Below are 44257 nucleotides of genomic sequence, written 5' to 3' on the forward strand. Positions count from 1 at the left end.
AGCGTAACAGCTCACTGGTCTAAATAAGGGTCTTTGCGCCGAAAATGTAACGGGGCTAAAGCCATGCACCGAAGCTGAGGATTGTGGCAACCTTCGGGTTGCTTCAGTGGTAGCGGAGCGTTCCGTAAGTCTGTGAAGGCGGACCCGTGAGGGCTGCTGGAGATATCGGAAGTGCGAATGTTGACATGAGTAACGATAAAGGGAGTGAGAGACTCCCTCGCCGAAAGACCAAGGGTTCCTGCTTAAAGTTAATCTGAGCAGGGTTAGCCGGCCCCTAAGACGAGGCGGACACGCGTAGTCGATGGGAACCACGTTAATATTCGTGGGCCTGGTGGTAGTGACGGATCTCGTGTGTTGTTCAACCTTATTGGATTGGTTGGGCGGCGAAGAGGTTCCAGGAAATAGCTCCACCGTATAGACCGTACCCGAAACCGACACAGGTGGTCAGGTAGAGTATACCAAGGCGCTTGAGAGAACTATGTTGAAGGAACTCGGCAAATTGCACGCGTAACTTCGGAAGAAGCGTGACCCTTTTGTACGCAAGTATGATGGGGTGGCACAGACCAGGGGGTAGCGACTGTTTATCAAAAACACAGGGCTCTGCGAAGTAGCAATACGACGTATAGGGTCTGACGCCTGCCCGGTGCTGGAAGGTTAAAGGGAGGGGTGCAAGCTCTGAACTGAAGCCCCAGTAAACGGCGGCCGTAACTATAACGGTCCTAAGGTAGCGAAATTCCTTGTCGGGTAAGTTCCGACCTGCACGAATGGCGTAACGACTTCCCCGCTGTCTCCAACATAGACTCAGTGAAATTGAATTCCCCGTGAAGATGCGGGGTTCCTGCGGTCAGACGGAAAGACCCCGTGCACCTTTACTATAGCTTTACACTGGCATTCGCCAAGGCATGTGTAGGATAGGTGGTAGGCTTTGAAGCAGGGACGCCAGTTTCTGTGGAGCCATCCTTGAAATACCACCCTTATCTTCGTGGATGTCTAACCGCGGTCCGTTATCCGGATCCGGGACAGTGTATGGTGGGTAGTTTGACTGGGGCGGTCGCCTCCGAAAGAGTAACGGAGGCGCGCGATGGTTAGCTCAGACCGGTCGGAAATCGGTCGTCGAGTGCAATGGCATAAGCTAGCCTGACTGCGAGACTGACAAGTCGAGCAGAGACGAAAGTCGGTCATAGTGATCCGGTGGTCCCGTGTGGAAGGGCCATCGCTCAACGGATAAAAGGTACGCCGGGGATAACAGGCTGATGACCCCCAAGAGTCCATATCGACGGGGTTGTTTGGCACCTCGATGTCGACTCATCGCATCCTGGGGCTGGAGCAGGTCCCAAGGGTATGGCTGTTCGCCATTTAAAGCGGTACGTGAGTTGGGTTCAGAACGTCGTGAGACAGTTCGGTCCCTATCTGCCGTGGGTGTAGGAATATTGACAGGATCTGTCCCTAGTACGAGAGGACCGGGATGGACGTATCTCTGGTGGATCTGTTGTCCTGCCAAGGGCATAGCAGAGTAGCTATATACGGAATGGATAACCGCTGAAGGCATCTAAGCGGGAAACCAACCTGAAAACGAGTGTTCCCTATCAGAGCCGTGGAAGACGACCACGTCGATAGGACGGGTGTGGAAGCACAGCAATGTGTGAAGCTTACCGTTACTAATAGCTCGATCGACTTCTTCGTTCCCATTGATTATGTTCATCGAACAAAGTTCGATGACATCATCTTCTGTCCTGACGCCCGAAGGGCTCCGGACGGGCCGCGCCACAGGGCGCGACGACCTCTGGTCTGTATGGCTGCCATGCTCATTGTTGAGCAAAGGTGGAATACCGACAGGTCACAGAAAGACGTGTAATTAAGATAAAAAGTGGCAATGCCACCCAGCTTCTCGAAACAACAGTTTCCATGTGAAAACATGGTCTGTGATCGCTTGGATCAGACGTTGCCTCATATGCGAGGTGACCGTATGGCCAATTGGTGTCCCCTGTGAGCGGCAAGCGAACAGGATAAGGTACACCAATAAACAAGCAATCATATGATCCATGCGAAACGCATGGATCATATGTTGCGTTTTGCCGACCTGGTGGTTATCGCGGGGCGGCCGCACCCGTTCCCATTCCGAACACGGCCGTGAAACGCCCCAGCGCCAATGGTACTTCGTCTCAAGACGCGGGAGAGTAGGTCGCTGCCAGGTCTGCAAAACGCAACTCAAAATCTTCTCAATCACACTCTTCGGCCCAGCCGACAAAAAGGGCCGCTACATGCGGCCTTTTGTCATTCAAGGCAAAGATTTAAAGGCAATAAAAATGGCGTACAAAATCATGTGCGCCCCTTAAAGGAGATAAATTGCTCCGCAATTTACTCCGCCAGAGTTCCGTCGTCGCTAAAGCAACGACGCAGACGCGACATTCGGCTTCGCCGAATGCGCTGGTAACGCGGGGTGGAGCAGCCCGGTAGCTCGTCAGGCTCATAACCTGAAGGCCGCAGGTTCAAATCCTGCCCCCGCAACCAAAATTTACATGACTATCAAAGGGCTCCGAGGAAACGCGGAGCCTTTTTTGCTTTCGTTGTGGCTGGTAAAAAATCAATCACGCTATCTACTGCCACGGCCAAATCCATCTTCGGCATTGCCATGGGCTGCAAAACCGTGATGATGCACCATCACTCCACTTCGGACAAAAACCGCCGTGACCGCTGATCCCTTGCATATCCTCAAGACCGTCTATGGCTACGATGCGTTTCGCGGAAGGCAGGCAGACATCATTCGGCATGTAATGGCGGGAAACAATGCCTTTGTTTTGATGCCGACCGGCGGCGGAAAGTCGCTTTGTTACCAGATCCCTGCGCTTGCTCGTAATGGCATGGGATTGATCGTTTCGCCGCTCATCGCACTGATGGTCGATCAGGTCGCTGCCCTGCGTCAGGCCGGGGTGCGGGCCGAAGCCCTCAATTCCGATCTTTCCCCGGAAGAGCGGCGCGCGCTATGGCGGGACATGCGGGCCGGCAAGGTCGATATTCTTTATGCCGCGCCGGAAACCCTGCTCAAGCCGGATGTACTCGATGCGTTGCAATCCATCGACCTGTCGTTGATCGCCATCGACGAGGCCCATTGCCTGTCGCAATGGGGGCATGATTTCCGGCCGCCCTACCGCCAGCTCGACACGCTGATCGAGCGTTTTCCCGATACGCCGCGCATGGCGCTGACGGCGACGGCCGACGAACCCACGCGCGCCGAAATTCTCGGTCACCTGGGGATTGAAGAACACGATGCCTTCATTGCTGGGTTCGACCGGCCTAATATCCGCTATGCGATCATGGAAAAGGACAATCCGCGCGCGCAGCTGAAGCGCTTTTTGAAGGATCGCGACGGTGAGAGCGGTATCGTCTATTGCCTTTCCAAACGCAAGGTGGACGAAACGGCGGCATGGCTGCGGGAGGAGGGGCGCGATGCGTTGCCCTATCACGCCGGCATGGACAAGGCCGCCCGTGAGGAAAACCAGACCCGTTTCCAGCACGGCGAGGCGGTCATCATCGTCGCGACCGTCGCTTTCGGCATGGGTATAGACAAGCCGGATGTGCGCTTCGTGGTGCATGTCGACCTGCCCGGCAGTATCGAGGCCTATTATCAGGAAACAGGCCGAGCCGGTCGTGATGGTTTGCCGTCGGACGTGCTCATGCTCTATGGCTATGAAGATATTGCCCTGCGCAATCGTTTCATCGAAGAATCTGATGCCGCGGACCAACGCAAATATATGGAGCGCCAGAAGCTCGATGCGCTGCTCGGCCTCGCAGAAACGGCCAGTTGCCGCCGGCAGGTTCTGCTCTCCTATTTCGGCGACCGGTGCGAGCCCTGCGGCAATTGCGATACCTGCGCCGAGCCGCCGGACCTGTTTGACGGGGCCATCGCCGCGCAGAAACTTCTGTCCTGTATTTATCGCACGGGTGAACGTTTTGGCCAGGCCTATGTCATCCGCGTATTGCTGGGTGTCGAGGACGAGCGGATTTCCCGCTTCGGCCATGACCGCATTACCACCTACGGGATAGGGAAGGAGCACGACAACCGCATGTGGCGCGCCATCCTGCGTCAGCTGGTTGCGTTACGCATGATTGAAGTGGATCTGTCCGGACATGGCGGCCTGTCCATCTCCGAGGATGGACGGCGGTTCCTGCGTGAAAAACCGGCATTAATGCTGAGGATACCATCCGCTCCCCGTTCCGCACGGCAGCAGACGCCGCGCAACACGGTATCGACGGTCTTGCCGGAATCCGATCGCAGCCTTTTTGAGGCGCTGCGTGCCAAGCGTATGGAGATCGCCCGGGCACAGAACGTTCCGCCCTATGTGATTTTCCACGACAAGACCCTCATGGAACTCGCGGCGATAAAACCGGCCTCGGCGAAGGAAATGGCTGAGATTCCCGGCGTCGGGGACACCAAGCTGGAACGATACGGGCCTGCCTTTCTGGCGGCGATCATGCAGCACGCCGCTGGCGAGTGACCTGAAGATATCCAAATTGATAGCCTATTCATGAAATCACAGAGCGCTGCGAAGGCTCAGCCGGTCGTGTCCTTGAACAGAACGTTCTGATCGATGAGATAACGCGAAAATAGGGGCAAGCTGGCGCCGCCGATTGCCCGCGCCTGGCTACCGACCGCGCCTTCGATGATGTCAGGCACCGTGACGCCCTGCAGATCGTGGTGTTTAAGGGCAAGGCGGGTGGCGGCGACAATCCTTGTTCTGACCCAGTCGGGAAAACCGCCATCGATGATGACGCTTGAAAAATCGATGATGGAGGCTGCGGCAATGACGGCCTGCGCCAGCGCCGCGGCGGTTTTCCTGATCCAGCTTTCCAGCGGCTCGCCGAAATCGATCCACTCGTCCGGGGAAAACCACAGGGGGCGCGGATCGATGCCCTTTTCGCGCAACATGTTTTCCAGAACGAAGATCGACGCGATTTTCAGAAGCTGGACGGTATTGCCATCCTGCCCCTGCACCGGCAGGGGGCCGATGGCGCCGGCCGTTCCCGTCTTTCCGGAAAACAGCGCCGAATTCAAAACGACGCCGCCGCCTATGAAAGAGCCGATGAAGACGTAAAGAAAATCCGGATAGTGCTGGCCTGCACCAAAAACCAGTTCGGCGCCGCAGGCGCTGGTGGCGTCGTTCTGCAGAAAAACCGGATAGCTGACGTTTTCAGCAATTTCCGACCGGATATCGACGCCCCGCCACCGCTCCATTTCAATCTGCGGTGCACCCACTTCCTGCGCCCAGTTCCACAATTCAAATGGAGCGGCGACGCCGACGCCGGCAATTTTCTCCCGCTCCGCAGGGGAAAGCTTCGATTCGAGTTCCGTTATGCCGTCGATCACGAACGGCAATATCCATTCCGGCAGGGGGTAGGGGTAGGTTCTGCGCAGCTTGAGCCTGATCCGGCCGACAAAATCCATCAGCACGAGATCGACGCTGCGTCGGCCGATCTTCACACCGAAAGAAAAAACGGCGTCGGGATTAAGCCGCATCGGCGTCGATGGCTGGCCGACTTTGCCGCGCAGTCTTTCACCGCGAATGAGAAGCCCGTCCTTTTCAAGTGAGCGCATGATAACCGAGACGGTCTGTGCTGAAAGGCCGCAAAGTCTTGATATCTCAGCTTTTGACAGTCCGCCGTGGCGACGAACGAGAGACAGCACGAGCCGCTCATTATAAGCGCGCACGCCGACCTGGTTGGCGCCGCCGCTTATATCCATGGTGGTGGGCGCCGCCGGGGGCGCCGTCTCGACAGATTGTCTCATAATGTCATCCTCCCGCCCGCAATATCCGCCGCGACCGATACAGCAGGCTTTATGGCAATCGTGCTATCGCAACGTTAAACGACGTGGCGATATTCCTCCCTGCCGCATATTAGAATGCCATAGGGAATTAATAATTCAATCGGATTTATTTATTGACAGGCGTTTCCTTTGGTGGTTCCATCTGAGCCAACGGTCGTCGATCTCGGAGGAGACGGGATCGTCGGGTAACCGTCACGGTGCTCAAATATCCATTGGGAGGATCTCATGAAGACCACTGTTTCCGCTCTTCTGGGCGCGCTTGCGCTTGGCGTTTCTTTCGCGTCCGTTGCGTCTGCGGCCGATACCTCGGTTTGCCTCATCACCAAAACCGATACCAATCCCTTTTTCGTCAAGATGAAAGAAGGCGCGACCGCCAAGGCCAAGGAACTTGGCGTGACGCTGAAATCCTATGCCGGGAAGATCGATGGCGATTCCGAAAGCCAAGTGGCCGCCATCGAAACCTGCATTGCCGATGGTGCCAAGGGTATCCTGATTACCGCATCGGATACCAAGGGCATCGTTCCAGCAGTACAGAAGGCGCGTGATGCCGGCCTTCTGGTCATTGCCCTCGATACGCCGCTCGAACCCGTTGATGCTGCCGATTCCACCTTCGCCACCGACAATCTTCTTGCCGGTGAACTGATCGGCAAATGGGCTGCCGGTACGCTTGGCGACAAGGCCAAGGATGCGAAAATCGCCTTCCTCAACCTCACCCCCTCCCAGCCGACAGTGGACGTGCTGCGCAACCAGGGCTTCATGAAGGGCTTTGGCATCGACGTGAAGGACATCAACAAGATCGGCGACGAGGACGATCCGCGCATCGTTGGCCATGACGTCACCAATGGTAACGAAGAAGGCGGCCGCGCTGCGATGGAAAATCTGCTGCAGAAGGATCCGACTATCAATGTCGTCCACACCATCAACGAGCCCGCAGCAGCCGGTGCTTATGAGGCGCTGAAAGCGGTCGGCCGTGAAAAGGATGTTCTGATCGTTTCTGTCGACGGCGGTTGCCCGGGCGTCAAGAACGTGGCGGAAGGCGTGATCGGCGCGACCTCGCAGCAATACCCGCTGCTGATGGCGGCTCTCGGCGTCGAAGCCGTCAAGAAGTTTGCCGACACGGGTGAAAAGCCGAAGCCGACCGAAGGCAAGAACTTCGTCGATACCGGCGTGACGCTGGTGACCGACAAGCCGGTCAAGGGCCTCGATTCGATCGATACGAAGGAAGGTCTCAACAAGTGCTGGGGCTGATGCCTCGCCGTTGAAACCCGCGGGGGCATTTGTGCCCCCGCCCTTGGACCAGAATGAATATCAGGCACGATCCGGGGGATCGGACAAAGGAACAAACGAGCGCGTCGCGCGTCCTGCGGGGATGATAAGGGCCGCTTCACAACACTTTGAAATCTACGCGTCATTCTCTTTGGAGATAGACCCCGGCGTCAGGGCGGGTGCGATAGAGCGATCGGGAGGAAAATCCATGAGCGATCAACCGGTGCGGCCTCAGCCGCATAATGAATTTGAAAAGGTGCTTTCGGGAAGTTCGACGCAGGTCGCCGCTTTCGATACGCACGACAAGAGTGTGCTGGAAAAACTGCAGCACTTTCTCCATTCCAGCCCGGCGGCCGTTCCGCTTATCGTTTTGGTGCTGTCGCTGATAGTTTTCGGTCTGCTTCTCGGCGGCAAGTTTTTCTCGGCCTTCACGCTGACCCTTATTTTGCAGCAGGTCGCCATCGTCGGTATTGTCGGCGCGGCGCAGTCGCTGGTCATCCTAACGGCGGGCATCGATCTGTCGGTTGGCGCGATCATGGTCCTGTCCTCCGTCATCATGGGGCAGTTCACCTTCCGTTACGGCTTGCCGGCGGAATTCGCCATTCTCTGTGGCCTTGCCGTCGGCGCATTTTGCGGTTTCATCAACGGTATTCTGGTGTCGCGCATGCGGCTGCCTCCCTTCATCGTCACGCTCGGCATGTGGCAGATCGTGCTGGCCACCAATTTTCTCTACTCCGCCAACGAAACAATCCGCGCCCAGGACATTGCCCAGCAAGCGCCTATCCTGCAATTTTTCGGTAGCAGCGTCCGCTTCGGCAGTGCGGTCTTCACCTATGGCGTCATCGCCATGGTCCTGCTCGTCGCCCTGCTTTGGTATGTGCTGAATCGCACCGCCTGGGGTCGCCATCTTTATGCGGTGGGTGACGATCCGGATGCCGCCGAACTTGCCGGTGTCAACGTAAAGCGCATGCTGACGACCGTTTACACCCTGTCCGGCCTCATATGCGCCTTTGCCGGCTGGGCCTTGATCGGGCGTATCGGCTCGGTTTCACCGACGGCCGGCCAATTCGCCAATATCGAATCCATCACTGCGGTGGTTATCGGCGGCCTTTCGCTGTTCGGCGGGCGCGGCTCGATTATGGGTATGATTTTCGGTGCGTTGATCGTCGGCGTCTTTTCGCTCGGCCTCCGGCTTATCGGAACAGATCCGCAATGGACCTATCTCTTGATCGGCGTCCTCATCATCATGGCTGTAGCAATCGACCAGTGGATCAGAAAGGTAGCAGGCTGATGGCAAAAGAACCCATTCTCACAGCACGCAGTCTCGTCAAGCGCTATGGTCGTGTGACCGCCCTCGACCATGCCGATTTCGATCTCTATCCCGGAGAAATCCTGGCCGTGATCGGCGACAACGGCGCCGGCAAATCCTCTCTCATCAAGGCGATTTCCGGTGCCGTGACACCCGATGAAGGGGAGATCAGACTGGAAGGCCAGCCCGTCCAGTTCCGCTCGCCAATCGAGGCGCGAAAGGCCGGCATCGAGACGGTCTATCAGAACCTCGCGCTTTCGCCGGCGCTTTCCATAGCCGACAATATGTTTCTCGGGCGGGAAATCCGTAAATCCGGCATTCAGGGCAGTTTGTTCCGGGCGCTGGACCGCCCGGCCATGGAAAAATTCGCCCGCGAGAAACTGTCGGAACTCGGCCTGATGACGATTCAGAACATCAATCAGGCAGTGGAAACCCTTTCCGGCGGTCAGCGTCAGGGTGTGGCGGTGGCGCGTGCGGCAGCCTTTGGCTCCAAGGTCGTCATCCTCGACGAACCGACGGCGGCGCTTGGTGTCAAGGAAAGCCGACGTGTTCTGGAGCTTATCCTCGACGTGCGCTCCCGCGGCCTGCCGATCGTCCTGATCTCGCATAACATGCCGCATGTCTTCGAGGTCGCGGATCGCATCCATATCCACCGGCTAGGCAAGCGCCTGTGCGTCATCAATCCGAAGGACTATTCGATGTCGGATGCCGTCGCCTTCATGACCGGTGCCAAGGAAGCGCCGAAGGAAACGCTTGCCGCATGACGCTGAAGCTTGAAACGATCGCCGAGGATGTTCTTCGGCGGGCAGAAGGTAAATCCCGTTTTATCGTCGCCATTGCCGGTCCCCCTGGGGCCGGCAAATCCACGCTGGCAGATGCGCTTTGTGATGCTTTGCTCGCACGAGGCGAAACGGCCGCCGTCCTGCCCATGGACGGCTTCCATATGGACAATGGCATTCTTGAAGAACGGGGGCTGCTGCCGCGAAAGGGCGCGCCCGAAACATTCGACGTGCGCGGTTTCCTTGATATCGTCTCCGCCGTTCGTAAGGGGGGCAAGGAAGTTCTTGTCCCGGTTTTCGACCGCTCCCGCGAAATCGCCATTGCCTCTGCCCGAGCGATTGCGCCGGACACGCGCCTGATCCTTGCCGAAGGCAATTATCTGCTGCTCAACGAGGCGCCCTGGACGACACTGGCCGGCAGCTTCGATCTCACTATTTTTGTGGGTCCATCCGTCGCGGTGCTTGAAGAGAGACTGCGCAACAGATGGCAGGGTTATGGCCTCGATGCCACTCAAATCCACGCCAAACTGTTCGAAAACGATCTTCCCAACGGAAAAAGGGTGATCGAAAACGCCCGTCCCGCCGATATTCGCATCGATATCTGGGAATAGATTAACGCTTTTCTCTCTTTGAGCAACGGCACGCATGTGCTGTTAAGTCGTTGTTAACCATGTGTTGAATCTTTTTGATCCACAGGGTAGGGCTTTCCTGTGTCTATTCATTGACGCAAAAAAATCCTCATATACTATATGTGGTGTTCGAGGTTCTTCCGATTCGCAAGGATTGGGAGCTAAGACGGGAATTCGGTGCGTGACGCCATCAGGGCGAAGCAAGGCCGAAACTGCCCCCGCAACTGTAAGCGGCGAGCATCGTTCCGATTTGGGTCACTGGAGCTTAGCGCACCGGGAAGACTGGAATAGATGTTGTGACCCGCAAGTCAGGAGACCTGCCTTGAGCGCAAACGTCCACGGGCGGGGTGTCCGGAGGAAGGTGTCTGACGCAAATGATTTGCGTGCGCCCTTTTCTGCCCCCTCCAGAACAAGCTTCGGGGTGAAGTCATGCCAGTGCATTTGTTTGAGTTGCTGCGCTCGTCGGCGTAGAGAGTGATTTTACGCGGCTAAAAGCTGCGCACGCCCACCCTAATGAAAGATCCATCGCCGCCCGATTGCGATTGCAATCGGCAATGTTGAGCCGTGTCCGCAACCGGCTTCGAGAGAGGAAATTATGACCGTCACCGTTTACAGCAAGCCGGCCTGCGTCCAATGCACTGCCACTTACCGCGCCCTCGACCGCATCGGCGTTCCCTATGAGATCATCGATATTTCCGAAGATGCTGACGCGCTCGATCATGTTCGTGGCCTCGGTTACATGCAGGTTCCGGTTGTCGTTGCCGGCGAACGCCATTGGGCGGGTTTCCGGCCGGATATGATCGGCGCAATCAGCTGAGGCGGCAGGGCGATGGGCCTGATCGTCTATTATTCCAGCCGTTCTGAAAACACCCATCGTTTCCTTCTGAAACTGGGACGGCGATTGTTTCGCCTGCCGCTTGGCGTTGAGGAAGATGTTCCCCACGTGTCCGAGCCCTATGTGCTCGTCACCCCCACCTATGGGGGTGGCGGTACAAAAGGGGCCGTGCCGAAACCGGTCATCCGGTTTTTGAACGAGCCCTCCAACCGAAATCTCATTCGCGGCGTCATCGCGGCGGGCAACACGAATTTTGGCGCAGCTTTCGCATCCGCCGGAGATATCGTCTCGCGTAAATGCGCTGTGCCGTTTCTCTATCGTTTCGAGCTTCTCGGCACGGAAGAAGATGTCGCCAACGTCAAACATGGATTGGAACGATTTTGGACACGCTGACCTCAAGCGCGCTGCGCAAGGATGCCAAACAGCCCGTAGCCGCAAGCCAGAAACCGGTTGATGCGGCTCTGGACTACCACGCGCTGAACGCGATGTTGAACCTTTATGACGAGAACGGGAAAATCCAGCTCGACAAGGATCGCCTGGCTGCCCGGCAATATTTTCTCCAGCACGTCAACCAGAACACTGTGTTTTTCCATAATCTCAGGGAAAAGCTCGATTATCTGGTGGCGGAAGGATATTACGAGCAGGAGGTACTGGACCAGTACTCCTTCAATTTCGTTCGCGACCTCTATGACGAAGCCTATGCCCGGAAATTCCGCTTTCCGACATTTCTCGGGGCGTTCAAATATTATACCTCCTACACGCTGAAGACTTTCGACGGAAAACGTTACCTCGAGCGTTACGAGGATCGCGTCTGCATGGTGGCGCTGGCCCTTGCACGCGGTGATGAGCAGCTTGCCCGCAATCTGGTCGATGAGATCATTTCCGGCCGCTTCCAGCCGGCAACCCCAACATTCCTCAACGCCGGCAAGAAGAGCCGCGGCGAGCTGGTCTCGTGTTTTCTGCTGCGTGTGGAAGACAATATGGAAAGCATCGGCCGCTCCATCAATTCGGCGTTGCAGCTTTCCAAGCGCGGCGGCGGCGTGGCCCTGTCCTTGACCAATATTCGCGAGGCCGGCGCGCCGATCAAGCAGATCGAAAACCAGTCATCCGGCGTCATTCCCGTGATGAAGCTGCTGGAAGACAGCTTTTCCTATGCCAACCAGCTTGGCGCGCGCCAGGGTGCCGGCGCGGTCTATCTGCACGCCCACCACCCGGATATCATGCGCTTCCTCGATACCAAGCGTGAAAATGCCGACGAGAAAATCCGCATCAAGACGCTATCGCTCGGCGTGGTGATCCCCGATATCACCTTCGAACTCGCCCGCAATAATGAGGATATGTATCTGTTTTCGCCCTATGATGTGGAGCGGATCTATGGCGTGCCTTTCACCGAAATCTCGGTCACCGAAAAATACCATGAAATGGTAGCCGACAGCCGTATCCGTAAGAAGAAGATCAAGGCGCGCGAATTCTTCCAGGTGATCGCCGAAATCCAGTTCGAGAGCGGTTACCCCTACATCATGTTCGAAGATACGGTGAACCGCGCCAATCCGATTGCCGGCCGTATCAGCATGAGCAATCTCTGCTCGGAAATCCTGCAGGTCAGCGAAGCGAGCGAGTTCAACGCCGATCTCTCCTATAGCCAAATGGGCAAGGATATTTCCTGCAATCTCGGCTCGCTCAACATTGCTGCGGCAATGGATTCGGCCGATTTCGGCAAGACCATCGAGACCTCCATCCGGGCGCTGACGGCGGTATCGGATATGAGCCACATTTCCTCCGTTCCCTCGGTGGAAAAGGGCAATGATGCGAGCCACGCTATCGGCCTCGGCCAGATGAACCTGCACGGTTATCTGGCGCGCGAACGCATCTTTTATGGCTCCGAAGAAGGCGTCGATTTCACCAATATCTACTTCTACACCGTCACCTATCACGCCATCCGTGCCAGCAATCGGCTGGCCGTAGAACGGGGCCAGAGCTTCAAGGGCTTTGAGAACTCCAAATATGCCTCGGGCGACTATTTCGACAAATATACCGACCGGGAATGGCTGCCCGCGACGGAAAAGGTCCGTGAGCTCTTCGAAAAGGCCGGCATTGCCATTCCGACACAGGACGACTGGAAGGCACTGAAGCAGGACGTGATGGCATCAGGTCTCTATAACCAGAACCTGCAGGCCGTACCGCCAACGGGTTCGATCTCCTATATCAACCACTCCACCTCTTCCATTCATCCGATTGTCTCGAAGATCGAAATCCGCAAAGAGGGCAAGATCGGCCGCGTTTATTATCCGGCTTCCTATCTCTCGAACGACAATCTCGAATATTATCAGGATGCCTATGAGATCGGCCCGGAAAAGATCATCGACACCTATGCGGCGGCCACCCAGCATGTCGATCAGGGCCTGTCGCTGACGCTGTTCTTCCGCGATACGGCGACGACGCGCGATATCAACCGCGCGCAGATCTATGCCTGGAAAAAGGGCATAAAGACCATCTATTACATCCGTTTGCGCCAGATGGCGCTGGAAGGCACGCAGGTTCAGGGCTGCGTTTCCTGCACGCTCTGATTTGAGGGACAAAAGAATGAATATCGCCGTAAAACCCGCGTCCCGTATCCGCGCGGTCAACTGGAACCGCGTTGAGGACGAAAAAGACCTCGAAGTCTGGAACCGCCTGACCTCGAACTTCTGGCTGCCGGAAAAGGTGCCGCTTTCCAATGACATCCCCTCCTGGGGGACGTTGAAGCCGGAAGAGCAGAAACTGACGATCCGTGTCTTCACCGGGCTGACATTGCTCGACACTATCCAGAACGGCGTCGGCGCCGTGCGCCTGATGCCGGATTCGGCGACGCCGCATGAGGAGGCCGTGCTTTCGAATATCTCCTTCATGGAGGCGGTGCACGCCCGTTCCTATTCGTCGATTTTCTCGACGCTGTGCCCCACGCCTGACGTTGACGACGCCTATCGCTGGTCGGAGGAAAACGAGTTTCTGCAACGCAAGTCCGCGATCATCATGCGGGAATATGACAGCGGCGATCCGCTGAAGAAAAAGATCGCCAGCGTCTTTCTGGAAAGCTTCCTGTTCTATTCCGGCTTCTATCTGCCGATGTTCTGGTCAAGCCGCGCCAAGCTTACCAACACGGCGGATTTGATCCGCCTCATCATCCGCGATGAGGCCGTGCACGGCTATTATATCGGTTACAAGTTCCAGCGGGCGCTGGACCGTCTTGGCGAGGCGCAAAGACAGGAGATCAAGGATTTTGCTTTCGATCTCCTGCTCGAGCTCTACGACAACGAGGCAAAATACACCGAAGACCTCTATGACGGCGTCGGCCTGACCGAAGACGTCAAGCAGTTCCTGCATTACAACGCCAACAAGGCCCTTATGAATCTGGGTTATGAGGCGCTGTTTCCGGCCGAGGCCTGCCGGGTCAACCCGGCGATTCTCTCGGCGCTCTCGCCCAATGCCGATGAAAATCACGACTTCTTCTCAGGCTCCGGTTCGTCCTATGTCATCGGCAAGGCGGTCGCCACCGAGGATGAAGACTGGGATTTCTGAAGCCGGAACTGTCAGCACGAGCCCGCACACTATTGCGGGTTCACCACCTGGCTCGCAAGCCGGAAGGGGCTGGAGACGGTTGCGCCGATTGCATCGAACACGAAGGCGCCTGCGCGGCCTATGCCATTTTGGCCGTTGCCGTTCCGGCTTGCTTCCAGCTGCGGCACCAGCGACGCCAGCGCGGCATAGCGGTCATGGTTGAGCGGGTCAGATGCCTTGAGGTTGGAGATATCCACGAACTGAACCCCTTCTTTCAGGGCGGCTTCCTGGACCTTTGGATCGGTGACATCCAGTGCGCCAATCCGTGTCACGTCTGCGCCCAGTATAGAAGACGCTTTCAGGGCGCGGTCGTCCTTGGACACGAGGACTGTGAGTGGTGGGTTTAGGCGTCCAACCACGTCGATCTGCTTGCGGAAGACATCGGCATCGATATCTGGGGCGGCCAGAACCACCTGCAGCTTTGCGATGACGTCGTTTCTGCCCTCGAAGCGCAACTGTCGCAACGCTTCCATGACCAGCCAACCGCCCATACTATGGCCGAAGACGACGATGTTCTTGCGTGGAGACTGGCGCGTAAGATCGGTCAGCAGATTGGCAAGCGCATCGCGCGAATAAGTCGCCGATTCCTTGTCCGCCACATAGCCTGTGACATTGGCCTGCGATGGCCAGGAAAAGACCAGCGGAACGCCATCGAGATTGGCATCGGCAGCCATCTGCGCTGCGCGGAAAAGCGCCTCCTGATAGCTGTAGTTATAGCCGTGCACAAAAAGCGCGATCTGCTTGCGGGATCGCGTAATATCGCCGAGGTCGCTGTTGAAACTCGCCCTATCCAGCATCTGCGCCTGTGTGACGACGAAATCCTTCTTGGCATCCGGTTTTCCAGTCGACCATTCGATTTTTCCACTCTTGTGGGTCGGTGGTATCGAAATATCGAAGCGGGCATAATTCGGCTCGGCCGCGCGAAGGGCGCTGAACCCCTTTTTTGCCTCTTCGCTTTTTTCACGCGTACTCGCCACATAGGCCGTAACGATTTTAGCGTCCTTCGCCCTTGTATTGACGGCTTGCAGCACATCCGCTCCCGGCCGTCCGGCGCAGGATGACAGAAGGCTGATCATAAGAACGAAAGAAAGAATGAGGCGCATGGACGGGTTACCGGTGACAACGAAAGTCCATAAATAGCTGCCCGCTAAAAAAGTTGCCACTACTGAATAATTCGCGTGGTTTTGACGCTCGTCGATGGGCTCGGGCATTCGCCACCTTGCCATCCGGCCAGCTTCGTTTTAGGCCGTAAAGATGACGAACAAGGTGTCGCTTTCCCGACTTAAACTCACGGACTTCCGCAACTATGCGGCCGCCGCACTTGTGCTTGATGGGCGCCACGTGGTGCTGACCGGTGACAACGGTTCCGGCAAGACAAACCTTCTGGAGGCGGTTTCGTTTCTTTCGCCGGGACGTGGCCTGCGCCGTGCCGTCCTGTCCGACGTCACCCGCGTGGGTGCAGAGGCAACCGGGTTTTCGATCTTCGCCGATGTCGAGGGCATGGATGGTGAGGTCGCGATTGGCACCGGGATCGAAGGTGATGGCGAGGTGGTATCGCGTCGCCTGCGGCTGAACGGCACGCCGGTGAAGTCCGTCGATGAATTGACCGACCATTTGCGGGTTCTGTGGCTGACGCCTGCCATGGATGGCCTCTTTACCGGTTCGTCATCGGACCGCCGGCGTTTTCTCGACCGGCTGGTCCTGTCGCTCGATCCGGGTCACGGCCGGCGCGCAAGCGATTTCGAAAAGGCCATGCGTGGCCGCAACCGCCTGCTTTCGGAAGGCCGTTTTGATCCGGTCTGGCTGGATGGCATTGAAAAACAGATGGCGGAACTCGGCATCTCCATGGCGGTCGCCCGTTATGAAATGCTCGGCCTGCTGAAGACCCTGATCGAAGGAAGGGCTGGCAATGCAGCCTTCCCATCCGCGGCGCTGTCGCTTGCCGGCTTTATGGATGACAGGCTCAACCGTCCGGCTGTCGATCTGGAAGACGAATATGGTCTTATGCTGCGGGACGGCAGGTATCGGGACGCGGCCGCAGGCCGCACGCTGGAGGGGCCGCACCGTGTCGATCTTTTCGTGCGCCACGCGGAAAAGGACATGGAAGCCGAACGCTGTTCGACCGGAGAGCAAAAAGCGTTGTTGGTGGGGCTGGTGCTTGCCCATGCGCAACTGACAGCCAATATGACCGGTTATGCGCCGGTTCTATTGCTGGACGAAATTGCCGCCCATCTGGACGAGGGCAGACGGGCCGCCCTGTTCGATCTCATCCACGCGCTGGGCGGTCAGAGTTTCATGACCGGAACGGATGCGGCCATGTTCTCCGCTCTCGGCGAGCGGGCACAGTTCTTTAATGTCTCCCATGGGGGCATCACGGCATGACGGCAGAGAAATGGAGTACGGCATGGACCCGCTGAGCCCGGAAGAAATCGAACGTTACAAGCGGCACATTCTGCTGCCGGAAATCGGTGGCACCGGGCAGCAACGGCTGAAGGCGGCACGGGTGCTGGTAATAGGCGCCGGCGGCCTCGGCGCTCCCGTCCTTCAATATCTTGCCGCCGCCGGTGTCGGCACGCTCGGCATGATCGATGATGATGTGGTCTCCCTCTCCAATCTCCAGCGGCAGGTGATCCATGACACCGGCACCATTGGCGAGTTGAAAACGGAAAGTGCCCGCCAGACTATCGCCCGGCTCAATCCGCATGTCCGCACGCTTATGTATGAAGAACGTTTCTCGCAGGTCTGGGCGCATGACCATCTGCAATCCTTCGATCTCCTTATAGACGGCTCGGATAATTTCGATACGCGTTATACGGCCGCCGATGCCGCGGAGGCTGCGAAAAGACCATTGGTAACGGGAGCTGTCGGCCGTTTTGATGGTTCGGTGACGGTGCTGAAACCCTATGAGACAACTACCGAGGGCGCTCGGCTGCCCGGCTATCGTGACCTGTTTCCGGAACCGCCGCCGCAGGGCCTCATTCCCAGTTGCGCGGAAACAGGCATTGTCGGCGCGCTGACGGGGGTTATCGGTACGCTTATGGCCATGGAGGCGATCAAGGTTATCACCGGTGCCGGAGAGCCGTTGATCGGCCGCCTGCTCCTCTATGACGCCCTGTCGGCCCGTTTCGAAACCGTGCGATACAAGCGGCGTCCAGGAGGGAAAAAACCATGACGGAGATTGTCAGGATCGGGGAGGAGTTCGATCGCTGGCAGGAATTGCTGGCGCTTATCGTGTCCTCCTTCGCTTATATGGATGGCGTCATCGACCCGCCGTCCTCGGCTCATCGCCTGACGCTGGAAAATCTTGCCGAGAAGGCGAGGGCGGAGATCGCTTTCGTGGCGCTTGATGGCGATGAGATTGTCGGTTGCCTATTTTGCCGACCGGAGCCGCCGGCCTGTCTTTATGTCGGCAAACTCTGTGTTTCCCCCAAAGCGCAGGGAAAGGGTATAGGCGGGATGCTGCTGGAGCAGGCCGAAGCGCTCGCCCGCGAATTGGCGTTACCGGCGCTGCGGCTGGAAACTCGCATCGAGCTTATCGCTAATCATACCAAATTCGCCGCCTGGGGTTTCGTCAAGACCGCCGAAAACGCCCATGCCGGCTATAATCGCACGACCTCGATCGAAATGACCAAATTCATCGGCTGAACCGGCTCAGTTCCGCCCCGGCAGCACCCGGTTCGGCGGACGGTGGCCGTCGAATAGCGTGCGGATGTTGATGATGACCTTATCACCCATCTCGATACGGCCCTCGATTGTTGCAGAGCCCATATGCGGAAGCAGCACGACCTTGCCTTCCTTGGCCAGCTTGATGAGCTTGGGGTTTACGGCAGGCTCGTTCTCATAGACATCGAGACCGGCGCCTGCGATCTTGTCTTCGCGCAGGCACTGGATCATCGCCGCCTCGTCGATAATATCGCCGCGCGCGGTATTGACGATGTAGCTGGTGGGCTGCATCAGGGCCAGCCGCCGGGCCGAGATCAGGTGATAGGTCGCGGGCGTCGAGGGGCAATTGACGGAGACGATATCCACCCGCGCCAGCATCTGGTCGAGACTGTCCCAATAGGTCGCTTCAAGCTCTGCTTCCGTTGCCGGATTGACGCGTTTGCGATTGTGATAATGAATGGAGAGGCCAAAGGCCTTGGCGCGCCGTGCCACCGCCGTTCCGATGCGGCCCATCCCGACAATGCCGATGCGCTTGCCGGAAATGCGCCGTCCCAGCATCCATGTCGGCGACCAGCCGAGCCACTCGTCCGCGCCATTGGCAAGCACCCGCGTGCCTTCGATCATGCGGCGCGGCACGGCGAGCACGAGAGCCATGGTGATGTCGGCGCTGTCCTCAGTCAGCACATTGGGCGTGTTGGTGACGGTAATGCCCTTTCGGGCCGCGGCATCCACATCCACATGGTCGATACCGTTGGAGAAGCTGGCGATGAGTTTCAGTTGCGGTCCTGCCTGCTCAATCATCGCTGCGGTGATGCGGTCGGTAACGGTGGGCACGAGCACGTCTACCCTTTGCATGGCGGCGACAAGCTCCGTCTCGCTGCGCGGCGTATCGTCTATATTCAGTTCGGCATCGAAGAGTTCGCGCATTCTGGTTTCGACGACGTCAGGCAATTTGCGGGTTATATAGACTGTCGGTCTCTTCTTGTGGGTCATCGTTTGCCGCTGCCTTGTTCAGAAGTCATTAACCAGAAAGAGCGATAATTTCTTTCAATCAGGGCGTTTCTACCAGACCCACCGGCGAAGACAAACAAAACTCGCTGAAGCTTGAGGCATGTGGAAACGAGCCTCCTTAAATATCATCCGGTTTGCAGAAGGCGGGAAACGGAAATGGGCATGCGCAGTGTGGTTTCTATCGTTTGCATTGCATTGTCTTTGGGCCTCTTCGGTGCGGCAACCGAAGTCATGGCGCAGGGCGCCGCCAAAGGCGCAAGCGGCCTGCCGCTGCCGCGTTTTGTCAGCCTGAAATCAAAGCGCGTCAATATGCGCATCGGCCCGAGTACGGATTATGCCGTGTCCTGGATGTATTTGAAATCGGGAATGCCGGTCGAAATCATCCAGGAATATGAAAACTGGCGGCGCATCCGCGATGCCGATGGTACGGAAGGCTGGGTCAATCAGGCCCTGCTCTCCGGTGAGCGAACGGCCGTTGCGGCCCCGTGGATGCGTGGCAAGGGCAAGGAAGTTTACGTGAACATGCGCCGCGAGGCGCAGTCGGGCGCTGCCGTTGTGGCGCGGCTTGAGCCGGGCGTCGTCTTCAGGATCGGCGAATGCAATGGCGACTGGTGCCGCGCCGAGGCCGGTCAGGCCTCGGGCTGGGTTTCGCAGGGCGAAATCTGGGGCGCTTACCCGGGCGAGGCCTTTAAATAAGGCCGTGCTTTTCGCCAAGCGCCTTGAGCGATGACATGGGGCGCGGGCCGATCTGCTGAATGACGGCGGCAGCCGCAAGGCAGCCAAGCTTGCCGCAATCTTCAAGCGAACGGTCCTGCGTATAGCCGAACAGGAAGCCTGCGGCGAAAAGGTCGCCCGCACCCGTCGTGTCTACCACGTCATGCACGGGATAAGCGTCCACCTTCACGCGTTCCGCGCCGCGCAGGATGACGGCGCCTTCTTCGCTCATCGTCACCGCGGCGATCTTACAATCAGCGGCAATTTTTGTCAGTGCAAGCTCGAAGTCATCGGTTTCGTAAAGCGAAAGCGCTTCCTGCTTGTTGGCGAAAACGATGTCCACAGTACCGGAACGCATCAGGTCCAGAAACTCGTCGCGATAGCGGCCGACACAAAAGCTGTCGGAAAGCGTCATGGAGACTTCACGCCCATTCTCATGCGCAATGCGGGCGCATTCGCGAATGGCGTCCTTGGCGCGCGGCGGGTCCCACAGGTAACCTTCGAAATAGGTTACCTTTGTCTCAGCCACCACATCTTCTTCCACGTCTTCCGGGCCGAGATCGACACAGGCGCCGAGATAGGTGTTCATCGAACGCTCGCCGTCTTCGGTCACGAAGATCATTGAGCGGGCGGTCGGCGGGAACGTGCCTTCCGGCTTGGTTTCGAAATAAACACCCTGCGCGCGGATATCGTGCTGGAAAATTTCCCCGAGCTGGTCTTCGGCCACCTTGCCGAAATAAGCGGCTTTTCCGCCGAAATTCGCCACACCCGCCGCCGTGTTGCCAGCACTGCCGCCGGAGGCTTCGAGAGCCGGCCCCATCAGCGAATAAAGCAGCTCCGCCCGTTCCGCATCGATGAGGTTCATCGCGCCTTTGGTAATGGCGTTGTCGTTGAGAAAGCGATCGTCGCAGCGGGAAATGATGTCGACGATGGCATTGCCGACAGTCAGTACGTCGAATTTCGTCATAGGCCCTATCCGTTTCGCACGGGGTGTGCGTATTTTTCGAAAGGTCTTAAACATTTCTGGCGGCAAGAAAAGCCCAAACAGAAAATATGCGGTTCCGCGCGAGGAGCGAAAACGCGTCATCTGCTTGTAATGTAGGTAGGTTATTTCATTTGTCAGAGCAAAAGGTGTGTGAATGCATACCGGAATGGAAGACATGATGGTCTTCTGGCTCAACCGTTATCTCCGCCACGGATGTACTGGCGGCATATAACGGACATAAAAGGCGGGGGAGACCCCGCTTTTTCTTTTTTAGTAACGTTAGGCCTTGCGGATTTTACGGGCCAAGATGAGCTTTCTACCCAAAGCGGCTCAAGAGTTTTGTCTTTCTTGGGCGCCATGTGGAGAAAACAAAGAGTGGGAGCGTTTTCGCGATTCCATTCCCGTGGAAAACGCTCTAAAGCGGATTATCTCCCGCAAAAGCCGCGAAAGCTTTCCCTCCATGTCTGCCGTTGCCGCGAATGTCGCCCCGATTTTCATTCTCATCCTTATCGGGTGGCTCACCGTCAAGGCCGGTCTGTTCAGGGCCGATGCCGGCGATATTCTCAGTGACTTCGTGTTCAAGATCGCGGTGCCGACATTGATCTTCCGCACGCTTGCGGAAGCGAATTTTCACGGCGCATCGCCGTTCCGGCTCTGGATCACCTATTTCGCCGGCGTGACCGTCACCTGGACGGTCGGGCATATCGTCACCCGTTATGTCTTCAGGCAGGATATGCGCATTGCCGTCATTGCCGGCATTTCCTCAGCATTTGCGAACAATATCTTCATCGGCCTGCCGTTGGTCGGACGCTCCGTCGGCGATGAGGGGCTGGTGGCTCTCTCCATCCTGCTCGCCATTCACCTGCCGGTGATGATGATCGCCGGCACGATCCTCATGGAAAACGCCACACATAAGGCGGTCGGCGGCGAAAGGCGCAGCATGGCTGCGGTGTTCAGGCAGGTGGGCCGCAATCTCATCACCAATCCGCTGGTGATAGGCCTTGTCATCGGGCTTTCGACCAATGTCTCCGGCGTCGCATTAACGCCCATTCTGAAAACCGTGGTCGATCAGATCGCGTCTATGGCGGGGCCGGCGGCGCTTATTTCGCTTGGCATGGCGCTGACCAAATACACCATTCGCGGCAATATGGGTATTGCCGTCACCATGACGGTGTTCAAGCTCCTGCTGCTGCCCGCCTGTGTGTGGGCAATGGGTCATGCGCTCGGTCTCAGCCGGGAATGGACGGCGGCGCTCGTGCTCACCTCGTCGGTGCCGACGGGAGTGAATGCCTGGCTTATCGCCAACCGCTTTGGCATCGGCCACAGCGTTGCCGCCTCCACCATCAGCATTTCCACAGCGACCGGCGTTCTTTCCGTGTCGCTATGGGCATGGCTGTTGAGCTGATTATTCCGCGGCCTTGATTATTTCTGGGCGCTCAGAATCTTGAAGCGGGCGTTGCGGCACACTTCAGTGCTGGTGCGGAATTCAGCCGCGAGCACCGGCTCATAGGGCATGCCTCGATTGGCGACCATCAGCAGCTTGCCGCCGCTGCGCAGCGCGCCGGCGGCAGCCTTGATGAAGGCCTGACCGAGGGCAGGTTCTGCTGCCTGTCCCGCCGCATGGAAAGGGGGGTTCATGATGATGAGGTCGTATTTTTCCTTCGGCGGCTCGTTTGCCAGATCCTGCCAGAAGAAGCGCGCCGTCAGCCGCGGATTGTTTTCGAGAAGATTGGTCTTTGCAAATTCCAGCGCGTTCCAGTCTGCTTCGAACAGATCGATACGGGCCGTGCGCGGCGATTTCTCGGCCAGCATGACGGAGAGGTAACCCCAGCCCGCGCCGAAATCGGCGGCGTTGCCGTCAAAATCGGTCGGCAGGCGCGATGCGAGCAGTTCCGAGCCGTCATCCACGCGGTCATGGGAAAACATGCCGGGGAGGGCGGTGAAGCGGCCTTCAACCGTTACCGGCCTCTGGGCGAGCTTCGATACGACGCCCGCAACATCGTCCGGTCGTTTGAACCAGAGCGCGACGCCATGGTATTTTGGTGTCGATTCCGCTTCGATGCCAAGTTTCGCCAGCGTCTTGCGCAGCGTCACGATACCGTCTTCTTTCGATCCGGCTGCGACGATGAGGCCGCCGGCCTTTACGCGCGAAAGCACTTCGGCGACGCGGTTTTCATTCTCGCCGCGATGTTTGCCGCAAAGCAGCAGAGCCACATCGTAATCTTCGCCCGAAATATCAGGAGTCACTTCTGCGCCTTGAGCCTGCAGAGCACGATAAAGCGGACGTAGATGTTGAACCGCGACGATCTCCGCGTCGAATCCATCCAGCCGCGGACCGGCTTCCGCTCCCAGAAACAGAACGCGTTCGCCCTCCTTCGGCATGGAAAGCATGTCCGAGGCAAAGGGGTGGAAAAGGGTTTTCACGGCGTCACGGCTCATGGGAGCATCCTCAAGGTCAAATAGAAAAAAGGCGCGGGCAAAACCCGCGCCTCGATAGGGTCTGGCGGGGCTGCCTTATTCGGCAGCGGCTTCGCCATCTTCCTTCTTCTTGTCTGCGGCAACTTCCTTGCCGGTTGCCTGGTCGACAACCTTCATGGACAGGCGAACCTTGCCGCGCTCGTCGAAGCCCATCAGCTTGACCCAGACCTTGTCGCCTTCCTTGACGACGTCGGAGGTCTTGGCAACACGCTCGGAAGCGAGCTGCGAGATGTGGACGAGGCCGTCACGCGCGCCGAAGAAGTTGACGAAAGCGCCGAAGTCAGCGGTCTTGACAACAGTGCCTTCATAGATGGCGCCGACTTCCGGTTCCGCAACGATCGAGTGGATCCACTTGCGGGCCGCTTCGATTTCCTTGCCGGAAGAAGAGGCGATCTTGACGGTGCCGTCGTCTTCGATGTTGATCTTCGCGCCGGTCTTTTCGACGATTTCGCGAATGACCTTGCCGCCGGAGCCGATGACTTCACGGATCTTGTCGACCGGAATGTTCATGACTTCGATGCGCGGTGCAAATTCGCCGAGCTGGCCGCGGCTCTCGGTGATGGCGTTGGCCATTTCGCCGAGAATGTGCTTGCGGCCACCCTGTGCCTGCTCGAGAGCGATCTTCATGATCTCTTCGGTGATACCGGCGATCTTGATGTCCATCTGAAGCGAGGTGATGCCGTCGGCCGTACCTGCGACCTTGAAGTCCATGTCGCCGAGGTGGTCTTCGTCACCGAGGATATCGGAGAGAACCGCAAAGCGCTCGCCTTCGAGGATCAGGCCCATGGCGATACCGGCAACCGGCTTTGCCAGCGGAACGCCGGCGTCCATCAGTGCAAGCGAGGTGCCGCAAACGGTTGCCATCGACGAGGAGCCGTTGGACTCGGTGATTTCGGAAACAACGCGTAGCGTGTATGGGAACTGCTCTGCAGTCGGCAGCATCGGGCGGATAGCGCGCCATGCGAGCTTGCCGTGACCGATTTCGCGACGGCCCGGGGAACCCATGCGGCCTGTTTCGCCGACCGAGTAGGGCGGGAAGTTATAGTGCAGCAGGAAGCGTTCCTTGTACATGCCGGTGAGGCTGTCGACATACTGCTCGTCTTCGCCGGTGCCGAGGGTCGCAACAACGATCGCCTGGGTCTCGCCGCGGGTGAACAGCGCCGAACCGTGGGTACGCGGCAGCAGGCCAACTTCCGAAACGATCGGACGAACGGTCGACAGGTCGCGGCCGTCGATGCGGCTCTTGGTGTCCAGAACGTTCCAGCGAACGATCTTGGCCTGAAGGTGCTTGAAGACAGCGCCGATTTCTTCCGGCGTGTACTTGGCTTCGCCTTCTTCCGGCAGGAAGTGTGCCTTCACCTTGGCCTTGACGGCGTCGACGGCGGCGTAACGGGCGGCCTTTTCGGTGATCTTGTAGGCGGCGCGCAGTTCGGTTTCAGCAAGACCGAGCATTTCGTTTTCGAGAGCGGAAAAATCTTCCGGTTCGAATTCGCGCGGTTCCTTGGCGGCAACTTCGGCGAGCTTGATGATCGCGTCGATAACCGGCTGGAAGCCGCGATGACCGAACATGACGGCGCCGAGCATGATTTCTTCGTTGAGTTCCTTGGCCTCGGACTCAACCATCAAAACGGCGTCCTGCGTACCGGCAACGACGAGATCGAGAACAGACTCGTCCATTTCGTCCAGATGCGGGTTAAGGACATATTCACCGTTGATGTAGCCAACGCGCGCGCCGCCAACCGGGCCCATGAAGGGAACGCCAGAGAGCGTCAGCGCTGCGGAAGCCGCAACCATCGATAGGACGTCCGGATTGTTTTCCAGATCGTGCTGGATAACGGTGACGACGACCTGCGTGTCGTTCTTGTAGCCTTCAGGGAAGAGCGGGCGGATCGGGCGGTCGATCAGGCGCGAAACGAGGGTCTCGTTTTCGCTCGGGCGGCCTTCGCGCTTGAAGTAGCCGCCGGGGATCTTGCCGGCTGCGTAGGTCTTTTCCTGGTAGTTGACGGTGAGCGGGAAGAAGTCCTGGCCTGGCTTCGGAGACTTTGCGGAAACCACAGTCGCGAGAACCATCGTCTCGCCGTAGGTTGCGATGACGGCGCCGTCAGCCTGACGGGCAACCTTGCCGGTCTCGAGCTTCAGCGGGCGGCCTGCCCATTCGATTTCCACGGAGTGTTGATTGAACATATCTTGTCCTTGGTTGTGGCTGCCGCACCGGTATCGTGCCGGCGGTGGCAGCGCGGTGACGCAATCACGGGCAAGACAGCGGGAGGCTTTCGACAAGCAAGCATCCGGCAATCCTGCCCCATGACAGGTCTGCGGTTGAAAAAGGCGGCACCGGCCCATCCGGGTCACCCTTATCGTCCGGGGGCCACATCAGCGGCAAGCGCCCGGAAATTCATGCGGCCTTAAAAGACCGGATATAAAAACCGGCGGGCATCGTTGCGAAACCCGCCGGAGAAGTTATTAGCGGCGAATGCCGAGAGCACCGATCAGCTTGGAGTAACGGGCTTCGTCCTTCTTCTTCAGATAGTCGAGAAGCGAACGACGGCTCGAAACCAGCGTCAGAAGGCCACGACGGGAGTGGTTGTCCTTCTTGTGGTCCTTGAAGTGACCGGTCAGGTTGTTGATCCGCTCGGTCAGGATAGCGACCTGAACTTCCGGAGAACCGGTGTCGCCTTCCTTCGTGGCATATTCCTTGATGAGGGCGGCTTTGCGCTCTGCAGTAATCGACATCGGACGATCCTTTCTATTTTAAGGAAAAATGGGACGCCAAAGAGCCGGGATGTCGTCCAGCTCTGGCCATTCAGTAGCGCAGGCAAAGCCTAAGCTGGCGCTGCCTATAAACTATTCCGGGTGCAATGGAAAGAGGCGATTGATTCCCGCCCGCGCCGCCCGGCTCAGCCGAAAACCCGCTTCGGCCGGAACTCGCCTTCGCCGATCTCGCCAATGGCGACGAGCTTGCCATGCGCAGTGGCATAGGCTTCCGGATGGTTGGCGGGCGCGTCGCGTCCGCGCAGCAAGATGGGGTTGCCCATCTTCAGCCGGTGCGCCTGGTCGTCGTTGATGATGAGGCGGGGAAGGGCGGAAAGCGCCTCCGCCGTATCGATCAGATAGGCATCCAGCGCTTCCAACCGCTCGTCGCGGTCTTCCATGGCTTCCAGTGCCGTCAGCGTTTCGAGCGGCACCATCATCTCTTCGCCGAAGGGTGCGACCATGGTGCGGCGCAGTTCCGAGATATGGCCGAAACAGCCGAGATCGCGGCCCATGTCGCGCGCCAGCGCCCGCACATAGGTGCCCTTGCCGCACTCCACTTCAAAATGCGCTGTATCGGCATCGGGGCAGGCCAGCAGCGTCAGGCGATGGATTTCCACCTCGCGTGCGGGAATTTCCACGGTCTCGCCGTCTCGCGCCAGATCATAGGCACGCTCGCCGGCGATCTTGATGGCGGAAAATTGCGGCGGAGTCTGCATGATCACGCCGGTATAATGGGGTAGAATATCGCGGATTGCCTGTTCGTCCGGGCGCCGATCAGAGGAATCGACCACCTCGCCTTCCAGATCGTCGGTCGCGCGTTGCTCGCCCCAGGTCACGGTGAATTCGTAGATCTTCCGGCCGTCCATGACGTAAGGCACCGTCTTGGTGGCGTCACCGAGCGCGATCGGCAGCATGCCGGAGGCGAGCGGATCAAGCGTGCCGGCATGGCCGGCCTTCTGGGCGTTGAACAGCCACTTGATCTTGGAAACGGCCTCGGTGGAGCCGAAATCGAGCGGTTTGTCGAGGATCAGCCAGCCCGAAATCGGGCGGCCCTTGGGTTTGCGGTTCTGCTGTTTGCGTGGTTTGGACATGCTTCAGTTCTGTTCGTCGTCTTTTTCGTTTGAAGGCCCAAGATCGCGCTGCACTTCGGGTGAGCGCAGGAGCGCGTCGATCTTCTGGTAATTGTCGAAACTCGTATCGTCGCGGAAACGCAGTTCCGGCATGTATTTCATCTGCCGAAGCTGCGGTCCGAGGCGACCACGCATGAACTTGGCATGGCGGTTGAGTGCCGTGATGATGTCGGTGTGATCGGCAACGCCAAGCGGCGTCACGTAGGCGGTAGCGATCTTGAGATCGGGAGACATTCGCACTTCCGAAATGGAAATGACGGTGCTTTCGATCAGATCGTCGCGGACTTCGCCGCGCTGGAGAATTTGTGTCAGGGCGGCGCGCACCTGTTCGCCAACGCGCAGCATGCGTTGGGAAGGGGCCGATGATGTAGCTTTTGCCATGGGTTATGCCTCAAACGGAGCGAGCGCCGGTTAAGCCGGCGCCCGACAGTAAAGTCCTGTTTTGCGGCGAGAACGCTCTTTGTTCTATCGCATTTCCGGACGGAAAACCGGGGATCCACTTTTCCTGGAAATGCTTTAGAGCGTTCTCGTGATGTGTTCGACGCGGAAGCACTCGATGGTGTCGCCGGCGCGGATGTCTTCGTAGTTTTCGAAGGCCATACCGCATTCCTGACCGACCGGCACTTCTGCCACTTCGTCCTTGAAGCGCTTGAGGGTCTTGAGCTTGCCTTCGTGGATGACGACGTTGTCGCGAACCAGACGAACACCTGCACCACGCTCCACCTTGCCTTCGACGACGCGGCAACCCGCGACCTTGCCGACCTTCGTGATGTTGAACACCTCGAGGATTTCGGCATTGCCGAGGAAGGTCTCGCGACGTTCCGGCGAAAGCAGGCCCGACATCGCCGCCTTCACGTCATCCACCAGATCGTAGATGATGTTGTAGTAGCGGATTTCGATACCGGCGCGTTCGGAGGCCGTACGGGCCTGTGCGTTGGCGCGAACGTTGAAGCCGATGATCGCGGCGTTGGAGGCCTCGGCAAGCGAGATATCCGATTCCGTGATGGCACCAGCGCCCGAGTGAACGATACGAGCGCGGACCTCGTCGGTGCCGAGCTTGTCGAGCGAAGCGATAATGGCTTCGACCGAGCCCTGCACGTCGGCCTTGATGACCAGCGGGAATTCCTTCATTCCCGAAGTCTGCAACTGGCTCATCATCTGTTCCAGCGAACCGCGCTGGCCCGTCTGACGGGCGACAGCCTTGTCGCGTGCCAGACGCTGGCGGTACTCGGAAATCTCGCGAGCACGGCTTTCGTTTTCGACAACCGCGAAACGGTCACCGGCAGATGGCGTGCCGGAAAGACCGAGAATCTCGACAGGCATAGCCGGACCGGCTTCCTTGACGTGCTCGCCCTTGTCGTTGACGAGGGCGCGAACGCGGCCCCACTGGTCACCGGCCACGATGATCTGACCGGGCTTCAGCGTGCCCTTCTGCACGAGAACTGTAGCGACGGCGCCGCGGCCGCGGTCGAGTTCCGCTTCGATGACGGTGCCTTCCGCGGTACGGTTCGGATCTGCCTTGAGGTCGAGAATTTCAGCCTGCAGCAGGATCGCTTCGAGCAGTTTGTCGAGACCAAGCAGTTTCTTGGCCGACACTTCCACGTCAAGCACTTCACCGCCCATCGATTCCACGAAGACTTCGTGCTGCAGGAGCTGCTGACGAACCTTTTCAGGGTTTGCCTCGTGCTTGTCGATCTTGTTGATCGCAACGACGATCGGAACACCCGCCGCCTTGGCATGGTTGATGGATTCGATCGTCTGCGGCATGACGCTGTCGTCTGCGGCGACCACCAGAACGGCAATATCCGTCGCCTGTGCACCACGGGCACGCATGGCCGTGAAGGCGGCGTGGCCGGGGGTGTCGATGAAGGTGATCTTCTGGCCGTTCTTCTCGACCTGATAAGCACCGATATGCTGGGTGATGCCACCGGCTTCACCGGCAACCACATTCGCCTGACGGATGGCGTCGAGCAGCGAGGTCTTGCCGTGGTCGACGTGACCCATGATGGTGACGACGGGCGGGCGGGAAACCATTTCGCCTTCATCGTCCGTCTGGTTGAAGATGCCTTCTTCGACGTCGGATTCGGAAACGCGCTTGACGGTATGGCCGAATTCGACCGCGATCAGTTCGGCCAGATCGGCGTCGATTACGTCGCCCGGCTTCATCATCTGGCCTTCCTTCATCAGGAACTTGATGACGTCGACGGCGCGTTCGGACATGCGCTGTGACAGTTCCTGAATGGTAATGGTTTCCGGCAGGATCACTTCGCGCATAACCTTTTCACGGGTTTCCTGCATCTGGCTGCGGCGGAATTTCTCCTGACGGCGGCGCATGGATGCCATGGAGCGGCCGCGCGGTGTGCCGTCTTCATCCAGATTGGACGAGGTGACCGTAAGCTTGCCGCGACGGCGTTCTTCTTCGGTCTTCAGGCGGGCGGCGGGCTTCGCAGGTGCAGGTGCTGCAACCTTGCCACGGACCGGCAGGTTACCACGGCGTGCACCGCGATCGTCCTCATCGTCGCCATCGGTGCGACGCCCACGCGGAGCGACGGTTTCCGTGGTTGCGCGACCAGGTGCGGCAGCGGCGGACTGAGGGCGAGCATCCGAGCGCGGCGCCGGCTGAGTGGCGATTGCCGGCTTTTCAGCGGCCTGTTCGGATTTCGCTTCCACGGCCGGCTGGCTTGCCGCCACCTTGGCGGCTTCGGCTTCCTCGGCGGCACGGCGCGCAGCTTCTTCCTTCTCGGCGGCAATGCGGCGTTCTTCCTCGACCTTGCGGCGGGCTTCGTCTTCGGCCCGCTGCTTGGCTTCGATCACGTCACGAGCCTGCGCTTCCATCAGCGCGCGGCGGCGGGCTTCCATCTCGCCTGCGGACAGATCGTGCAGGACGTTCCCGCGCGGACGCTCAGGCTGGCGCTGCTGCGGTGCGGACGAGCCGGGACGCTGCTGCGACTGGGAGGAACCTGGACGCTGCTGCTGGCCGCTGGGCTGGTGGATGCGCGGCTGCGGAGCCTGCGGACGCGGTGCTGCCGCGGGGGCAGGGGCGGCCGGCTTCGGAGCGGGCGCTGCGGTCGAATGAACCTGCTTCTCGTCTTCCGGACGCAGGGGGCGGCGCTTGCGTGTTTCCACGACAACCGCGTTCGTGCGACCTCGACCCATATCCTGCCGCACGGTGCCCTGATTCATCCCGCCCGGCTTGAGGGTGAGAGTCTTCTTAGGCTGTGCGTTAAGTGTCTTGTCGTCGTTGTTGTCGGTCATTCCGTTCCCGTTCCTTCGGACGAGAACCGGATGACGTCCATCAGGCCTCGTCGTTCAATTGCTGCATCGGAACGCGGCGACCGTTGATGTCGGTTAACCGCGTCATTGTTCTGTCCGGGCAGCGTCGCGTTCCGCCTGAGATTGGCCGCCAAGGCGGTACTGCTCAAGCATCGTTGCGCGCTTCACTACACCCTCACCCGCCTGCCCTGCAAGCGCGCAGGCATGGATAAAAGCATTCTGGCCCATCAACTCGTCCATTTCGGCTTCGCTAAAGAGCCGGAAGGACGGAATTTCATTGCCGGCATCGCTGCCGAGCGCCCAGGCCTTGCGGGCCTGGTCCAGTTTTCTGACGCCATCGGCCGCAGCATCGGTCGCGTGAAACACGGCAATCGCGTTCCCGGACCGGACGGCAGCATCGACCTTCGTCGCGCCGCTGATGAACTGGCCCGCCTTGCGCGCCATATTCATCATACCAGTCACATGCTGCGCCATCAGCCGGTCGAGAAGAGTAAGAAGCTCGGGCCCGGCCTTGACGTCGCGTTTGAGAGCCCGCGCGAAGAGCTTCTTCGCGATGGCCTTCTCGATCAGGGCGCGCTCGGGTGTCACCCAGCAACCGCGCCCCGGCAATTGGCGTTTCAGGTCCGGCACGACGGTGCCGTCCGGGCCTGCGACGAAGCGGATCAGCTCATCCGGCGATCCGCTCTGCCTTGTCACAATGCACATACGTCCATTGACGTCGCCCTTGATCCGCCCGTCGTCATCCGTTTCGGGCAGATCGTCCGGCTCATGCGCCTGCGATGTCATTCCTGTTCGGCGGTATCCGCCTCCTCGGCAGCTTCCGCATCGGCTTCCTGTTCGGAAGCGAGCTCTTCGGCGGTGATCCAGCCTGCCAGAAGGCGAGCCTGCACCACCATGTTCTCGGCTTCGACGCGCGAAACATCGAGCTTGGAGAAGATGCCTTCGAACTTCTTCGTCTCGCCGTCCTTGCGCTCGCTCCAGCCAACCAGATCGTCCGCTGCACAGCCGGCAAAGTCCTCGATGGTCTTGATGCCGTCTTCACCGAGCGCAACCATCATCTGCGAAGTCAGGCCATCGATCTGGCGCAGCTCGTCGGAAACGCCGAGTTCCTTGCGCTTGGCATCCATTTCGGCTTCCAGGCGCTCCAGATATTCGCGGGCGCGGGTCTGGATTTCATCGGCGGTGTCTTCATCGAAGCCATCGATCGAGGTAATTTCGTCGAGATCGACATAAGCGAGTTCTTCAACCTGCGCGAAGCCTTCCGAAGCCAGAACCTGGCCGACCATTTCGTCGACGTCGAGGGCTTCCATGAAGAGGGCCGTGCGCTCGTTGAATTCCTTCTGGCGACGCTCGGATTCTTCCTGCTCGGTCATGATGTCGATATCCCAGCCGGTCAGCTGCGATGCCAGACGCACGTTCTGACCGCGGCGGCCGATGGCGAGCGACAGCTGCTCGTCGGGAACAACCACTTCGATACGCTCGGATTCTTCATCCAGAACGACCTTGGCGACTTCCGCCGGCTGCAGGGCGTTGACGATGAAGGACGCCGGCTCCTGGCTCCACGGAATGATGTCGATCTTCTCACCCTGAAGTTCGCCGACAACGGCCTGGACGCGCGAACCGCGCATACCGACGCAGGCGCCGACCGGATCGATCGAGCTATCGTTCGAGATGACGGCGATCTTGGCGCGCGAACCCGGATCACGGGCAACCGACTTGATCTGGATGATGCCGTCGTAAATTTCCGGGACTTCCATGGTGAAGAGCTTCACCATGAATTGCGGATGCGTACGCGACAGGAAAATCTGCGGGCCGCGCTGTTCGCGGCGAACGTCGTAGACGTAAGCGCGCACGCGGTCGCCGTAGCGCATGTTTTCGCGCGGGATCATCTCGTCGCGACGGATGATGCCTTCGCCACGGCCGAGATCGACGATGACATTGCCGTATTCGACGCGCTTGACGGTGCCGTTGACGATTTCGCCGATACGGTCCTTGAATTCGTCATACTGACGGTCGCGCTCGGCTTCACGTACCTTCTGCACGATCACCTGCTTGGCGGACTGGGCGGCGATACGGCCGAAGTCCATCGGCGGCAGCGGATCGGCGATGAAGTCGCCGAGCTTGGCGTCGGGGTTGCGGTCGCGGGCAAGCTCCAGCGGGATCTGGGTCGAATAGTCCTCAGCCGCTTCGACAACTTCCAGAAGACGCTGCAGGCGGATTTCGCCGGTCTTGGAGTTGATGTCGGCGCGGATGTTGGTTTCCGAACCATAGCGCGAGCGGGCGGCTTTCTGGATAGCGTCGGCCATTGCGGCAAGCACGATTTCGCGGTCGATGACCTTTTCGCGCGCCACAGCATCGGCGATCTGCAGAAGCTCAAGCCGGTTAGCACTCACTGCCATTTTTTTATCTCCGTAAGTCGCATAATTGCGGGGATCGCCCGTTTCCCGGGCTTTACGTTGGAATTAGTCTTCGTCTGCTTCGTTTTCGTCGTTCTGGTTTGCGGCGGCGGCCTTTGCCGCCTTGTCTGCCCGCAGCGCATCACGAATAAGGTCGTCCGTCAGAATGAGCTTCGCATCCGAAAGCGCGGTGAACGGAACAATGACTGTCGGCTCTTCGCCATAAGCGATCTGGTCGCGTTCCAGCTTGAAACCGTCAGCATCAACCTCAACGATCTTGCCGCGAAACCGCTTGCGGTTCTCGACCAGAATGGAGGTTTCGACCTTCACCAGATGGCCCTGCCAGCGGGTGAAATCCGATTTGCGAACCATCGGCCGGTCGATACCGGGCGAGGAAACTTCGAGATGATACGCTTTATCGACCGGATCTTCCACATCAAGAACCGGTGAAATCGCCATCGAAATGGCTTCGCAGTCCTGAACGGTCATGGTTCCGTCTTCGCGCTCGGCCATCACCTGCAGCGTCATGCCGTTCTGGTTGGAGAGCCGCACGCGCACCAGAAGATAGCCCATGCCCGTCAGAACAGGCTCGATGATCTCGGCAATGCGCTGGTCGATGCCTGTTTCGGTTATCAGTCGCGGTTCTTGTGCGGTATCTGCCATCTGGCCTTCCGGTCTTTGATGTTCATCGGGCAGTCAGCCCGTGGTTTCCGGTTCGCCTAACGAAAAAGAGCGGAGCCTTGCGGCCCCACTCTTCATCAAGCGATCAAGAATTTCAAAGGTCATATAGACCTATTGGGGCAGGATTGCAAGGTTTTCGCAGGCGTCTGCGTTTCAGTAACGGTCCGGCCACATTTTCACCCTTACCATGCCGGAAAGGCTGGCATGATCGCCGGCGCTGTCTATAGTTGCTGTTTGACAAATCGCAGTTGCATCAAGTGGACAGAGCGTGCCTGACCGTAAATCGCCACTCGCGCCTTTAAGGCATTTGACTTACAGACGAATCTGGATCGCCAGCCTCGCCTCGAACTTTGGCGGACTGATCCAGGCGGTGGGTGCCGCATGGATGATGACCTCGCTTTCGAGTTCGGAAAACATGATCGCGCTGGTGCAGGCCTCCACCTCTTTGCCGATCATGCTGTTCTCGCTGATTTCAGGCGCGCTGGCCGACAGTTTCGACCGTCGCCGCATTATGATTTCGGCGCAGCTGCTGATGCTGACGGCCTCCGTGCTGCTCACCGTCTTTGCCTGGTCTGGCTGGCTCACGCCCTGGCTGTTGCTGTTCTTCACCTTCATGATCGGTTGCGGCACGGCGCTCAACAATCCCTCTTGGCAGGCGTCGGTCGGCGAAATGGTGCCGCGTGAGGATCTGCCCGCCGCCGTGACGCTGAACAGCGTCGGCTTTAACATCACCCGCAGTGTCGGCCCGGCCATAGGTGGTATCATCGTCGCCGCCGCCGGTGCCGCCGCCGCTTTTTTCGTGAATGCGCTGAGCTATTTCACCCTGATCTACGCACTATTTCGCTGGCAACCGCCCAAATATGCCTCAACCCTGCCGCGTGAGCAGCTTCTGGCCGCCATCTCCGCCGGCATGCGGTATGTAGCGATGTCGCCCAATATCGGCAAGGTGCTGGTGCGCGGTTTTCTCTTCGGTCTTTCCGCCAGCGCCATCCTTGCCCTGATGCCCATTGTCGCCCGTGATCTGGTCGAGGGCGGCCCGCTGACCTACGGTGTCATGCTTGGCGCTTTCGGCGTCGGCGCGATTGGTGGAGCCCTCATCAGCGCCAGATTGCGCGAAGTCCTGTCGAGCGAATGGATCGTGCGCGTCGCCTTTTTAGGCTTCGCTTTCAGCGCTGGCGTAACGGCGGTCAGCACGAGCGCCATCATCACGTCGATTGTACTGACCATTGCCGGTGCGTGCTGGGTGCTGGCCCTGTCGCTCTTCAACACCATCGTCCAGCTCTCCACCCCACGCTGGGTGGTGGGCCGGGCACTGTCGCTTTATCAGACGCTGACCTTCGGCGGCATTGCGGTAGGCAGCTGGCTGTGGGGCGAGTTGGCGGAAGATTACGGCATTTCCTATTCACTTCTCTGTTCGTGCGTTTTGATGCTGCTCGGCGTTCTCGTCGGCCTAAAGCTCGCCATGCCGGCTTTCGCCTCGCTCAATCTCGATCCGCTCAATCGTTTCGTGGAGCCGCCGCTGAGACTGGACGTCAAACCGCGTAGTGGACCCATCGCCATTCTCATCGATTATGAAATCCATGACGAAGATCTCGGCGAATTCCTGCCGCTGATGGCGGAGCGCCGCCGAATCCGTCTGCGCGATGGTGCCCGCAACTGGAACCTGATGCGGGATCTGGAAAATCCCGATATCTGGACGGAAAGTTACCATGTGCCGACATGGGTGGAATATGTCCGTCACAACCACCGCCGTACCCAGGCGGATGCCGAGGCCTGGGACCGGCTGCTGGAGCTTCACCGCGGCAAGACGCGGCCGCGGGTGCACCGGATGATCGAACGGCAGACCATTCCGCCGACCGACGATATCTTCCACAAGCCGCATACCGACCAGCATTGAGAGACGATGGGCCGGCGGCGGATTATTTCAGCTTCGCCTTCAGCGTCGCATCGGGAAAACATGTCGGTGTGAGGCCGTTTTTCGACTGCCAGTCGCCGAGTGAGCGGCGCGTCTTGAAACCCGCCAGCCCGTCCGCCTTGCCGACATCGTAACCCTTGGCGACCAGCGCCTTCTGCATGGCCAACACGTCGGAGCGCAGCATCGACCCGACATTGCCCCATTCCCCCTTGAACGGCCCTGCGCCATGGGCGATGCGATCGGCGAGATTGCCGATGAAGAGCGCGTAGAGATCGGAATTATTATATTCCTTGATGACGTAGAAATTCGGCGTCACCACAAATTCCGGCCCATGCCGCCCGGCCGGCACCAGCATCATGCCATTGGCGGTCAGGTCATTGGCAGGAAAGGCTTTTCCGGAAATACGGGTAATGCCCATCTTCGCCCAGTCGGCCACCGGGCGGGCAAGGTCAGGGCCTTCCTGCGCGCAGGAGACATTGGCGGGGATGGAGACTTCGAAACCCCAGTCGCGATTGCGCTGCCAGCCGCGCTCGGAAAGATAGTTCGCTATGGATGCCAGTGCATCCGGCACGGAATTCCAGATATCGCGGTGGCCATCACCATCGAAATCCACGGCATATTTCAGATAGCTTGATGGCATGAACTGCGGCTGGCCAAGCGCGCCGGCCCAGGAACCCATCATGCGTGATGCCGCGATATCGCCGCTTTCGACGATCTTCAGCGCGTCGATCAGCTCGGCGCGGAACATCTCCTTGCGGGTCGACATATAGGCTTTCGTGGCCAGCACATCGACCACGGAATGCGGCAGTTTCGCACGGCCGAAACCGGATTCGCGGCCCCAGATCGCAACGACGATCTCGCCAGGCACACCATATTTCGCCTCTATCCTGCGCAGCGTCGCCGCATGCGTTGCCGCAAGCGAACGGCCGGTGCCGGCAAGCCCTTGCAGCCTCTTTTCGGAGAAATAAGCGCCAGGCGAGGAGAATTCCGCCTGGCTTTGGCTCTGCTCCTTTGGCGGTTTCTGGCCGGGAATGACAAGATCGGGCAGGCTCCAGCTGATGGAGAGGCCGCTGAGCGTGGCTTCAAGCGTCTTTTGCGAAATGCCGGCCTTGCGGGCTTCCGGCCAGATTTCCTTTTTCAGCCAGGCATTAAATTCGGCGTCATATCGGGCTGCCGCTTCTCCCGTCGGTGCCGACTGCGCCCAGGCCGTCGTTGCTGAAAAAACGGAAAGAATGGCGGCCAGTGCCTTGGTAGCAAATCGGTGTCGCATTCGGTCTCCTCTTGGATTCTGGGGAGGGAAGGCTTCAGATCGTCGTTCGCGCCCGAAGCGCCGCGGTCAATGTGCCCTCGTCGAGATAGTCAAGCTCGCCGCCCACAGGCACGCCATGTGCGAGCCTCGTGATCTTGATGCCGAGGTCGGAGAGGCGGTCGGTGATGTAATGGGCGGTCGCCTGCCCCTCCACCGTCGCATTAACGGCGATGATAAGCTCGCGAATGCCGCCGGCGCTCACGCGGTCGATCAGGCCCTTGATGTTCAGATCCTCGGGTCCAACACCGTCGAGCGGTGACAGCGTGCCGCCCAGAACGTGGTAGGCGGTGTTCATCGCGCCCGCCCGCTCCAGCGCCCAGAGGTCAGACACGTCTTCCACCACGATGATGACGGACTGGTCGCGGCGGTCATCGGCGCAGACGGTGCAGGGATCGATGGTATCGACATTGCCGCAGCAGGAGCAGATCTTCACCTTGTCATAGGCTTCGCCCATGGCATGGCCGAGCGGCCCGAGAAGCTGTTCCTTCTTCTTGATGAGATGCAATGCCGCTCGCCGCGCCGAGCGGGGGCCAAGCCCCGGCACTTTTGCCAGAAGCTGGATCAGTTTTTCAATTTCGGGACCGGTGACTCGTTTTGCCATGAGCGCTTTCTACTGCATAAATCGGGAAACGGGAATCATGAAGCTTGAAGGGCAGTCGATGAAAATCAGGGCGGTGTGTCGGGGCGAGGCAAAAAGCCTGCCAGGAAAGACGACGAAGACGGGCATCTTTAAACATGCCGTGAATGGCCCGGTCATGGTCGACGCGGAAGGCATTGTCAGCGACGCCGTGTGCAATCGCAAACACCATGGCGGGCCGGATCAGGCGATTTACGTCATGGGCTACGTCGATCTCGAGTTTTGGTCGATCACCCTGGGTTTTACGGTTGAACCCGGATTTTTCGGCGAGAACCTTGTGCTTGATGGTGTCGACAGCGCGAAACTGCATGTGGGCGACAGGTTTGCGGCCAACGATATCGTGCTGGAGGTGACCGCTGCCCGCATCCCCTGCGCCACGCTGTCGGCCCGCATCGGCGATCCCGATTTTGCCCCGCGTTTCCGAGAGGCGGGCCAGCCGGGTTTTTATTGTCGGGTGCTGAAAGGTGGAATGCTTGCGGCCGGTGAGGAAGTGATGTTCGAACCCTATCCGGGAACGAAACTGCCGATACCGACAATCCTAGAGCGCTTCCGTCCCATGCAACTCAACGAAGCCGAACGCATGGCCTATCTTGAAACACCGATCGCAAGCCGGTTTCGTGCGATGCTGGAATCTTAAGGTCGCGTCGCGAGGATGGCGAAGGCTCAACGCCATCCTCTTCAGTTGGAATATCTTAAAAAGGCAGCTTCATGCCAGGCGGTAGCGGCAGACCTGCGGTCAGATCGGCCATCTTTTCCTGAGCCTGCGCTTCGCCCTTTTCTTTGGCGTCTTTATGGGCGGCAACAATAAGGTCCTCAAGGATTTCGACCTCGTCTTCTTTAAAGAGCGAAGGATCGATTTTCAGGCCGCGCATTTCGCCCTTGCCGTTCAAAATGACGGTCACCAGACCGCCGCCGGCCCGGCCTTCGATTTCGAGGGCGGCAATTTCCTGCTGCACCTTCTCCATCTTGGACTGCATTTCCTTGACCTTGCCCATCATACCCATGATGTCGCGCATGTGCCAATCTCCTGTTCTTCTTGTTTAAAACTCGATGTCGTCGCCGGGAAGGATGTCGCCTTCGCTCGATTCGGCAACCGATGGCGGGGTGATGTCCTCCGCCTCATCCTGTGCGGCGACGCGGATGCGCACGTCGGTGATTTTTGCGCCGGGAAACTGCGCCAGAATGGCGGCAACGTCAGGATCCTGACGCGCATCGACCAGGCGCGCATCGCGGGCATTGCCCTCCGCCTCGACCAAGGTCGGCGCACCTTGCTCCTTGCTGAGGCTGACGATCCAGTGGATACCGGTCCATTCCTTCAGCTTGACGCCAAGTTCACCGGGTAGCGAGCCGGGCGCACCTTCGCCGAGGTGCATATCGAGCCGGCCGGGCTCCAGCCGCACCAGCCGCACGAAGTTGCGTACCTTCGCCCGCATAACGGGATCGCGGTTTTTCTGGCAGAGATCGGCAATATCCTGCACCGAATTGACGGGAACCTTCGGCTCCGGCCGCTCTTCGGTTTTCGGGGTCGCGACCTGCATCTCCTGCGGCCGGCTATCTGGAACAGCGCGTAGCATGGTGGAGGGCTGCGGGCCCGCCTGCCTCGGGGCGGCAAAGTCTGCAGGTCTTGCCGCTGCCACGGTCTGCGCCGACGAATAGGCACGCGCGCCGCCGCCATTGCCACCGCCGGAAGGTGCGCCATTGGCGTAACCGCCGTCACCGCTGGAAAGCTCGAGCAGGCGCCGCGCCGCATCTTCCGGTGCCGGCAGGTTGGCGGCATGCGAAAGCCGAATCAGCACCATTTCAGCGGCACCCGCCGGGCGTGAGGCGTTTTCCGTTTCAGGAATGCCCTTCAGCAGCATCTGCCAGATGCGCGACAGCGCCGTCACCGCGATGGTTTCGGCAAGCTCCGCGCCACGCACGCGCTCGATCTCGGAAAGCGACGGGTCTTCCGCCGCGTCAGGCACATATTTCATGCGGGTAACGAGATGGGTGAAATCGGCAAGATCGTTCAATACGACGACGGGGTTCGCGCCCGCCTCATATTGTCCGTTGAATTCCGAAAGGGCTGCCGCAACATCGCCTTTGACGACATGCTGGAAGAGATCGACAATGCGCGCCCGGTCGGCAAGGCCGAGCATGCCGCGCACCGCTTCGGCCTCCACACGGCCGCCGCCGTGGGCAATCGCCTGATCGAGCAGGGAAAGGCCGTCACGCGCGGAACCTTCGGCGGCGCGGGCGATCATCGACAGCGCCTGCGGATCGGCTTCGAAACCCTCCTTGCCCGCGATGGCGGTGAACAGTCCGACGAGATCGGCGGCGCTGATGCGACGCAGATCGAAGCGCTGGCAGCGCGATAGAACGGTGATCGGCACCTTGCGGATTTCGGTGGTCGCAAAGATGAATTTCACATGCTCCGGCGGCTCCTCCAAGGTCTTCAGAAGACCGTTGAAAGCCTGCGTCGACAGCATGTGCACTTCGTCGATGATGTAGACCTTGTAGCGCGCCGAAACCGGGCGATAGCGAACCTGTTCGATGATCTCGCGAATATCGTCGATGCCGGTATGGGAGGCGGCGTCCATCTCGATCACGTCGACATGCCGGCCTTCCATGATCGCCTGACAATGTTCGCCGGGAATGCGAAGGTCGATGGTCGGCTTGTCGATGGTGTCGGTCTTGTAATTCAGCGCGCGGGCGAGAATGCGGGCCGTGGTCGTCTTGCCCACGCCGCGAACGCCGGTCAGCATATAGGCCTGCGCGATGCGTCCGGTCTCGAACGCATTGGTCAGCGTGCGGACCATCGGTTCCTGGCCGACCATCAGATCGGAAAAATCCTTGGGGCGATATTTGCGCGCCAGTACCCGGTAGCCGGTCCCGACCTGGGATTCGCTTGATGTGGGGGGTACGGTGTCGCTCATCGCCTCGCCAGTTTGTTTTGCCAGTTATCTTGGGGCGCTGAACTGGCCCGGCGAAAGCTGAGCACGTCTTTTAAAAAAGGTGGGAGGCTGGCACGGCGACCCGTGCCGGGCTCGTTAGGGCTGCTTCCTTCCGGACCTGACCCGGTTGGCGAGTGGCTCGTCCACCACCAACCTCCCGGGCCACATATCGGCAATATCGAAAGCAAATGCAAGCCAAGCCTTCAAAAAACTGCTATCACAATGAAAACAAACATGGAGGACGCCTTGGAGACATTCCGGCTGGACGAGAGACTGGCGCGCGACAGCGTGCTTGTGACGCGTTTGGGACTATGTGAGCTGCGTTTGCAAAACGACAAACGCTGGCCCTGGCTGGTGCTGGTGCCGCAGCGGGATGGCGTCAGCGAATTGTTCGATCTCACCCCGCTTGACCAGGCCGTGCTGACATTCGAGACCAATCTCGTCGCCTCCGCCTTGAAAGAAGTTACCGGAGCCACCAAGATCAATGTCGGGGCGTTGGGCAATATCGTCCGGCAGCTGCATGTCCATATTATCGCCCGCAACGAAGGCGACACCTGCTGGCCGGGTCCCATCTGGGGTCACGGAACGCCTGTGCCCTATGCCGCGGGCGAAAAGGAAACTTTGATGAAAAAAATCTCCGGCGCGCTCTGATGATGTCAATGAAAATTTTTGAATCCACTGCCCCGCATCCCGAAGCAAGCCTGCTGACGGCCTTTTCCAAAAACGCCCTCGACCGTTTCGCTGAAAAGCGGACGGAGGAGTGCGTGGCCGATGCGCTGAAAGTCGACGGCACTCATATTTTTGCCTTCTCGGGCAATCGGCTTGTTCTGAAACATGACGAGCAGGTCATCGATCCCCTGTTTTCCGCCTATGAGTTGGCCGAGTTGCAGCCGGATTTCGACAATGCCGTGCTGCTCGGATATCGCGAAACCGGCGAGCCGAGAATTGCGGTGCCGGTCGCCGTGGCCGAGGATGAGCTCGCGAGCCACTATAAACTCGCCGACGCCCGTACCCTTTATCGCGATCATCTTCTCGATGAGGAATTGCTGAGCGAGGTTGCCCAGGCCGTCAGCCTCACCCACTGGAACGCCGACAATCGATTTTGCGGTAAGTGCGGCGGTGCCATGGAGCTGCGCATCGGTGGCTACAAGCGTATCTGCGCCGCCTGCAACCACACGATTTTTCCCCGCACCGATCCTGTCGTCATCATGATGACGATCGATATCGAGCGTGATCTCTGCCTGCTTGGCCGCGGTGCGCATTTTGCACCGGGCATGTATTCGTGCCTTGCCGGTTTTGTGGAGCCGGGCGAAACCATCGAGCAGGCCGTCCGCCGCGAAACGCATGAGGAATCCGGTGTTGAAGTCGGTCGCGTGCGTTATCACGCGTCGCAGCCCTGGCCGATGCCGCATACGCTGATGATCGGCTGTTATGCAGAGGCGCTGTCTTTCGATATCGCCCGCGATGAGATCGAACTGGAGGATTGCCGCTGGTTCACACGGGCGGACGTCGCAAAGATGCTGGAGACTGCAACGGGTGAGGGCTTTTCCGCGCCTCCCGGCGGCGCCATCGCGCACCGGCTGATGCGCGACTGGGTGGAATGGACGAAATAATCGCGTTCGGCAGGCTCAACCCTTGTTGAGCTTGCCGCGCATCGCATGGCCCTTGTAGACGCCGAGAATGCGGACTTTTTCAGAGAAGAAGCGCAGCTCGTCCAGCGCATGCCGCACCGGCTCGTCATCGGGGTGGCCTTCGATATCGGCATAAAACTGCGTCGCCACGAATTTACCGCCGAGCTGGTAGCTTTCGAGCTTTGTCATGTTGATGCCGTTCGTCGCGAAACCGCCCATGGCCTTGTAGAGCGCGGCCGGAATATTGCGAACATTGAAAACGAAGGTGGTGACGACGATTTCGTCGCTCGATTGACGCTTGGCCCAGTTTTCATCACGGGAAAGCACAACGAAACGCGTGACGTTGTTTTCCGAATCCTCGACGTTTTCAGCGAGAATATCGAGGCCGTAGAGGCTGGCGGCAAGGCGCGGCGCAAGGGCTGCCATGCTGCGGTCGCCCTTTTCAGATACCAGTCTCGCGGAGCCCGCCGTATCGCCGGCGATGACGGGCTTCCAGCCGTTCGAGCGGATGATTTTCCGGCATTGGCCCAGCGCGTGAATGTGGCTGTGGACGGTTCGGATCTCGTCCTTTTTCACGCCCGGCATCACCATCAGCTGAAAGCGGATCGGCATGAAATATTCGCCGATGATGTGCAGGCGCGATTCCGGCAGCAGGTGATGAATATCCGCAACGCGGCCGGCCAGCGTGTTTTCAATCGGGATCATGCCGAGATCGGCTTCGCCGTTTTCAATGGCGTTGAAGGCATCCTCGAATGTCGGGCAAGGCAAGGGTTCCATATCCGGGAACATGTCACGGCAGGCCATATCGGAATTCGCACCGAATTCGCCCTGGAAGGCAATGCGATTTGTGCTCAAGGTCATGGGACTTTCCGTTAGAGAGTTCTGCTTGCGAGGATTTTGCGGGCTTTTTCCAGATCGTGCGGCGTGTCGACACCGAGCGGCACGGAACTGACGATTTCCGCATCGATGCGCATGCCCGCTTCCAGCGCGCGCAGCTGTTCCAGCCTTTCGCGCTTTTCCAGCGGCGAAGGCGGCAGGCTGACGAATGTCTCAAGTGCTGCACGGCGATAGGTGTAAAGCCCGATATGATGATAAAGCGGGCCATCGCCGTAAGGGGCGGTGGTGCGGGTAAAATAAAGCGCCCGCAGCCGTGTGTCGGAAAGCGGGCTGCCAACGACTTTCACGACGTTCGGATTGGTTTTTTCTTCCTCGTCGGTGATTTCGACCGTCAGTGTCGCAATATCGACGGCGGCATTTTCCAGCGGACGCAGCGAAGCGCGGATCGTCTCCGCTTCGATGGTCGGAAGGTCGCCTTGGACATTGATGACATATTCCGCCTTGCCATAGGGGTCGGCCTTTTGCAGTGCCTCGAAAATGCGGTCCGAGCCGGACTGGTGGTCGTCGCGTGTCATCATCACGTCAAAACCGGCATTCTGAACGGCGGAAAATACCTGTTCGTCATCGACCGCAACAACGATTCGTTCGGCGCCTGCCTCGCGCGCCCGCAGGGCCACCTGCACGATCATCGGCTTGCCGCCAATGTCGGCGAGCGGCTTGCCCGGCAGGCGCGTGGATGCCATCCGCGCCGGTATGAGGACGACAGCTTTCTCGAATTCCCGATTCTTCATCCGACACCCTTCAAATCCCGCCCGAAAAGTGTCAAAACGTCACGGTGTGGGGACCATTATTCAAGTTGCGCAGGCTGTGCAAAAGCCATAGCTTTCGAGTAATTTCAAGATGCCCGGTTATATGGAGCGGATGCGAGGGAGCGCATATAGATGAATTCTTATGTTAATATGGGCGTTGGGGCGTTGCTGGGCACGGTTTTCGTTCTGATGTCGGTGTCGATTGCCTCTGAGGGCATTTTTCATGCGCCGGCGCCCGAGAAGGAAGGTTACGCCATTGCTGCGGCAGAGGGTGGCGGCGAAGCAGCTGGCGGAGAAGCCGCGGCAGCCGCGACGCCGATCGCGCAATTGCTTGCGAGCGCCGATGCCGCCAAGGGCGAGACGGTCTTCAAGAAATGTACGAGCTGTCATACCGGAGAGAGTGGTGGTGCAAACAAGGTCGGCCCCAATCTCTTCGATGTCGTCAACCGGCCGATCGCCAGCCACGAAGGTTTCAGCTATTCCGCAGGGATGAAGGATTTCTCCAAAGGCGGTTCCGTTCACTGGGATTACGATCATCTCAACTACTTCCTCGAAGCTCCGAAGAAACACGTTCCCGGCACGGCCATGGGCTTTGCAGGCGTGAAGAAGGAAACCGAAAGAGCCGATCTCATCGCTTATCTGCGCTCGCTGTCGGCAAACCCGGCACCGCTTCCGGATCCGAATGCAGCGCCCGCACCGATGAACTGATCGCCATGATGTTCAATGATAAAAGCCCGGCATCGCTGCCGGGCTCAGACTGCTGACAAACCCCTGGCGTGAGCTGGGGGTTTATGATTCATTGGGACATGTTGAAGAAACCTGCTCCTGAACAGACCGCTCTCGAGATGGTGACGCTCGATAG

Annotated in this window: 38 protein-coding genes, 1 tRNA gene, 2 rRNA genes, 1 other RNA gene and 1 riboswitch (1 of these 43 running past the window's edge); of the genes, 22 read left to right on the forward strand and 20 right to left on the reverse strand. The window is 58.9% G+C overall.

The features are described 5' to 3' along the window. The 4 genes from O9X91_RS08575 to recQ form a co-directional block, all read left to right on the forward strand. Positions 1 to 1683 (forward strand): 23S ribosomal RNA (locus O9X91_RS08575); it begins 1376 nt to the left of the window's first position. 396 nt (positions 1684 to 2079) lie between these two features. Then, positions 2080 to 2194: ribosomal RNA gene (gene rrf / locus O9X91_RS08580) — 5S ribosomal RNA — on the forward strand. 240 nt (positions 2195 to 2434) lie between these two features. Continuing rightward, positions 2435 to 2511 (forward strand) — tRNA-Met (locus tag O9X91_RS08585). Positions 2512 to 2687: 176 nt separating this feature from the next. Further along, positions 2688 to 4496: a DNA helicase RecQ gene (recQ, locus tag O9X91_RS08590; protein ID WP_142914240.1), complete on the forward strand. Its 1809-nt coding sequence runs from the start codon at positions 2688 to 2690 to the stop codon at positions 4494 to 4496. Between the two features lie 56 nt (positions 4497 to 4552). Here recQ and O9X91_RS08595 read toward each other — a convergent pair whose 3' ends face one another. Continuing rightward, entirely contained in the window at positions 4553 to 5785 is a 1233-nt protein-coding gene (locus tag O9X91_RS08595) for an ROK family transcriptional regulator (RefSeq protein WP_077983296.1), read from the reverse strand. A 264-nt stretch (positions 5786 to 6049) separates the two neighbouring features. Between O9X91_RS08595 and O9X91_RS08600 the strand changes: the two genes are divergently transcribed. The 8 genes from O9X91_RS08600 (at position 6050) to nrdF (ending at position 14200) form a co-directional block, all read left to right on the forward strand. After that, on the forward strand, positions 6050 to 7072 hold the full coding sequence (locus O9X91_RS08600) for a sugar ABC transporter substrate-binding protein (protein WP_077983295.1): 1023 nt from the start codon (positions 6050 to 6052) through the stop codon (positions 7070 to 7072). Positions 7073 to 7298: 226 nt separating this feature from the next. Then, positions 7299 to 8381 carry an ABC transporter permease gene (locus O9X91_RS08605; RefSeq protein WP_080792015.1) on the forward strand — a complete coding sequence of 361 codons (1083 nt, stop codon included), beginning with the start codon at positions 7299 to 7301 and terminating at the stop codon, positions 8379 to 8381. After that, positions 8381 to 9163: an ATP-binding cassette domain-containing protein gene (locus tag O9X91_RS08610; RefSeq protein WP_077983293.1), complete on the forward strand. Its 783-nt coding sequence runs from the start codon at positions 8381 to 8383 to the stop codon at positions 9161 to 9163. The genes O9X91_RS08605 and O9X91_RS08610 overlap by 1 nt, the downstream gene beginning before the upstream one ends. Further along, positions 9160 to 9789, forward strand: coding sequence for a nucleoside triphosphate hydrolase (locus O9X91_RS08615; RefSeq protein WP_269834225.1), 630 nt, complete (start codon positions 9160 to 9162; stop codon positions 9787 to 9789). Before O9X91_RS08610 ends, O9X91_RS08615 begins: the two co-directional genes overlap by 4 nt. 133 nt (positions 9790 to 9922) lie before the next feature. Next, positions 9923 to 10146: riboswitch (cobalamin riboswitch) on the forward strand. 256 nt (positions 10147 to 10402) lie between these two features. Beyond that, positions 10403 to 10624: a glutaredoxin-like protein NrdH gene (gene nrdH / locus O9X91_RS08620; RefSeq protein WP_020011298.1), complete on the forward strand. Its 222-nt coding sequence runs from the start codon at positions 10403 to 10405 to the stop codon at positions 10622 to 10624. Between the two features lie 12 nt (positions 10625 to 10636). Next, positions 10637 to 11035 (forward strand): class Ib ribonucleoside-diphosphate reductase assembly flavoprotein NrdI, encoded by a 399-nt coding sequence (gene nrdI, locus O9X91_RS08625; RefSeq protein ID WP_020812691.1) that lies wholly within the window; start codon positions 10637 to 10639, stop codon positions 11033 to 11035. Beyond that, entirely contained in the window at positions 11023 to 13209 is a 2187-nt protein-coding gene (nrdE, locus tag O9X91_RS08630) for a class 1b ribonucleoside-diphosphate reductase subunit alpha (protein WP_269834224.1), read from the forward strand. Before nrdI ends, nrdE begins: the two co-directional genes overlap by 13 nt. A 16-nt stretch (positions 13210 to 13225) precedes the next feature. Further along, positions 13226 to 14200 (forward strand): class 1b ribonucleoside-diphosphate reductase subunit beta, encoded by a 975-nt coding sequence (gene nrdF, locus O9X91_RS08635; RefSeq protein WP_269826211.1) that lies wholly within the window; start codon positions 13226 to 13228, stop codon positions 14198 to 14200. Positions 14201 to 14229: 29 nt separating this feature from the next. Here nrdF and O9X91_RS08640 read toward each other — a convergent pair whose 3' ends face one another. Further along, positions 14230 to 15342, reverse strand: coding sequence for an alpha/beta hydrolase (locus O9X91_RS08640; RefSeq protein WP_162520629.1), 1113 nt, complete (start codon positions 15340 to 15342; stop codon positions 14230 to 14232). 151 nt (positions 15343 to 15493) lie between these two features. Between O9X91_RS08640 and recF the strand changes: the two genes are divergently transcribed. The 3 genes from recF to O9X91_RS08655 are packed head-to-tail and all read left to right on the forward strand — an operon-like array spanning position 15494 to position 17884. Further along, entirely contained in the window at positions 15494 to 16621 is a 1128-nt protein-coding gene (gene recF, locus O9X91_RS08645; protein ID WP_137409535.1) for a DNA replication/repair protein RecF, read from the forward strand. Positions 16622 to 16643: 22 nt separating this feature from the next. Beyond that, the gene (locus O9X91_RS08650) at positions 16644 to 17411 is read left to right on the forward strand and encodes a molybdopterin-synthase adenylyltransferase MoeB (RefSeq protein ID WP_142914235.1); all 768 of its coding nucleotides are present in this window, start codon (positions 16644 to 16646) and stop codon (positions 17409 to 17411) included. Next, the gene (locus tag O9X91_RS08655) at positions 17408 to 17884 is read left to right on the forward strand and encodes a GNAT family N-acetyltransferase (RefSeq protein ID WP_142914234.1); all 477 of its coding nucleotides are present in this window, start codon (positions 17408 to 17410) and stop codon (positions 17882 to 17884) included. Before O9X91_RS08650 ends, O9X91_RS08655 begins: the two co-directional genes overlap by 4 nt. A gap of 6 nt (positions 17885 to 17890) precedes the next feature. On the opposite strand, the gene O9X91_RS08660 is transcribed toward O9X91_RS08655, so the two are convergent. Then, positions 17891 to 18895, reverse strand: coding sequence for a 2-hydroxyacid dehydrogenase (locus O9X91_RS08660; protein WP_077983282.1), 1005 nt, complete (start codon positions 18893 to 18895; stop codon positions 17891 to 17893). Between the two features lie 180 nt (positions 18896 to 19075). Between O9X91_RS08660 and O9X91_RS08665 the strand changes: the two genes are divergently transcribed. Further along, positions 19076 to 19609, forward strand: coding sequence for an SH3 domain-containing protein (locus tag O9X91_RS08665; RefSeq protein WP_169538602.1), 534 nt, complete (start codon positions 19076 to 19078; stop codon positions 19607 to 19609). Here the strand turns inward: O9X91_RS08665 and O9X91_RS08670 are convergent. Beyond that, positions 19602 to 20594 (reverse strand): adenosine kinase, encoded by a 993-nt coding sequence (locus tag O9X91_RS08670; RefSeq protein ID WP_142914233.1) that lies wholly within the window; start codon positions 20592 to 20594, stop codon positions 19602 to 19604. The two genes, O9X91_RS08665 and O9X91_RS08670, sit on opposite strands and share 8 nt — an antisense overlap. 478 nt (positions 20595 to 21072) lie before the next feature. Here O9X91_RS08670 and O9X91_RS08675 point away from each other — a divergent pair, with 478 nt between their 5' ends. Further along, positions 21073 to 22017: an AEC family transporter gene (locus O9X91_RS08675; RefSeq protein ID WP_077983301.1), complete on the forward strand. Its 945-nt coding sequence runs from the start codon at positions 21073 to 21075 to the stop codon at positions 22015 to 22017. Positions 22018 to 22034: 17 nt separating this feature from the next. Here the strand turns inward: O9X91_RS08675 and O9X91_RS08680 are convergent, their stop codons facing one another. The 9 genes from O9X91_RS08680 to rimP all read right to left on the reverse strand — a co-directional run bounded on the left by O9X91_RS08680 (position 22035) and on the right by rimP (position 33306). Next, positions 22035 to 23051 carry a class I SAM-dependent methyltransferase gene (locus O9X91_RS08680; protein WP_142914232.1) on the reverse strand — a complete coding sequence of 339 codons (1017 nt, stop codon included), beginning with the start codon at positions 23049 to 23051 and terminating at the stop codon, positions 22035 to 22037. A 75-nt stretch (positions 23052 to 23126) separates the two neighbouring features. Further along, positions 23127 to 25274 (reverse strand): polyribonucleotide nucleotidyltransferase, encoded by a 2148-nt coding sequence (gene pnp / locus O9X91_RS08685; RefSeq protein ID WP_142914231.1) that lies wholly within the window; start codon positions 25272 to 25274, stop codon positions 23127 to 23129. Positions 25275 to 25553: 279 nt separating this feature from the next. Beyond that, on the reverse strand, positions 25554 to 25823 hold the full coding sequence (gene rpsO / locus O9X91_RS08690; RefSeq protein ID WP_003492949.1) for a 30S ribosomal protein S15: 270 nt from the start codon (positions 25821 to 25823) through the stop codon (positions 25554 to 25556). 164 nt (positions 25824 to 25987) lie between these two features. Beyond that, on the reverse strand, positions 25988 to 26935 hold the full coding sequence (gene truB / locus O9X91_RS08695; protein ID WP_077983278.1) for a tRNA pseudouridine(55) synthase TruB: 948 nt from the start codon (positions 26933 to 26935) through the stop codon (positions 25988 to 25990). Between the two features lie 3 nt (positions 26936 to 26938). After that, complete coding sequence (gene rbfA / locus O9X91_RS08700; protein ID WP_004439055.1) at positions 26939 to 27355, reverse strand: 30S ribosome-binding factor RbfA; 417 nt, start codon at positions 27353 to 27355, stop codon at positions 26939 to 26941. A 135-nt stretch (positions 27356 to 27490) separates the two neighbouring features. Further along, complete coding sequence (gene infB / locus O9X91_RS08705) at positions 27491 to 30229, reverse strand: translation initiation factor IF-2 (RefSeq protein WP_142914230.1); 2739 nt, start codon at positions 30227 to 30229, stop codon at positions 27491 to 27493. Between the two features lie 102 nt (positions 30230 to 30331). After that, complete coding sequence (locus tag O9X91_RS08710; RefSeq protein ID WP_269834223.1) at positions 30332 to 31033, reverse strand: RNA-binding protein; 702 nt, start codon at positions 31031 to 31033, stop codon at positions 30332 to 30334. Then, positions 31030 to 32646, reverse strand: a complete 1617-nt coding sequence (nusA, locus tag O9X91_RS08715; protein WP_077983274.1) for a transcription termination factor NusA — start codon at positions 32644 to 32646, stop codon at positions 31030 to 31032. Before nusA ends, O9X91_RS08710 begins: the two co-directional genes overlap by 4 nt. A gap of 63 nt (positions 32647 to 32709) precedes the next feature. Then, the gene (rimP, locus tag O9X91_RS08720; protein ID WP_077983273.1) at positions 32710 to 33306 is read right to left on the reverse strand and encodes a ribosome maturation factor RimP; all 597 of its coding nucleotides are present in this window, start codon (positions 33304 to 33306) and stop codon (positions 32710 to 32712) included. Positions 33307 to 33592: 286 nt separating this feature from the next. Here rimP and O9X91_RS08725 point away from each other — a divergent pair, with 286 nt between their 5' ends. Further along, positions 33593 to 35221, forward strand: coding sequence for an MFS transporter (locus O9X91_RS08725; protein WP_142914228.1), 1629 nt, complete (start codon positions 33593 to 33595; stop codon positions 35219 to 35221). Between the two features lie 22 nt (positions 35222 to 35243). On the opposite strand, the gene O9X91_RS08730 is transcribed toward O9X91_RS08725, so the two are convergent. Continuing rightward, the gene (locus O9X91_RS08730; protein WP_142914227.1) at positions 35244 to 36509 is read right to left on the reverse strand and encodes a lytic murein transglycosylase; all 1266 of its coding nucleotides are present in this window, start codon (positions 36507 to 36509) and stop codon (positions 35244 to 35246) included. A gap of 34 nt (positions 36510 to 36543) precedes the next feature. Next, complete coding sequence (gene recR / locus O9X91_RS08735; protein WP_077983270.1) at positions 36544 to 37149, reverse strand: recombination mediator RecR; 606 nt, start codon at positions 37147 to 37149, stop codon at positions 36544 to 36546. 37 nt (positions 37150 to 37186) lie between these two features. Between recR and O9X91_RS08740 the strand changes: the two genes are divergently transcribed. After that, positions 37187 to 37822 (forward strand): MOSC domain-containing protein, encoded by a 636-nt coding sequence (locus O9X91_RS08740; protein ID WP_162520628.1) that lies wholly within the window; start codon positions 37187 to 37189, stop codon positions 37820 to 37822. A gap of 55 nt (positions 37823 to 37877) precedes the next feature. Here the strand turns inward: O9X91_RS08740 and O9X91_RS08745 are convergent, their stop codons facing one another. From O9X91_RS08745 to ffs, 3 genes are all read right to left on the reverse strand, one after another. Continuing rightward, positions 37878 to 38201, reverse strand: a complete 324-nt coding sequence (locus tag O9X91_RS08745) for a YbaB/EbfC family nucleoid-associated protein (protein ID WP_006309920.1) — start codon at positions 38199 to 38201, stop codon at positions 37878 to 37880. Between the two features lie 24 nt (positions 38202 to 38225). Continuing rightward, the gene (locus O9X91_RS08750) at positions 38226 to 40100 is read right to left on the reverse strand and encodes a DNA polymerase III subunit gamma/tau (protein WP_142914226.1); all 1875 of its coding nucleotides are present in this window, start codon (positions 40098 to 40100) and stop codon (positions 38226 to 38228) included. A 79-nt stretch (positions 40101 to 40179) separates the two neighbouring features. Continuing rightward, an RNA gene (gene ffs / locus O9X91_RS08755) (signal recognition particle sRNA small type) lies at positions 40180 to 40276 on the reverse strand. Between the two features lie 64 nt (positions 40277 to 40340). Here ffs and O9X91_RS08760 point away from each other — a divergent pair. Further along, positions 40341 to 40769 (forward strand): HIT domain-containing protein, encoded by a 429-nt coding sequence (locus O9X91_RS08760; protein WP_162520627.1) that lies wholly within the window; start codon positions 40341 to 40343, stop codon positions 40767 to 40769. Positions 40770 to 40771: 2 nt separating this feature from the next. Then, on the forward strand, positions 40772 to 41731 hold the full coding sequence (gene nudC, locus O9X91_RS08765) for an NAD(+) diphosphatase (protein WP_162854311.1): 960 nt from the start codon (positions 40772 to 40774) through the stop codon (positions 41729 to 41731). Between the two features lie 15 nt (positions 41732 to 41746). On the opposite strand, the gene O9X91_RS08770 is transcribed toward nudC, so the two are convergent. Beyond that, positions 41747 to 42610: a prephenate dehydratase gene (locus O9X91_RS08770; RefSeq protein WP_142914225.1), complete on the reverse strand. Its 864-nt coding sequence runs from the start codon at positions 42608 to 42610 to the stop codon at positions 41747 to 41749. Positions 42611 to 42621: 11 nt separating this feature from the next. Next, complete coding sequence (locus O9X91_RS08775; protein WP_142914224.1) at positions 42622 to 43377, reverse strand: 3-deoxy-manno-octulosonate cytidylyltransferase; 756 nt, start codon at positions 43375 to 43377, stop codon at positions 42622 to 42624. A 150-nt stretch (positions 43378 to 43527) separates the two neighbouring features. Here O9X91_RS08775 and O9X91_RS08780 point away from each other — a divergent pair, with 150 nt between their 5' ends. Next, the gene (locus tag O9X91_RS08780) at positions 43528 to 44103 is read left to right on the forward strand and encodes a c-type cytochrome (RefSeq protein ID WP_080791954.1); all 576 of its coding nucleotides are present in this window, start codon (positions 43528 to 43530) and stop codon (positions 44101 to 44103) included. Positions 44104 to 44257: the final 154 nt, after the last annotated feature.

The sequence above is a fragment of the Agrobacterium salinitolerans genome (genome assembly GCF_027498475.1).
Classification (GTDB): Bacteria; Pseudomonadota; Alphaproteobacteria; order Rhizobiales; family Rhizobiaceae; genus Agrobacterium; species Agrobacterium salinitolerans.

Excerpts from the sequence above, each read along its gene's own strand:
- O9X91_RS08740 (WP_162520628.1), top strand. The coding sequence starts at position 37,187 with ATGAAGCTTGAAGGGCAGTCGATGAAAATCAGGGCGGTGTGTCGGGGC.
- O9X91_RS08610 (WP_077983293.1), top strand. The coding sequence starts at position 8,381 with ATGGCAAAAGAACCCATTCTCACAGCACGCAGTCTCGTCAAGCGCTAT.
- O9X91_RS08710 (WP_269834223.1), bottom strand. The coding sequence starts at position 31,033 with ATGACATCGCAGGCGCATGAGCCGGACGATCTGCCCGAAACGGATGAC.
- rimP (WP_077983273.1), bottom strand. The coding sequence starts at position 33,306 with ATGGCAGATACCGCACAAGAACCGCGACTGATAACCGAAACAGGCATC.
- O9X91_RS08750 (WP_142914226.1), bottom strand. The coding sequence starts at position 40,100 with ATGAGCGACACCGTACCCCCCACATCAAGCGAATCCCAGGTCGGGACC.
- nusA (WP_077983274.1), bottom strand. The coding sequence starts at position 32,646 with ATGGCAGTGAGTGCTAACCGGCTTGAGCTTCTGCAGATCGCCGATGCT.
- pnp (WP_142914231.1), bottom strand. The coding sequence starts at position 25,274 with ATGTTCAATCAACACTCCGTGGAAATCGAATGGGCAGGCCGCCCGCTG.
- O9X91_RS08675 (WP_077983301.1), top strand. The coding sequence starts at position 21,073 with ATGTCTGCCGTTGCCGCGAATGTCGCCCCGATTTTCATTCTCATCCTT.
- O9X91_RS08730 (WP_142914227.1), bottom strand. The coding sequence starts at position 36,509 with ATGCGACACCGATTTGCTACCAAGGCACTGGCCGCCATTCTTTCCGTT.
- O9X91_RS08680 (WP_142914232.1), bottom strand. The coding sequence starts at position 23,051 with ATGAGCCGTGACGCCGTGAAAACCCTTTTCCACCCCTTTGCCTCGGAC.
- O9X91_RS08780 (WP_080791954.1), top strand. The coding sequence starts at position 43,528 with ATGAATTCTTATGTTAATATGGGCGTTGGGGCGTTGCTGGGCACGGTT.
- O9X91_RS08665 (WP_169538602.1), top strand. The coding sequence starts at position 19,076 with ATGCGCAGTGTGGTTTCTATCGTTTGCATTGCATTGTCTTTGGGCCTC.
- recR (WP_077983270.1), bottom strand. The coding sequence starts at position 37,149 with ATGGCAAAACGAGTCACCGGTCCCGAAATTGAAAAACTGATCCAGCTT.
- O9X91_RS08660 (WP_077983282.1), bottom strand. The coding sequence starts at position 18,895 with ATGACCCACAAGAAGAGACCGACAGTCTATATAACCCGCAAATTGCCT.
- O9X91_RS08670 (WP_142914233.1), bottom strand. The coding sequence starts at position 20,594 with ATGACGAAATTCGACGTACTGACTGTCGGCAATGCCATCGTCGACATC.
- O9X91_RS08640 (WP_162520629.1), bottom strand. The coding sequence starts at position 15,342 with ATGCGCCTCATTCTTTCTTTCGTTCTTATGATCAGCCTTCTGTCATCC.
- O9X91_RS08615 (WP_269834225.1), top strand. The coding sequence starts at position 9,160 with ATGACGCTGAAGCTTGAAACGATCGCCGAGGATGTTCTTCGGCGGGCA.
- nrdF (WP_269826211.1), top strand. The coding sequence starts at position 13,226 with ATGAATATCGCCGTAAAACCCGCGTCCCGTATCCGCGCGGTCAACTGG.
- O9X91_RS08745 (WP_006309920.1), bottom strand. The coding sequence starts at position 38,201 with ATGCGCGACATCATGGGTATGATGGGCAAGGTCAAGGAAATGCAGTCC.
- O9X91_RS08760 (WP_162520627.1), top strand. The coding sequence starts at position 40,341 with ATGAAAACAAACATGGAGGACGCCTTGGAGACATTCCGGCTGGACGAG.
- recF (WP_137409535.1), top strand. The coding sequence starts at position 15,494 with ATGACGAACAAGGTGTCGCTTTCCCGACTTAAACTCACGGACTTCCGC.
- infB (WP_142914230.1), bottom strand. The coding sequence starts at position 30,229 with ATGACCGACAACAACGACGACAAGACACTTAACGCACAGCCTAAGAAG.
- O9X91_RS08605 (WP_080792015.1), top strand. The coding sequence starts at position 7,299 with ATGAGCGATCAACCGGTGCGGCCTCAGCCGCATAATGAATTTGAAAAG.
- O9X91_RS08775 (WP_142914224.1), bottom strand. The coding sequence starts at position 43,377 with ATGAAGAATCGGGAATTCGAGAAAGCTGTCGTCCTCATACCGGCGCGG.
- O9X91_RS08655 (WP_142914234.1), top strand. The coding sequence starts at position 17,408 with ATGACGGAGATTGTCAGGATCGGGGAGGAGTTCGATCGCTGGCAGGAA.
- truB (WP_077983278.1), bottom strand. The coding sequence starts at position 26,935 with ATGTCCAAACCACGCAAACAGCAGAACCGCAAACCCAAGGGCCGCCCG.
- nudC (WP_162854311.1), top strand. The coding sequence starts at position 40,772 with ATGTCAATGAAAATTTTTGAATCCACTGCCCCGCATCCCGAAGCAAGC.
- rbfA (WP_004439055.1), bottom strand. The coding sequence starts at position 27,355 with ATGGCAAAAGCTACATCATCGGCCCCTTCCCAACGCATGCTGCGCGTT.
- O9X91_RS08595 (WP_077983296.1), bottom strand. The coding sequence starts at position 5,785 with ATGAGACAATCTGTCGAGACGGCGCCCCCGGCGGCGCCCACCACCATG.
- O9X91_RS08770 (WP_142914225.1), bottom strand. The coding sequence starts at position 42,610 with ATGACCTTGAGCACAAATCGCATTGCCTTCCAGGGCGAATTCGGTGCG.
- O9X91_RS08650 (WP_142914235.1), top strand. The coding sequence starts at position 16,644 with ATGGACCCGCTGAGCCCGGAAGAAATCGAACGTTACAAGCGGCACATT.
- nrdI (WP_020812691.1), top strand. The coding sequence starts at position 10,637 with ATGGGCCTGATCGTCTATTATTCCAGCCGTTCTGAAAACACCCATCGT.
- O9X91_RS08600 (WP_077983295.1), top strand. The coding sequence starts at position 6,050 with ATGAAGACCACTGTTTCCGCTCTTCTGGGCGCGCTTGCGCTTGGCGTT.
- rpsO (WP_003492949.1), bottom strand. The coding sequence starts at position 25,823 with ATGTCGATTACTGCAGAGCGCAAAGCCGCCCTCATCAAGGAATATGCC.
- nrdH (WP_020011298.1), top strand. The coding sequence starts at position 10,403 with ATGACCGTCACCGTTTACAGCAAGCCGGCCTGCGTCCAATGCACTGCC.